52 protein-coding genes and 2 pseudogenes (1 of these 54 cut by a window edge) are annotated in these 57,208 nt (G+C 56.1%); 29 read left to right on the plus strand and 25 right to left on the minus strand.

What is annotated here, in order from left to right; translation table 11 throughout:
• Positions 1–4: 4 nt before the first annotated feature.
• Both ACE3MN_RS10040 and yebS read right to left on the minus strand, forming a co-directional pair.
• On the minus strand, positions 5–2,638 hold the full coding sequence (locus ACE3MN_RS10040) for a PqiB family protein (RefSeq protein ID WP_004122010.1): 2,634 nt from the start codon (positions 2,636–2,638) through the stop codon (positions 5–7).
• A complete protein-coding gene (gene yebS / locus ACE3MN_RS10045; RefSeq protein ID WP_049099796.1) occupies positions 2,607–3,890 on the minus strand; it encodes a membrane integrity lipid transport subunit YebS in 1,284 nt (427 codons plus the stop codon). The genes ACE3MN_RS10040 and yebS overlap by 32 nt, the downstream gene beginning before the upstream one ends.
• A gap of 132 nt (positions 3,891–4,022) precedes the next feature.
• Between yebS and ACE3MN_RS10050 the strand changes: the two are divergent.
• From ACE3MN_RS10050 to htpX, 4 genes and pseudogenes are all read left to right on the plus strand, one after another.
• Positions 4,023–4,536, plus strand: a pseudogene (locus ACE3MN_RS10050) (GAF domain-containing protein).
• Between the two features lie 81 nt (positions 4,537–4,617).
• The gene (gene proQ / locus ACE3MN_RS10055; protein WP_004122005.1) at positions 4,618–5,301 is read left to right on the plus strand and encodes an RNA chaperone ProQ; all 684 of its coding nucleotides are present in this window, start codon (positions 4,618–4,620) and stop codon (positions 5,299–5,301) included.
• A gap of 19 nt (positions 5,302–5,320) precedes the next feature.
• Entirely contained in the window at positions 5,321–7,369 is a 2,049-nt protein-coding gene (prc, locus tag ACE3MN_RS10060; RefSeq protein ID WP_024359858.1) for a carboxy terminal-processing peptidase, read from the plus strand.
• Between the two features lie 236 nt (positions 7,370–7,605).
• Entirely contained in the window at positions 7,606–8,487 is an 882-nt protein-coding gene (gene htpX / locus ACE3MN_RS10065) for a protease HtpX (RefSeq protein ID WP_004122003.1), read from the plus strand.
• 74 nt (positions 8,488–8,561) lie between these two features.
• On the opposite strand, the gene ACE3MN_RS10070 is transcribed toward htpX, so the two are convergent.
• A complete protein-coding gene (locus ACE3MN_RS10070; protein WP_049085615.1) occupies positions 8,562–9,935 on the minus strand; it encodes an MFS transporter in 1,374 nt (457 codons plus the stop codon).
• Positions 9,936–10,112: 177 nt separating this feature from the next.
• Between ACE3MN_RS10070 and kdgR the strand changes: the two genes are divergently transcribed.
• Entirely contained in the window at positions 10,113–10,904 is a 792-nt protein-coding gene (kdgR, locus tag ACE3MN_RS10075; RefSeq protein WP_004134849.1) for a DNA-binding transcriptional regulator KdgR, read from the plus strand.
• A 43-nt stretch (positions 10,905–10,947) separates the two neighbouring features.
• Here kdgR and ACE3MN_RS10080 read toward each other — a convergent pair whose 3' ends face one another.
• Entirely contained in the window at positions 10,948–11,187 is a 240-nt protein-coding gene (locus ACE3MN_RS10080; protein WP_004122000.1) for a YobH family protein, read from the minus strand.
• Positions 11,188–11,346: 159 nt separating this feature from the next.
• Here ACE3MN_RS10080 and mgrB point away from each other — a divergent pair, with 159 nt between their 5' ends.
• From mgrB to rlmA, 6 genes and pseudogenes are all read left to right on the plus strand, one after another.
• Positions 11,347–11,490, plus strand: coding sequence for a PhoP/PhoQ regulator MgrB (gene mgrB, locus ACE3MN_RS10085; protein WP_004134851.1), 144 nt, complete (start codon positions 11,347–11,349; stop codon positions 11,488–11,490).
• A 74-nt stretch (positions 11,491–11,564) separates the two neighbouring features.
• Entirely contained in the window at positions 11,565–11,855 is a 291-nt protein-coding gene (locus ACE3MN_RS10090) for a YebO family protein (protein ID WP_004134855.1), read from the plus strand.
• 617 nt (positions 11,856–12,472) lie between these two features.
• Positions 12,473–12,618: pseudogene (locus ACE3MN_RS10095) on the plus strand (DUF2627 domain-containing protein).
• Positions 12,619–12,630: 12 nt separating this feature from the next.
• Positions 12,631–12,840, plus strand: coding sequence for a transcription antiterminator/RNA stability regulator CspE (cspE, locus tag ACE3MN_RS10100; protein WP_001062678.1), 210 nt, complete (start codon positions 12,631–12,633; stop codon positions 12,838–12,840).
• 190 nt (positions 12,841–13,030) lie between these two features.
• Positions 13,031–14,776 (plus strand): peptidoglycan glycosyltransferase FtsI, encoded by a 1,746-nt coding sequence (gene ftsI / locus ACE3MN_RS10105; protein WP_049089561.1) that lies wholly within the window; start codon positions 13,031–13,033, stop codon positions 14,774–14,776.
• A 60-nt stretch (positions 14,777–14,836) separates the two neighbouring features.
• A complete protein-coding gene (gene rlmA / locus ACE3MN_RS10110; protein WP_004132162.1) occupies positions 14,837–15,631 on the plus strand; it encodes a 23S rRNA (guanine(745)-N(1))-methyltransferase in 795 nt (264 codons plus the stop codon).
• A gap of 3 nt (positions 15,632–15,634) precedes the next feature.
• Here rlmA and mntP read toward each other — a convergent pair whose 3' ends face one another.
• From mntP to manX, 5 genes are all read right to left on the minus strand, one after another.
• The gene (gene mntP / locus ACE3MN_RS10115) at positions 15,635–16,201 is read right to left on the minus strand and encodes a manganese efflux pump MntP (protein WP_004121993.1); all 567 of its coding nucleotides are present in this window, start codon (positions 16,199–16,201) and stop codon (positions 15,635–15,637) included.
• A gap of 424 nt (positions 16,202–16,625) precedes the next feature.
• Entirely contained in the window at positions 16,626–17,084 is a 459-nt protein-coding gene (locus ACE3MN_RS10120) for a DUF986 family protein (protein ID WP_024357816.1), read from the minus strand.
• Between the two features lie 53 nt (positions 17,085–17,137).
• Positions 17,138–17,989: a PTS mannose transporter subunit IID gene (locus tag ACE3MN_RS10125; protein WP_004103307.1), complete on the minus strand. Its 852-nt coding sequence runs from the start codon at positions 17,987–17,989 to the stop codon at positions 17,138–17,140.
• A 12-nt stretch (positions 17,990–18,001) separates the two neighbouring features.
• A complete protein-coding gene (gene manY / locus ACE3MN_RS10130; RefSeq protein ID WP_004121991.1) occupies positions 18,002–18,802 on the minus strand; it encodes a PTS mannose transporter subunit IIC in 801 nt (266 codons plus the stop codon).
• Between the two features lie 60 nt (positions 18,803–18,862).
• Positions 18,863–19,831: a PTS mannose transporter subunit IIAB gene (manX, locus tag ACE3MN_RS10135; RefSeq protein ID WP_004138485.1), complete on the minus strand. Its 969-nt coding sequence runs from the start codon at positions 19,829–19,831 to the stop codon at positions 18,863–18,865.
• A gap of 446 nt (positions 19,832–20,277) precedes the next feature.
• Between manX and yoaE the strand changes: the two genes are divergently transcribed.
• Positions 20,278–21,837, plus strand: a complete 1,560-nt coding sequence (yoaE, locus tag ACE3MN_RS10140) for a CNNM family cation transport protein YoaE (RefSeq protein ID WP_049114332.1) — start codon at positions 20,278–20,280, stop codon at positions 21,835–21,837.
• Positions 21,838–21,873: 36 nt separating this feature from the next.
• Here yoaE and ACE3MN_RS10145 read toward each other — a convergent pair whose 3' ends face one another.
• The 4 genes from ACE3MN_RS10145 to pabB all read right to left on the minus strand — a co-directional run bounded on the left by ACE3MN_RS10145 (position 21,874) and on the right by pabB (position 27,035).
• The gene (locus ACE3MN_RS10145) at positions 21,874–23,439 is read right to left on the minus strand and encodes an EAL domain-containing protein (protein ID WP_024357818.1); all 1,566 of its coding nucleotides are present in this window, start codon (positions 23,437–23,439) and stop codon (positions 21,874–21,876) included.
• Between the two features lie 131 nt (positions 23,440–23,570).
• On the minus strand, positions 23,571–24,935 hold the full coding sequence (gene sdaA, locus ACE3MN_RS10150) for an L-serine ammonia-lyase (protein ID WP_004138492.1): 1,365 nt from the start codon (positions 24,933–24,935) through the stop codon (positions 23,571–23,573).
• A gap of 162 nt (positions 24,936–25,097) precedes the next feature.
• Complete coding sequence (locus ACE3MN_RS10155; RefSeq protein ID WP_004121986.1) at positions 25,098–25,676, minus strand: CoA pyrophosphatase; 579 nt, start codon at positions 25,674–25,676, stop codon at positions 25,098–25,100.
• 3 nt (positions 25,677–25,679) lie between these two features.
• Positions 25,680–27,035 carry an aminodeoxychorismate synthase component 1 gene (pabB, locus tag ACE3MN_RS10160; RefSeq protein WP_024357819.1) on the minus strand — a complete coding sequence of 452 codons (1,356 nt, stop codon included), beginning with the start codon at positions 27,033–27,035 and terminating at the stop codon, positions 25,680–25,682.
• Positions 27,036–27,125: 90 nt separating this feature from the next.
• Here pabB and ACE3MN_RS10165 point away from each other — a divergent pair, with 90 nt between their 5' ends.
• Positions 27,126–27,305 (plus strand): YoaH family protein, encoded by a 180-nt coding sequence (locus ACE3MN_RS10165; RefSeq protein WP_004103292.1) that lies wholly within the window; start codon positions 27,126–27,128, stop codon positions 27,303–27,305.
• Between the two features lies 1 nt (position 27,306).
• On the opposite strand, the gene ACE3MN_RS10170 is transcribed toward ACE3MN_RS10165, so the two are convergent.
• Complete coding sequence (locus ACE3MN_RS10170) at positions 27,307–29,337, minus strand: heparinase II/III family protein (protein ID WP_102649733.1); 2,031 nt, start codon at positions 29,335–29,337, stop codon at positions 27,307–27,309.
• On the minus strand, positions 29,337–30,575 hold the full coding sequence (locus ACE3MN_RS10175) for an alginate lyase family protein (protein WP_375364354.1): 1,239 nt from the start codon (positions 30,573–30,575) through the stop codon (positions 29,337–29,339). Before ACE3MN_RS10175 ends, ACE3MN_RS10170 begins: the two co-directional genes overlap by 1 nt.
• 525 nt (positions 30,576–31,100) lie before the next feature.
• Between ACE3MN_RS10175 and ACE3MN_RS10180 the strand changes: the two genes are divergently transcribed.
• The 5 genes from ACE3MN_RS10180 to ACE3MN_RS10200 are packed head-to-tail and all read left to right on the plus strand — an operon-like array spanning position 31,101 to position 36,444.
• Complete coding sequence (locus tag ACE3MN_RS10180; RefSeq protein WP_265826572.1) at positions 31,101–32,390, plus strand: sugar ABC transporter substrate-binding protein; 1,290 nt, start codon at positions 31,101–31,103, stop codon at positions 32,388–32,390.
• A gap of 11 nt (positions 32,391–32,401) precedes the next feature.
• Positions 32,402–33,343, plus strand: a complete 942-nt coding sequence (locus tag ACE3MN_RS10185) for a carbohydrate ABC transporter permease (protein ID WP_004121980.1) — start codon at positions 32,402–32,404, stop codon at positions 33,341–33,343.
• Positions 33,344–33,352: 9 nt separating this feature from the next.
• Entirely contained in the window at positions 33,353–34,192 is an 840-nt protein-coding gene (locus ACE3MN_RS10190; protein ID WP_004121979.1) for a carbohydrate ABC transporter permease, read from the plus strand.
• A gap of 10 nt (positions 34,193–34,202) precedes the next feature.
• Positions 34,203–35,297 carry an ABC transporter ATP-binding protein gene (locus ACE3MN_RS10195; RefSeq protein ID WP_004138500.1) on the plus strand — a complete coding sequence of 365 codons (1,095 nt, stop codon included), beginning with the start codon at positions 34,203–34,205 and terminating at the stop codon, positions 35,295–35,297.
• A gap of 7 nt (positions 35,298–35,304) precedes the next feature.
• Complete coding sequence (locus ACE3MN_RS10200; RefSeq protein WP_029669640.1) at positions 35,305–36,444, plus strand: alginate lyase family protein; 1,140 nt, start codon at positions 35,305–35,307, stop codon at positions 36,442–36,444.
• Between the two features lie 164 nt (positions 36,445–36,608).
• On the opposite strand, the gene ACE3MN_RS10205 is transcribed toward ACE3MN_RS10200, so the two are convergent.
• Positions 36,609–36,953, minus strand: coding sequence for a RidA family protein (locus tag ACE3MN_RS10205; protein ID WP_004113724.1), 345 nt, complete (start codon positions 36,951–36,953; stop codon positions 36,609–36,611).
• 132 nt (positions 36,954–37,085) lie between these two features.
• On the opposite strand from ACE3MN_RS10205, the gene ACE3MN_RS10210 reads away from it, so the two are divergent.
• The 5 genes from ACE3MN_RS10210 (at position 37,086) to rnd (ending at position 43,478) form a co-directional block, all read left to right on the plus strand.
• Positions 37,086–38,996 (plus strand): ATP-dependent DNA helicase, encoded by a 1,911-nt coding sequence (locus ACE3MN_RS10210; RefSeq protein ID WP_024357823.1) that lies wholly within the window; start codon positions 37,086–37,088, stop codon positions 38,994–38,996.
• Between the two features lie 67 nt (positions 38,997–39,063).
• On the plus strand, positions 39,064–39,759 hold the full coding sequence (gene tsaB, locus ACE3MN_RS10215) for a tRNA (adenosine(37)-N6)-threonylcarbamoyltransferase complex dimerization subunit type 1 TsaB (RefSeq protein WP_024357824.1): 696 nt from the start codon (positions 39,064–39,066) through the stop codon (positions 39,757–39,759).
• 43 nt (positions 39,760–39,802) lie between these two features.
• A complete protein-coding gene (locus tag ACE3MN_RS10220; protein ID WP_024357825.1) occupies positions 39,803–40,387 on the plus strand; it encodes a Slp family lipoprotein in 585 nt (194 codons plus the stop codon).
• A 208-nt stretch (positions 40,388–40,595) separates the two neighbouring features.
• Positions 40,596–42,281: a long-chain-fatty-acid--CoA ligase FadD gene (fadD, locus tag ACE3MN_RS10225; RefSeq protein WP_004138515.1), complete on the plus strand. Its 1,686-nt coding sequence runs from the start codon at positions 40,596–40,598 to the stop codon at positions 42,279–42,281.
• A gap of 81 nt (positions 42,282–42,362) precedes the next feature.
• On the plus strand, positions 42,363–43,478 hold the full coding sequence (gene rnd / locus ACE3MN_RS10230; RefSeq protein WP_162685360.1) for a ribonuclease D: 1,116 nt from the start codon (positions 42,363–42,365) through the stop codon (positions 43,476–43,478).
• A 68-nt stretch (positions 43,479–43,546) separates the two neighbouring features.
• Here rnd and minE read toward each other — a convergent pair whose 3' ends face one another.
• From minE to minC, 3 genes are read right to left on the minus strand one after another with little or no spacing between them, the layout of a single operon-like run.
• Positions 43,547–43,816: a cell division topological specificity factor MinE gene (gene minE, locus ACE3MN_RS10235; RefSeq protein ID WP_002910902.1), complete on the minus strand. Its 270-nt coding sequence runs from the start codon at positions 43,814–43,816 to the stop codon at positions 43,547–43,549.
• Positions 43,817–43,819: 3 nt separating this feature from the next.
• A complete protein-coding gene (gene minD / locus ACE3MN_RS10240) occupies positions 43,820–44,632 on the minus strand; it encodes a septum site-determining protein MinD (RefSeq protein WP_004121970.1) in 813 nt (270 codons plus the stop codon).
• Positions 44,633–44,655: 23 nt separating this feature from the next.
• On the minus strand, positions 44,656–45,354 hold the full coding sequence (gene minC / locus ACE3MN_RS10245; protein WP_049086311.1) for a septum site-determining protein MinC: 699 nt from the start codon (positions 45,352–45,354) through the stop codon (positions 44,656–44,658).
• A gap of 126 nt (positions 45,355–45,480) precedes the next feature.
• Here minC and ACE3MN_RS10250 point away from each other — a divergent pair, with 126 nt between their 5' ends.
• The 3 genes from ACE3MN_RS10250 (at position 45,481) to ACE3MN_RS10260 (ending at position 46,979) form a co-directional block, all read left to right on the plus strand.
• The gene (locus ACE3MN_RS10250) at positions 45,481–45,762 is read left to right on the plus strand and encodes a YcgL domain-containing protein (protein WP_004138522.1); all 282 of its coding nucleotides are present in this window, start codon (positions 45,481–45,483) and stop codon (positions 45,760–45,762) included.
• A 16-nt stretch (positions 45,763–45,778) separates the two neighbouring features.
• Positions 45,779–46,438, plus strand: coding sequence for a fumarylacetoacetate hydrolase family protein (locus ACE3MN_RS10255; RefSeq protein WP_004121967.1), 660 nt, complete (start codon positions 45,779–45,781; stop codon positions 46,436–46,438).
• A gap of 94 nt (positions 46,439–46,532) precedes the next feature.
• Positions 46,533–46,979: a YcgN family cysteine cluster protein gene (locus ACE3MN_RS10260; protein WP_004121966.1), complete on the plus strand. Its 447-nt coding sequence runs from the start codon at positions 46,533–46,535 to the stop codon at positions 46,977–46,979.
• An 8-nt stretch (positions 46,980–46,987) separates the two neighbouring features.
• On the opposite strand, the gene ACE3MN_RS10265 is transcribed toward ACE3MN_RS10260, so the two are convergent.
• The 3 genes from ACE3MN_RS10265 to nhaB all read right to left on the minus strand — a co-directional run bounded on the left by ACE3MN_RS10265 (position 46,988) and on the right by nhaB (position 49,664).
• A complete protein-coding gene (locus tag ACE3MN_RS10265; RefSeq protein WP_004138523.1) occupies positions 46,988–47,332 on the minus strand; it encodes a DUF1971 domain-containing protein in 345 nt (114 codons plus the stop codon).
• A 117-nt stretch (positions 47,333–47,449) separates the two neighbouring features.
• The gene (gene dsbB, locus ACE3MN_RS10270) at positions 47,450–47,980 is read right to left on the minus strand and encodes a disulfide bond formation protein DsbB (protein ID WP_004103253.1); all 531 of its coding nucleotides are present in this window, start codon (positions 47,978–47,980) and stop codon (positions 47,450–47,452) included.
• Between the two features lie 130 nt (positions 47,981–48,110).
• Positions 48,111–49,664 (minus strand): sodium/proton antiporter NhaB, encoded by a 1,554-nt coding sequence (gene nhaB, locus ACE3MN_RS10275; protein WP_098065810.1) that lies wholly within the window; start codon positions 49,662–49,664, stop codon positions 48,111–48,113.
• A 245-nt stretch (positions 49,665–49,909) separates the two neighbouring features.
• Between nhaB and fadR the strand changes: the two genes are divergently transcribed.
• Complete coding sequence (fadR, locus tag ACE3MN_RS10280) at positions 49,910–50,629, plus strand: fatty acid metabolism transcriptional regulator FadR (protein WP_004121962.1); 720 nt, start codon at positions 49,910–49,912, stop codon at positions 50,627–50,629.
• Positions 50,630–50,688: 59 nt separating this feature from the next.
• On the opposite strand, the gene ACE3MN_RS10285 is transcribed toward fadR, so the two are convergent.
• A complete protein-coding gene (locus ACE3MN_RS10285) occupies positions 50,689–52,221 on the minus strand; it encodes a SpoVR family protein (protein ID WP_004138526.1) in 1,533 nt (510 codons plus the stop codon).
• Between the two features lie 321 nt (positions 52,222–52,542).
• Here ACE3MN_RS10285 and ACE3MN_RS10290 point away from each other — a divergent pair, with 321 nt between their 5' ends.
• Together ACE3MN_RS10290 and dadX are read left to right on the plus strand one after the other, a co-directional pair.
• The gene (locus ACE3MN_RS10290) at positions 52,543–53,841 is read left to right on the plus strand and encodes a D-amino acid dehydrogenase (protein WP_024357829.1); all 1,299 of its coding nucleotides are present in this window, start codon (positions 52,543–52,545) and stop codon (positions 53,839–53,841) included.
• Positions 53,842–53,853: 12 nt separating this feature from the next.
• Positions 53,854–54,924 (plus strand): catabolic alanine racemase DadX, encoded by a 1,071-nt coding sequence (gene dadX, locus ACE3MN_RS10295; protein WP_049086310.1) that lies wholly within the window; start codon positions 53,854–53,856, stop codon positions 54,922–54,924.
• Positions 54,925–54,940: 16 nt separating this feature from the next.
• Here the strand turns inward: dadX and ACE3MN_RS10300 are convergent, their stop codons facing one another.
• Together ACE3MN_RS10300 and ldcA are read right to left on the minus strand one after the other, a co-directional pair.
• Entirely contained in the window at positions 54,941–56,674 is a 1,734-nt protein-coding gene (locus ACE3MN_RS10300; RefSeq protein WP_024357831.1) for a potassium/proton antiporter, read from the minus strand.
• Between the two features lie 92 nt (positions 56,675–56,766).
• Positions 56,767–57,208: the end of a muramoyltetrapeptide carboxypeptidase gene (gene ldcA / locus ACE3MN_RS10305; protein WP_049090164.1), read on the minus strand. Its footprint extends 473 nt past the window's final position; the window shows 442 of its 915 coding nt (coding positions 474–915); its start codon lies off the right edge, out of view — the gene reads right to left on this strand; its stop codon occupies positions 56,767–56,769.

The raw sequence follows: 57,208 nt of genomic DNA on the forward strand, positions 1-57,208 counted from the left end.
ATGCTTAGCGCGGCAGGGCGGTGCCCCATTCGCGCCACTCTTTCGGTTCGCTCTCCAGCAGCAGGAAGTGTTTGCCATCCTGCGCTTTCGGCGCCAGCGGCGTACCCGGAGGCGTGGCAAACGCGATACCGCCGCGAATGAACTGATTAAATGTACCGGTTTTCACCACCCCGCCAATCAGGCCAAAGTCGAGGCTATAGCCGGAAGCCAGCCAGAACACCGAGTTGTTGCGCACCAGATACTGATAACGCTTGCTGATTCGCAGCTGTACCATCACGCGATCCGACATCGAACCGAGCATCAGGCCGGTCACCGTGCCCACTTCGAGCCCGCGGAACAGTACCGGCGTGCCGATACCCAGCGAACCCGCTTCCGGTACTTCGACGATAATGCTCAGGCCGTCGATATAGCGTGAATCACTGATCGTGGTTTCCTGAATTTCGAAATCACGACGCGGTGAACCGCGGCCAGGCTCGACGTTGATATAGGCCTGGAAAAGGGTATCCAGATGTTCAACGCCCGCCGCGGAAATCTGCGGCGTAATCACCGAGAAACGCGTTCCGGCGCGGGCAAAGGTGTTGACGTATTCCGGGTAGAGCACCGCTTTCGCCTGCACTTCGTTTTTCGCGGTAATTAAATTCAGCGACTGGATCTGACCAATATCGATCCCCAGATAGCGAATCGGCATCCCTTCGGCGATTTTACCGGCGTCGAAGGCGTGCAGGGTTATCTGCCCACCCACCGCGCGAGCGGCGGTTTCCGACGCATACAGCACCCGTTTGTTATCGATCCGCGCGCTGGCGCTGGCGCCGCTGAGGTTATCAAAGCTAATCGCGCCCTTCAGCGCGCGGGAGAGCGGGGAAGCCTGCACCGTCAGACCGCTGCCGTTAAGCTGCACTTTGGCGCCGCCTTCGGCCCAGAACACGCTGTTGCTGGTCAGCAGATGGCGATACTCCGGCTTGATATGGATATTGATCTCAAAGGCGTTTTTGCGCGGCTGAACGGTGATGATCTCCCCGACCGCAAATTTACGGTACAGCACCACGGAGCCGGCCTGCACGTCCGGCAGCGTCTCGGCTGAGAGCGTAAGCGTGGTGGTCGGCAGATCGCTCATGCTGTTTTCCAGCGCCTTTTCCTGGTTTGCATACAGCGGATAGCGGCTTTGCATCGCCCCCTTGTCGCCCGGAATAATGCGGATCCCGCCGTTGACCCATTCGCTGGCGCTGGCGCCGAGGAACTGCACGCCGTCGATGCCGACTTTGACGTCAATCCGGCTGTTGACCACGAATTTGCTATCGCCGCGAACCAGTGAACGGTACTCCGGCATAATCGCCACCTGGAACGTGACGCCATCGGCGTTCAGCTTGCGCTCCAGAACCTGACCAATCTGGACGCCATGCAAAATCAGCGGCTGCCCGGCGTCGATACCGTAGCTCTCCGGCGCGGTGAGCGTGACGGTCGCGACATCCGGTTCTTCCAGAATGGATTTATCGGCAGGCAGTACCGCAAACTGGTTGCGCGGCTCACCTTCACCGGGGACCAGTTCAAAGGTAGTGCCGGTCAGCAGGGCGCTGACGCTGGGGTTATCCAGAGAGATTTTCGGCTTCTTCATCTGAATCAGCGTCTTCTCGCGCAGCAGGCTGACGACGCTCGGATCGACGGTCATTTCGCCGGTCACTTTCCCGTCGGAATTGAGATTCATCTTGCTGAGCTGGCCAACCTCGAGACCCTGGTACATCAGCGGCGTAGAGCCGGCTTTTAAGCCCGCGCCGTCGGGAAGATCCAGTTTGACCACCACCCCACGCTGGCTGTGCGCCAGGTCTTCATATAAATGATAATCCGTGTTCTGCTGAGCCTGCGCAGAGTCATCGGGGGAATCAAAGGCGATGGCGCCGTTCACCAGCGCCGAGAGGCTATCCAGCTGGACCTTCGCGCCGCTCAGGCTGACATCTGCTTTCACGCCGGAGACGTTCCAGAAACGGCTCTCTTTTTTCACCAGGTTCGTGAAACGGCGCTCGATCAGTACGTCAATCGTGACGCCCTGATTGTTCGGGTTAATAGCGTAGTCATACACCCGGCCGACCGGAATTTTGCGGAAATAGACCAGCGAGCCGCTGGTTAACGAGCCCAAATCCGCTGACTTGAGATGAATCATCAGCTCGCCGTTATTGATGTGATACTTCGGCTGGGTGTCGAGAGCGACAAAGTGATCCTCAGGCTCGCCCTGACCGGGCATCATGCCGATATAGTTGCCGCCAACCAGCGCATCGAGGCCCGACACGCCGGCAAGAGAAGCTTTCGGCGTCACCAGCCAGAACTGCGTCTCCTTGCGCAGCGCATCTTTCATATCGCCTTTGACGCTGGCTGAAACCTCAATTTTACTCAGATCTTTACTCAGCGAGATATTCTCGACCGTACCGACTTCTACCCCCTGATAGCGGATAGGCGTGCGCCCAGGAACGATACCGTTGGCCGACTGGAAGTCGATAACGATCGTCGTACCGCGATCCTGATAGCTGGTCCATATCAGCCAACCGGCAATCAGTAGCGCAATGACCGGCAGCAGCCAGAAGGGCGAAATGCGGCGTTTAGTTTTAATTTTGGCTTCAGTCGGCGAAGCGGGCGTTTCCTGACTCATGTGCGTCCCAAAGTAAGCGGCTGTCCAGCCATTCAACAGCAAGGATAGTTAATATTACCGCGGCGCCAAAATAGACCGCGGCGGGCCCCATCGTAAACGCGAGGAGCTGATCGCGGTTGATCAGCGACATGGTTAATGCGATGACAAAAAGATCCAACATAGACCAGCGGCCGATCCAGGTAATCAGCCGCAGCAGCAGGATGCGGGTACGTAACCCCTGTTCACACTTGAATTGTATGCTGACCAGCAGGGTAAACAATACAATAACTTTGGTGAATGGGACCAGAATACTGGCGATGAACACCACTCCGGCGATGGCCACGTTGCTGCTGGCCAGCGACATAATGCCGGAAAGAATGGTGTCGTCCTGGCGCGCGCCGTTGACGTAGATAATCGAGATCGGCAGCAGGTTGGCAGGCAGCAGGAAAACCATCGACGCGATCAGCGCGGCCCAGCTCTTTTGCAGGCTTTGGCGGCGCCTGTGGCGCAGGGGCGTGTGACAGCGGCGGCAGCGCCCGCGGGAATCACGATGTCCGGTATAGTGACAGCCGAGACAAACCTGGAGATTATTGTCCGGCCGCAGCGCCGGGCGCTGGGGATAAAAACGCTCCCACAGCTCCTCAACGTTCATATGAATAAGCGTCAGGATGCTGAGCAGGGTGAGCGCGATATAGGCGATAAGCCCGATGCCGGGCTGCAGAAAGGCGTAATCTTGTACTTTGATTGAGGCGACGCCGATACCGACCAGGTAAATATCCAGCATCACCCACTCTTTGAGCCGCTCCAGCATCAGCAGTATCGGGCGCAGATTCATGCCCAGCACGTTACCCAGCCACAGGTAGGCGATTGAGACGACCAGCAGCACCGGCGCGACGACCGCGCAAAACAGCACCATCGCCGCCGTGAGCGGATCGCCCTGGCCGGTCATTTGCCAGATGCCCTGAAGGACGTTAGCGTCGATGCGCACGCCTAAGAGATGTAAGCGCAGAAGCGGTTCGCTCCAGGCAAAAGGCATCAGCAGCAGCATCGCGATCGCCATGCTGCCCAGCCGGGTAAGCGACCAGTCGCGGCCATCGCGCACTTTGGCGTTGCAGCGAGGACACCAGGCGCTTTGATTCTTTTTGAGGACCGGTAAACGAAACAGCAGATCGCACTGCGGGCAGCGCTGATAGTGAGCGTGCGCAACAGGCGCGCTGACCGAGTAGACGATCATTTTTTTTGCTGGCGTAATCCTGGGTGTTTTTAGTGGCATTTATAGCTTACAGAAATGAGTGTATCTCTCTATCTTAACTCAGGAATGAATTCATCTTGAGCATGAATGCATTTAAAGCTTATTTTATTAGGCTGTAAGTGTAAGGTAGTAAGACAACTAAGCGAATAAATAATGAACAAACAAGAATTCTACGCGGATCTGAACCGCGATTTTCAGGCGTTAATGGCAGGCGAAACCAGTTTTCTGGCCATGATTTCAAATACCAGCGCGCTGCTGTTCGAGCGGCTGGCTGAAGTGAACTGGGCCGGTTTTTATCTCCTGGAAGGCGATACGCTGGTCCTTGGCCCGTTCCAGGGCAAGCTGGCCTGCGTGCGGATTCCGGTAGGGCGCGGCGTATGCGGCGCTGCCGTTGCGCAGAATCGCGTGCAGCGGGTAGAAGACGTTCACGCGTTTGATGGTCACATCGCCTGCGACGCCGCCAGTAATTCGGAAATTGTCTTCCCGTTACGGGTGAACGATCGGACTGTCGGCGTGCTGGATATCGATAGCACGGCCCATTCCCGCTTCACCGCTGAAGATGAGCAGGGGCTGGCAGAACTGGTCGCGCATCTGGAAAAACTCATTTCTGCGACTGATTATCAAAAAATATTCACCCGCGTCGCAGGATAATCAACGGATAACGTAGCATTTACCGATGACGTCATTATAATGACGCCTGTTCATGCCTGCGGCTTGTTGGCTACGTCCGTTGTAATCAGGAAATTTCATGGAAAATCAACCTAAGTTGAATAGCAGTAAAGAAGTCATTGCGTTTCTGGCCGAACGCTTCCCTCAGTGTTTTAGCGCTGAAGGCGAAGCTCGCCCCCTGAAAGTCGGTATTTTTCAGGATCTCGTTGAGCGCGTTGGCGGAGAGATGAATCTCAGCAAAACCCAACTTCGCGCTGCACTGCGTCTTTATACTTCGAGCTGGCGCTACCTGTACGGCGTTAAGCCTGGCGCAGTCCGCGTTGACCTCGACGGCAACCCGTGCGGCGAACTGGAAGAGCAGCATGTCGCTCACGCCCGCCAGCAGCTTGAAGAAGCAAAAGCCCGCGTCCAGGCGCAGCGTGAAGCGCAGCAAGCGAAAAAACGCGAAGCCGCCGCCGCCGCTGGCCAGCCGGAAGAGGGGGCTCGTCGCGAGCGTAAACCTCGTCCTCAGGCTCAGGCGCGTCGTAAAGAAGGCGCTGAGCAGCGTAAACCGCGCCCGGCACCAGCAGCTAAAGCGCCGCGCGAAGAGCGTCATACCCCTGTATCAGATGTGTCTGTATTGACCGTTGGCCAGGCACTGAAGGTGAAAGCAGGTAATAATGCAATGGACGCCACCGTCCTGGAAATCACCAAAGATGGCGTTCGTGTACAGCTGACTTCTGGTATGTCAATGATTGTACGCGCAGAACACCTGGTGTTCTGAAACGGAGGCCGGGCCAGGCATGAACAAATTCTTTAAGCTCACCGCGTTGGCGGGCCTGCTGGTAATCGCAGGCCAGTCGTTCGCCGTGGACGATATAACCCGGATTGATCAAATCCCCGTGCTGAAAGAAGAGCCGCAGCACGCAACGGTGAGCGAGCGCGTGACATCGCGCTTTACCCGTTCCCACTACCGTCAGTTCGATCTCGACAATGCCTTTTCGGCAAAAATTTTCGATCGTTATCTGAACCTGCTGGATTACAGCCATAACGTGCTGTTGGCCAGCGACGTGGCGCAGTTTGCCGCGAAAAAGAATCAAATCGGCGATGAGCTGCGCAGCGGGAAGCTGGACGTTTTTTACGACCTGTATAACCTGGCGCAGAAACGTCGTTTCGAGCGTTATCAATATGCATTGAAAGTGCTGGAACGTCCGATGGACTTTGCCGGCAATGATAACTTTAACCTTGACCGCAGCAAGTCGCCCTGGCCGAAAGATGAAGCCGAGCTGAATGCGCTGTGGGATGCCAAGGTGAAGTTCGATCAGCTCAGCCTGAAGCTGGCGGGCAAAGATGATAAAGAGATTCGCGAAACCTTAACCCGCCGCTACAAGTTTGCCATTCGCCGTCTGGCGCAAACCAACAGCGAAGATGTTTTCTCACTGGCGATGACCGCCTTTGCGCGTGAAATCGACCCGCATACCAACTATCTCTCACCGCGCAATACCGAGCAGTTCAATACCGAAATGAGCCTGTCTCTCGAAGGTATCGGCGCGGTATTGCAGATGGATGACGACTACACGGTGATCAATTCGCTGGTGGCAGGCGGTCCTGCGGCGAAGAGTAAAGCCATCAGCGTGGGTGACCGTATCGTTGGCGTCGGCCAGCCGGGTAAAGGCATGGTTGATGTGATCGGCTGGCGTCTTGATGACGTGGTCGCGTTAATCAAAGGTCCAAAGGGCAGCAAGGTTCGCCTGGAGATCCTACCTGCGGGTAAAGGCGCGAAAACGCGGATTGTTACCCTCACGCGCGAACGCATCCGTCTTGAAGACCGCGCGGTTAAAATGACCGTCAAAACCGTCGGCAAAGAAAAAGTTGGCGTGCTGGATATCCCGGGTTTCTATGTTGGCCTGACGGATGACGTGAAGGTTCAGCTGCAGAAGCTGGAGAAACAGAACGTCAGCAGCATCGTTATCGACCTGCGCAGCAACGGCGGCGGAGCGCTGACCGAAGCGGTTTCGCTTTCTGGTCTGTTTATTCCATCCGGTCCGGTTGTTCAGGTGCGCGATAACAACGGTAAAGTGCGCGAAGACAGCGATACCGACGGCGTGGTGTACTACAAAGGCCCGCTGGTGGTGCTGGTCGACCGTTTCAGCGCCTCGGCTTCTGAAATTTTCGCCGCCGCGATGCAGGACTACGGTCGCGCGCTGATCGTCGGGGAGCCGACCTTTGGCAAGGGGACCGTCCAGCAGTACCGTTCGCTGAACCGTATCTACGATCAGATGCTGCGTCCTGACTGGCCGGCGCTGGGCTCCGTACAGTACACCATTCAGAAATTCTATCGCATCAACGGCGGTAGTACTCAGCGTAAGGGTGTGACGCCGGACATCATGATGCCGACCGGAACGGAAGAGCGTGAAACCGGTGAGCAGTATGAAGATAACGCGCTACCGTGGGACAGCGTCAATGCGGCAACCTACGTGAAATACGGTGACCTGACGCCGTTTGGGCCGGAGCTGCTCAAACGTCACGATGCGCGTATCGCTAAAGATCCTGAATTCCAGTACATCATGAAGGACATTGCTCGCTATAACGCGATGAAAGACAAACGCAACATCGTCTCCCTGAACTACGCGCAGCGTGAAAAGGAGAACGAAGAAGATGATGCGATTCGTCTGGCCCGCGTTAACGATCGCCTGAAACGCGAAGGCAAGCCGTTACTGAAGAAGTTGGAAGATCTGCCGAAGGATTACCAGGAGCCCGATCCGTATCTTGATGAAACGGTTCACATTGCGCTCGACCTGGCCCATGAGGAAAAGGATCGGCCCGCGGTAGAGCCCCCGGCCAGTAAATAAATCCCCAACGGGCACAATAATTTGTGCCCGTTTTCTTTTCCGTCCTTGCCAACTCTGACGGCCTGAATTCAACAAAATGTCAACGCTTTTGCCCAGCGTCAGCAATATGCTACAAAATGTAAAGTTGTGTCTTTCTCGTGACTTAGCGGGGCCTGATGGTTGAAAATTGGCGTCCTACCCATACCATGTGGGTAATCGCATAGTGCGTTTTGTTAAATCGAGGTTAAAAGAAAATTATGATGCGAATCGCGCTTTTCCTGCTGACCAACCTGGCAGTGATGGTGGTGTTCGGGCTGGTGCTAAGCCTGACGGGAATTCAGTCAAGCAGCATGACCGGGCTGCTGATCATGGCGCTGTTGTTTGGTTTCGGCGGTTCAATCGTTTCGCTGCTGATGTCGAAATGGATGGCGCTGAAATCGGTGGGTGGGGAAGTCATTGAGCAGCCGCGTAATGAAACCGAGCGCTGGCTAATGAATACCGTCGCGCAGCAGGCGCGGCAGGCGGGCATTGGTATGCCGCAGGTGGCTATCTACCATGCGCCGGATATTAACGCCTTTGCGACCGGCGCGCGCCGCGACGCGTCGCTGGTGGCCGTCAGCACCGGGCTGCTGCAAAACATGAGCCGTGATGAAGCGGAAGCGGTCATTGCGCATGAGATTAGCCATATTGCCAACGGTGACATGGTTACCATGACGTTGATTCAGGGGGTGGTGAACACCTTCGTTATCTTTATCTCGCGCGTTATCGCGCAGATTGCGGCGGGCTTTCTCGGCGGCAACCGGGATGAAGGTGAAAACAGCAACGGCAACCCGCTGATCTATTTTGCGGTCGCTACGGTGCTGGAGCTGGTATTTGGTATTCTGGCGAGCATCATCACCATGTGGTTCTCCCGCTACCGCGAGTTCCATGCCGACGCCGGTTCAGCAAAACTGGTCGGGCGTGAGAAAATGATCGCCGCGCTGCAGCGCCTGAAAACCAGCTATGAGCCGCAGGAAGCCAGCAGCATGATGGCGTTCTGCATTAACGGTAAAGCGAAATCCATGAGCGAGCTGTTTATGACTCACCCGCCTCTGGATAAGCGTATTGAAGCCCTGCGCAGCGGCGAATATCTGAAGTAACGCTCTGTTCCCGGCTGTAATAAAACAAAAATCCGCAACCTTCGGGCTGCGGATTTTTTTATGTCGATTAAGGGCTACAGCCTGGCGCGCGGCTGCGTGACGCGCAGCCCGCTGACGGCCGCGGCGACAACGGCAAGGATCCCGGCCAGCATAAGAGCGGTGTGGGTTCCGCTATTTCCTGACAGATTAAACAGCAGCGCCACCAGCGCGGCGCCGGTACTCTGCCCAAGCAGGCGCGCGGTCCCCAGCATGCCGCTTGCGCCGCCGCTACGATGAGCCGGCGCTGAAGAGACGATGGTGTGATTGTTGGGCGACTGGAACAGACCAAAGCCCGCGCCGCAGAGCGCCATGCGCCAGATAATATCCAGATCCGTGGGGGCGGAGGGCAGTAAAGCCAGGCCGAACAGGCCGCAGGCCATGACGAGAAGGCCAATCGCGCCCAACAGCCCGGCGTGAACTTTCTCAATCAAATAGCCTGCCAGCGGCGCCATCACCATGGTGGCCAGCGGCCACGGCGTCAGCAGCAGACCGGTTTCCACCTCGCTGCGTCCCATCATTGACTGCAGGAAGAACGGCAGTGAAACCATGGCCAGCATCTGGGCGCAGAAGGAGCATATCGAGGTACAAATTGACAGAGAGAATAGCGGGATACGCAGCAGGTCAATCGGCAGCAGGGGGACCGGCATCCTGAGCTGACGGCGGACAAAAAAGAATCCGACGACCAGCATGGCAACGATCTCTGCCGCAACCAGTTCGCCGGACTGGCCCTGGGCGAAACCGCCGAGCGCGGTAATCAGTAAACCAAAGGTGAGGGCATTCATGATCGCGCTCGGCAGGTCGAAGCGGGTGACCTTGCTGCGGCCCGCGTTGGCGGGCAGATAGCGAATCGCGAGGAGCAGGGAAATAATGCCCAGCGGAACGTTAATCAAAAACAGCCATTGCCATGAAGCCATCGAGAGAATCGCGGCGGCGATGGTCGGTCCCGCCGCGGAGGAGACCGCCACCACGAAAGAGTTGATCCCCATTCCGCGGCCGAGAAAACGCTGGGGATAAATCAGGCGAATAAGGGCAGTGTTAACGCTCATCAGCGCCGCGCCGCCGAGGCCCTGCGCCACGCGCGCCAGGGTCAGCATTTCCAGGCTTGTGGAGAGGGCGCAGGCCAGCGACGTGAAGGTAAAAAGCGCCAGGCCGATTTTATAAATACGCCGATAGCCGACCATATCGCCGAGGAAAGAGAGCGGCAGCAGCGCGATAACAATGGCGATTTGGTAGGCATTCACTATCCAGATAGAGGATGCCGGGGACGCGTTTAAATCGCTGGCGATGGTCGGCAGGGCGACGTTGGCGATCGCGCCATCCAGCACCGCCATCGACAGGCCTAATACAATGGTCAGAATGGCACCGTAACGCTGCGGTAAAGGCAGCCCATCGGAGAGTTTTTTATCCATGTGAGGTCTGTATCTTATCGGGGACTATTAACTAGGTAATAATTTTAGCATTGATTATTCAGCGGCATGTCGCAGATTTGTAACGAATAGGCAGAAGAACGATTGCGGCTCGCGGGATGCGAATTTATAATAAAAACCGGTTCTAATTTTTATAAAACAGTTGCGATGAGGTGATAAATGGCAGTTGCAGATTTGGATAAACAGCCAGATTCTGTCTCTTCGGTATTGAAGGTTTTTGGCATCCTGCAGGCGCTTGGCGAAGAGCGTGAAATTGGCATTACCGAACTGTCCCAGCGCGTCATGATGTCAAAAAGCACCGTTTATCGCTTTTTGCAGACCATGAAATCGCTGGGGTACGTGGCTCAGGAAGGCGAATCCGAGAAATATTCTCTGACCCTGAAACTCTTTGAACTTGGCGCGCGGGCTTTGCAGAACGTTGATTTGGTACGTAGCGCTGATATTCAGATGCGCGAGCTTTCACGCCTGACGAAAGAGACCGTCCACCTGGGCGCCCTGGATGAAGACAGCATCGTTTACATCCACAAAATCGACTCAATGTACAATTTGCGCATGTACTCGCGCATTGGGCGTCGTAACCCGCTGTACAGCACCGCGATCGGTAAAGTGCTGCTGGCCTGGCGCGATCGTTCCGAGGTTGAGCAGATTCTGGAAGGCGTGGAGTACAAACGCAGCACCGATCGGACCATCACCAGCACCGAAGAGCTGCTGGCGGTTCTGGATAAGGTCCGCGAGCAGGGATATGGCGAAGATAACGAAGAGCAGGAAGAAGGGCTGCGCTGCATCGGGGTGCCGGTTTTCGACCGCTTCGGCGTGGTTATCGCCGGTCTGAGTATCTCTTTCCCGACGCTGCGTTTCTCGGAAGAGCGCCTGAACGAGTATGTCGCGATGCTGCATACGGCGGCGCGTAAAATTTCCGAACAGATGGGCTATAACGATTATCCGTTCTGATTTGTGCGTGAATCGGGCTACAGAATCTGTAGCCCACTCGCGGCTAGCCGTTATCAACCACCGTGGCGCTTTTACGCAGAATAGGGCAATCGGTGATGCCGATAATACCGCTGCTGGAATGAACATACTGTGCGGTACTGATGCCGCGAGCCGTGAGATATTTACACTGCAATCCCAGCCCCCCGGCGTTCTCACTGCTGCCCATTAATACGCCGTAACCGCTTAATAACACGCCAATCCACAAGATAGCCAGCACCACAATGGTACGAATGATCAATCGCATTGTTGCCTCATTATTTGTATTATCCTTGCGTCCATTCTGGCATGAACACCAGTTGAAACAAGTCTATGATTCCTAAACTTGCCTTTCGTATTACAGTTAGCCGCGGTTTAAGAAGGTCATGTTATCCTGGCGACATCTGATACTGATGCGGAGTGTGGAGTGAAAAAATTACGGTGGGTTTTGCTGACAGTCATCATTGCAGGTTGCTTACTGCTATGGACTCAGATGCTTAACGTAATGTGCGATCAGGATGTACAGTTCTTCAGCGGCATCTGCACTATCAATAAATTTATTCCCTGGTAAGACATTTTTAATATGATTGATTTTCTTCTGCTGCGCGGGTGGTAGAATGAGCGCCTTCTCTTTGAGGTGGTGAAATGAGTGAGTTACTAAATCCTGGGATTGTAAGCCTGGCATCCGTGGCGCTTTCTGTTGTGCTGCTGCTTGTCGGCCTGTTGTTATGGTTTTTTGTTAATCGTGCCAGTTCGCGCGCCAATGAGCAGATAGCGCTGCTGCAGGCGCTGCTGGATCAGCAAAAGCGGCAAAACGCGCTGCTGCGCCGTCTCTGTGAGGCCAATGCGCCTGAGAAGGAGATCGCCGCTGAACCTTCAGTAGCCGAAAAGGGAAAAGGCGACGACGATTTCATCCGTCTTGTTGCAGAGCGCTGATCCGACCGACAGGTGCGCACGTTTGCGGTGTGCGCCTGTATCTCACCCGGTTGTATAACTTATTCTTATCTATAAAACCTCTTCAGCTTTTTTTCGCACGCACGGGCCAGCGGAAGCGGCTTTCCCACTCCGCCTTATATTGCTTTGTTTAATTAATCAAATAAAAGAATAGTCGGACTTCGCTGTCATCAGCTCTTCATTATTGTCGTGGAATATTAGTATAGACAATATTTTAAGCTCTTCAATTTACGCGTTTCGATATTATGAAATGACTGCGTTAAAGCAATTTTTCATCTATCGTTATGAGCTTTTATATGCATCTTTATGCAGTGACTTTTGTCTCCCCCTAAAATTGGCGGTTTCACTGCAGCCGGGGACGGGGGCTCTGAAGTCGTTGAGCTACGACGGATAAGTGGCCGCAAGAGAGGATATCCCGGGGGCGCAAGCAGGACGCGATAAGGATAAGTCGGAGCGAGTAAAGTCGCATAAATGTGCAGGCGATCAAATGATTCCCTTATAATCTGTGCGAGCGATCGAGACCCGTCTAAAAATGGCTTGCCATTATTTACGTAGTATGTGATAACACGTTTCGGGTTAAACGAGGTACAGTTCTGTTTATGTGTGGCATTTTCAGTAAAGAAGTCCTGAGTAAACACGTTGTCGTTGAATACCGCTTCTCTGCCGAACCTTATATTAGTGCCTCATGCAGTCATGTGTCAGTTTTATCTATGTAAGCGCCCCACGGGCGAAGAAAACAGTCTAAGGAATTTTGCAAATGGCAAAGATTAAAGGTCAAGTTAAGTGGTTCAACGAGTCTAAAGGTTTTGGCTTCATTACTCCGGCTGATGGCAGCAAAGATGTGTTTGTACACTTCTCCGCTATCCAGGGTAACGGTTTCAAAACTCTGGCTGAAGGCCAGAACGTTGAGTTCGAAATTCAGGACGGCCAGAAAGGTCCAGCTGCAGTTAACGTAACTGCTATCTGATTTAAGACCACTGAATCTTGTAAGAAAGCCTCGCAACTGCGGGGCTTTTTAGCATTTATTGCAAAACATGTCCATTTACCACCCTCCGTTGCGCTTTGTTGCAAATCAACATCGTTATTAGCACTGTTTAGCAATCTGTTTTGTCTATTTCTGTTAAATCAGATGCTTGCAAAATAATGATGGAGCTAAGGTGCAAAAGAACAAACTTAAGTCAGCCGCCAACTTTACCCCGCTAAGGTTTGGGTTGTTGTGCGTGGCGATTCTTTGCTGTATGGGACTGCTGTTGGTCCGGGTCGGCTGGCTACAAATTGTCTCCCCTGACAATCTGGTTAAACAAGAGGACATGCGATCGCTGCGCGAGGAGCCTATTGATGTGCAGCGCGGCATGATTAGCGACCGCGAGGGCCGACCGCTGGCGGTCAGCGTGCCGGTGAGCGCCGTCTGGGTCGATCCGCAAACCACGCTCGAAAAGGGGGGCGTCGGCTACGGTCCGCGCTGGCAGGCAATGGCGCAAGCTTTACATCTCAACCTTAGCGAGCTGGCCCATCGCGTCGAAGCGCATCCTCACGCGCGGTTTCTCTACCTGGCGCGCCAGATCAATCCGGAGCAGGCGGAGTGGATTGATAAGCTTCACCTGCCGGGGATCAATCTGCGCGATGAGTCGCGCCGCTTTTATCCGGCGGGGCACGTTGCCGCTAATCTGCTGGGTTTTACCAATATTGATAACCAGGGTATCGAAGGCGTAGAGAAAAGCTTTAACGCCCAGTTGACCGGTCAGCCCGGTCGTCGTCTGGTGCGTAAAGACCGGCACGGCAACGTCATCGAAAATATCACCGAAGTCCCGGCGGTTCCGGCCCACAATTTGCAGCTCAGTATCGATGAACGTCTGCAAACGGTGACCGAGGACGCGCTGGATAACGCCGTGCGCTGGAACAAAGCGGATTCAGGGGCGGCGGTATTAATTAAAATCGATACCGGGGAGATTCTGTCGATGGCCAGCTACCCGGACTTCAACCCGAACAATCGCGATGATGCGAAGCTGGATGATTTTCGCAATCGCGCCATCAGCGATACTTTCGAGCCGGGGTCGACGGTTAAACCGCTGGTGCTGATGACCGCGCTCCAGCAGGGCATTGTTCAGCCAGATAGCGTTGTGGATACTCATCCGTTTGTCCTCGATGGTCATCGTATTCGCGACGTGGGTTACTATCCTGAACTCTCCCTCACCGGTATTCTGCAAAAATCCAGCGATACCGGGGTTTCGCATTTGTCGCTGGCGATGCCGATTCAGCATCTTATCGATACCTATAAAGCGTTCGGTTTTGGCGACTCTACCGGCCTGGGTTTGACCGGCGAGAGCGCCGGGCTGATGCCGCAGCGCCGCTATTGGGGGCAGCTGGACCGGGCGACATTCGCCTTCGGCTATGGTCTGATGGTCACGCCGCTCCAGCTGGCGCACGTGTATGCCACTATTGGCAGCTACGGTATTGAGCGTCCGCTATCGATAACCCGTATTGATCCGCCGGTAATGGGTACCCGGGTGATGCCGGAGCGAATCGTGCATGAAGTCGAACATATGATGGAGAGCGTCGCCTTACCGGGCGGCGGCGGGACCAAAGCGGCGGTACGCGACTATCGGGTAGCGGTAAAAACCGGTACCGCCAAAAAAATCGGGCCGGATGGTAAATATATCGATAAGTACGTTGCCTATACCGCCGGCGTTGCGCCCGCCAGTAACCCGAAATTCGCGCTGGTGGTCGTGATGAACGATCCCAGCAACGGTTCGTATTACGGCGGGGCGGTTTCGGCGCCGGTATTCAGCCAGATTATGGGGGATGTGCTGCGCCTGGAGAACGTTATGCCCGATGGGATGCCGCAGGGGGCGGAAAATCTTATCGTGATGCATCGCGACGGAGCCCCGTCGCCTGCGCTGTAACGGTGGCCTGGAGGGGCGAATAGCGCTACACTTTCGCCCTTTCAGCACACCGGAGTTGTCATGTCTTACAGTTGCCCACTTTGCCACGCGCCGCTTGAGCGCCGCGATAATAGCTATATCTGCCCGCAGCGGCATCAGTTCGATCTGGCGAAGGAAGGGTACGTCAATTTGTTGCCGGTGCAGTTTAAGCGCTCCCGCGATCCGGGCGACAGCGCTGAAATGATGCAGGCCCGGCGCGCGTTCCTCGACGCGGGGCACTATCAGCCGCTTCGCGACGCTATCTGCGCTTATCTGCAAACCTTCGCGCCGACGGATTTACTGGATATTGGCTGCGGGGAAGGCTACTACACGCACGCTTTTGCCGCCATTGCGGCCCATAGCTGGGGCCTGGATGTGTCGAAATCGGCTATCCGCGCGGCGGCGAAACGTTATCCGCAGGTCAGCTTTTGCGTCGCTTCCAGCCAGCGTTTGCCGTTTGAGAATGCGAGCCTGGACGCGATAGTACGTATTTATGCTCCCTGCAATGCCCTTGAGCTGGCGCGCGTTGTCAGGCCCGGCGGCTGGGTTATCACCGCGACGCCGGGACCTCGCCACCTGATGGAGCTGAAAGGGTTGATCTACGACGACGTGCGTTTGCACGCGCAGAGCAGGGAAGAGATGGCAGGATTTACCTTACGTCACCAGCAGCAGCTGGCCTATCCGATGCAGCTTAACGGCAGCGAGGCGGAAGCTTTACTGCAAATGACGCCGTTTGCGTGGCGGGCGAAGCCGCCGGTGAGGGAGGCGCTGCGCCAGCAGGCGCTGTTTGACTGCCAGACCGATTTTGCTATTCACTGCTGGCAGCGCGATGCCTGAGGATTAGCCTGCGAAATGGCTCCAGAGGATCTGGGCGCCAATGCCGATCAGCACGATACCGCCAAGGATTTCCGCCCGTTTGCCGAGCAGCGGGCCGATAAAACGTCCTACCATTATGCCCAGCGTCGACATCATCAACGTGGCGCAGCCGATAGCCAGCGCGGTGGCGATAATATTGACCTGCAAAAACGCCAGGCCAACGCCGACGGCCATCGCATCCAGGCTGGTGGCGAAAGCGGTGGTGACCAGTAGCCAGAAACCGTGACGGCGCGGAGCTTCGCACTCATCGCTATCGCCGCCGCGTAACCCTTCGATAACCATTCGACCGCCGAGAAAAACCAGCAGCACAAAGGCAATCCAGTGGTTCCATTCGAGGACGAACTGGCTGGCGAGCATCCCCAAACCCCAGCCGACAAGCGGGGTGAGCGTTTCGATAGCGCCAAAGATCAGACCCGTCCGCAGGGCTTCAGAAAATTTAGGTTTATGGAGGGTCGCGCCTTTTCCAATAGAGGCCGCGAAGGCGTCCATGGACATGCCGAAGGCAAGAAGAATTGTAGCAGATACATTCATGAGAGCGTCCTGACCGGGGATAATCCATATGACACATCGCTGCCCCCAGTAAAAATACGCAGCTCGCCTGATGATAAAGCGCCGCGTACAGCAGTGATGCGTCTATGGTCTCGCCTGATTGAATACGTTCTGCTTCAACCCGCACGTGCCACGTTTTGCAACGAGTATGTTGACACGGACATTTTCTGCCAGGCAGAAAATTGGCTACTCCCCAACGACGGGCGCAACCTTAACATAATTTTAGAATATAAAACAATAACAGAAATCGGTTATTTTCCCAACCAAATGATAACGATTTTCATTTCAATCTGTAGGTAAATGATTAGTTAATAAATATCGCTGAAGTTAACGCCGGGAATATAGCCGCGGCTATATTCCCGGCGCGGGGGGAAAGGGTAAATATAGCGTAGGCTATATTCTTAATCTATTGAGTGGAAACGAGAAGTTTGTATATCTTTTCCAGATCGTCGATATTTCGTACGCGAATAAGCAGGCGCCGTTGTTCTAATTGCATAACCAGTACGCCATCTTCCGATAAATTCATCTCTTTAATGCGCTGATATTCGATCCAGATATTGGCGAAAAAAAAGCCCTGCTGCTTGAAGATGATTTTGGGAGAGCGGATCCAGAACAGATATAACCCCATTAAGGCCAGGGCAGATAATAACCAAGTGGTGATAAGTTCGCCGTGGTTAGCAATATTGTTATAAATCAGGATAGCAATGAGGCCGACGAAGATAATGCCATCGACGCGGTTGCGGCGGAGCAGGGGGATAGCCAGCAAAACGGGGCCATTACGGCGCGGCATGATGAACTGGTCGTAAACCGCAAACGCGAGCAAAACGAGAATAAACAGGATTAACACCAGGTCCGTGATTGTCATCCATCCTCCAAATAAAAAAGCCGGGGGCAAGCCCCCGGCGCACAACGTGTTGATTACTGGCCCAGCAGTCCGACAGCGTAACCGGCGATACCGATGACGAAGAAGCCCACGATGATCCACAGGGCGTTAACTTTCTTACGCAGCAGCCACATACAGGCGAAGGTCAGCAGCAGCGGCACCAGGCCCGGCATCAGCTGGTCAAGGATCGTCTGCACGGTGGTGACGCGAGTCTGGCCATCCTGACCGGTGATGGTGGAAACCACCAGCGGGATGTTCACGTGCGTCCACTTGTTAACCAGCGCCCCCATGACAAACAGGCCGAGAATTGACGCCCCCTCGGTCAGTTTCTGCAGGAAGCCGCCGCCCATATCTTTAACGATGTCGATACCTTTACGGTAACCGTAAGCAACGCCGTAATAACGGGTCAGCAGACGCACCGCGTTAAACAGGATAAAGAACAGCAGAGGGCCGAGCAGGCTGCCGCTCATGGCGATACCTGCGCCCAGCGCGGCGAATACCGGACGAACGGTACCCCAGAAGATCGGGTCGCCCACGCCGGCCAGCGGGCCCATCAGGCCAACTTTGATACCGTTGATGGCGCCATCGTCGATTTCTGCGCCGTTAGCACGCTGTTCTTCCATCGCCAGCGTTACGCCAAGTACCGGCGCCGCAACGTAGGGATGGGTGTTAAAGAACTCAAGGTGACGCTTAATCGCCTGTTTGCGCGCATCGTTGTTCTCCGGATACAGGCGACGAATAGCCGGTACCATGGAGAAGCAGAAGCCCAGCGCCTGCATACGTTCGAAGTTCCATGAACCCTGGAACAGGTTAGAACGAATGAACACGCCACGAATATCACTCTGAGTGAGTTTTTTCTCGGTGGTATTTTTAGTCATATCAACCATTTCGCTCACCTGTTAGTCCAGTTCGTTGTCGAGATCGTTATTACCAGCAGCCTGCGCAGGCGCACCCGCGACGCGGTTATATTTCGGGCTCAGCTGAATGTAGAGGACAGCCATTACCGTACCAATCACACCCAGAGCAACCAGGTTGAAATCGGTGAACGCGGCGGTAACAAAGCCCAGGTAGAAGAACGGCATCAGGTAGCCGGCGCGCATCATATTGATGACCATCGCGTAACCCACTACCACGATCATGCCGCCCGCGATGTTCAGACCGCCGGTAACCACTTCAGGAATGGCGTTCAGAAGACCCTGTACTTCGCTGGTACCGACGGAAATCGCCACGATAACCGCAGGAATAGCGATACGCATCGCCTGCAGGAATAGCGACGAAACGTGCAGCCAGGAGATGGCCGTCAGGTTACCATTTTCCGCCGCTTTATCCGCAGCGTGCTGGAAGGCAACGGTAATGGTACGGACGATAATGGTCAGCACCTGGCCCGCTGCCGCCAGCGGAATTGCCAGCGCGATACCGGCACCGATGCTTTGGTGGCCCGCGATAACCAGAACGGTTGAGATGATGGATGCAAGCGCAGCATCAGGCGCAACGGCGGCGCCGATGTTCATCCACCCGAGGGCGATCATTTCCAGGGTACCACCGATGATAATACCGGTTTTCATATCCCCGAGAACGGCGCCAATCAGCGTACAGGCCACCAGAGGACGGTGGAACTGAAATTCATCAAGTACCGACTCCATACCCGCAATACACGCGACGATGAACACCAGCACAATCTGAAGAAGGGTAATCTCCATTGTACTTCTCCTGTTGATTAAGTCTTAAGTTGAAAATTGAGTTGCGATCCGCAGAGAGGCTTATTTCACCTTGCCGATCAGATCCATCATTTTCAGTTTCTGGTCGGTGGAAACTTTGCGGGCTTCCAGTTCGATACCGCGGGCGTTCAGCTTCTTGAACGCTTCAATATCTTTTTCATCGACCGAAATGGCGTTATTCACCTGCGTTTTGCCCTGACGGAAAGCCATGCCGCCGATGTTGACGCTGGTGATTTTCACACCGCCTTCAACAACACGTTCAACGTCCGTTGGGTTAGTGAACAGCAGCATAATGCGCTCGCCTGCGTATTTGGGGTTGTTATAGACGCGAATCATCTTCGCCACGTCTACTACGTGGGCGGTAACGCCCGGAGGAGCAACCTGGGTCAGCAGCGTTTTACGTACGGTATCCGCCGCCACTTCGTCGCTGACGACGATAATGCGCGAAACGTTAGTTTCTTTGGTCCAGCGAGTGGCGACCTGGCCGTGGATTAAACGGTCATCGATACGCGCCAGCCCAATAACCATGTAGTCGTTTGGACCCATTGGCTTCAATGGCGCTGCCGCTTTCGGCGCTGCAGCCTGAACCGGAGCAGGGGCGGCCTTTTCCACCGGCTTCGCTTTCAGTGCTTTCACGCCTTCACGACCGGTTTCCACCGCCAGGGCGACCAGTTCATCAAACGAGGGGTTGTCGTCGCGCGCCATCAACGTTTCGACCAGCATCGGGATATTGACGCCCGCGATGACTTCATAATGTTCTTTATCGACGACAATGCGGCTGGCCGCGTTAAACGGGCTGCCTCCCCATGTATCGACGAGAAATAACACGCCTTTAGCCGTATCCAGCTTTGCCAACTGGGCGTTGTACTTCTCAATCAACGTTTCTGCGTTTTCGCCAGGAACGAAATCGATCCAGCCAACGTTTTCCTGTTCGCCCAGCAGCATTTCTGCCGTTTTTAACAGCTGTTCTGCAGCCCAACCATGTGTGCCTATTACAATAGCAATCGTCACTTGCTACCTCCTTTATAATCGTGAATGCATCATCTGTTGTGATACATCCTGAATCACTCTTGCGAACAAAATCGATTCAGTAAGGGTGTAAGATATAAAGTAATTACTACAGCGAATTATTTTAGACAGTGAAAAAATAATTAATGTGATGAAGCTCCGCTAATTTTGCATCGGTTGGTAATTATTTTGCAGCGCAAAAAATAGTCTTAGCTATTGCAAAGACAGGTAAATTTTTTCCAATATTGCTCTATATTTTGCTATGTTTACGTTCCGTTTAATTACTCAGGAGTATAGGGCATAGCCCGCTATATGGACCGTCACCGACGTCATTTCACCTTCCGGCACGCGCGTGCCGCCGTCACCTGCTACGTCTTTTCACCAGCAACAAGTGTCTCGTCTGTGCATGACACAGCGATGACTATGCCTGTCGTTAACTGGAGCTGCTCATGGAATTCTTAATGGATCCCTCTATTTGGGCCGGTTTGCTGACGCTTGTCGTCCTTGAAATCGTACTGGGTATCGACAACCTGGTGTTTATCGCCATCCTTGCCGACAAGCTGCCGCCTAAGCAGCGCGATAAGGCGCGCCTGATCGGCCTTTCGCTGGCGCTGTTTATGCGTCTGGGGCTGCTGTCGGTCATTTCGTGGATGGTGACCCTGACGAAACCGCTTTTCAGCGTTGCCGATTTTTCGTTCTCCGGACGCGATCTTATTATGCTGCTCGGCGGGATATTCTTGCTGTTTAAGGCGACCACCGAACTGCATGAACGGCTGGAGAACCGCCAGCATGACTCCGGTCATGGTAAAGGATATGCCAGTTTCTGGGTGGTGGTACTGCAAATCGTCGTACTTGACGCCGTGTTCTCGCTGGATGCCGTGATTACTGCGGTCGGGATGGTTAACCACCTGCCGGTGATGATGGCGGCGGTGGTGATTGCGATGGCGGTGATGCTGCTGGCTTCGAAGCCGTTGACTAATTTCGTCAACCAGCATCCGACGGTGGTGGTGCTCTGCCTGAGCTTCCTGCTGATGATCGGCCTGAGCCTGGTGGCGGAAGGGTTTGGTTTCCATATACCGAAAGGTTACCTGTACGCCGCGATTGGCTTCTCGATAACCATCGAGTTCTTTAACCAGATTGCGCGCCGTAACTTTATTCGCCATCAATCGACCCTGCCTCTGCGCGCGCGTACTGCCGATGCGATCCTGCGCCTGATGGGCGGGCGTAAGCAGAGCGCTCCGGCGCACGATAGCGACAGCTCGTCCGTGGTGCCGATACCGGAAGGCGCGTTTGCGGAAGAAGAGCGCTATATGATTAATGGCGTACTGACCCTGGCCCAGCGTTCGTTGCGCAGTATTATGACCCCGCGCGGGGAAATTAGCTGGGTGAACGCCGAGCAAAGCGAAGATGAAATTCGCCGCCAGCTGCTCTCTTCCCCGCACAGCCTGTTCCCGGTCTGTCGCGGCGAGCTGGATGAAATCATCGGTATCGTGCGGGCGAAAGAGATGCTGGTGGCGCTGGAAGCGGGTGACAACGTGGCCGCGCTGGCTTCCGCCTCTCCGGCGATTGTGGTCCCGGAAACGCTGGACCCGATCAACCTGCTCGGCGTGCTGCGCCGCGCCCGCGGTAGCTTTGTCATCGTGACTAACGAGTTTGGCGTCGTACAGGGGCTGGTTACGCCGCTGGACGTACTGGAGGCGATTGCCGGTGAGTTCCCGGATGCTGACGAAACGCCGGAAATTGTCATCGATGGCGACGGCTGGCTGGTGAAAGGTTCAACCGACGTGCATGCGTTGCAGCAGGCATTGGGCGTAGACGATCTGGTCGATGAGGATGAAGATATCGCCACCGTTGCCGGCCTGGTGATTGCCGTCAACGGCCATATTCCGCGCCCTGGCGACGTGCTTGAGCTGTCGCCTCTGCAGTTCACCATCATTGAAGCCAACGACTATCGCGTCGACCTGGTGCGCGTCGTCAAGCTGCGTCAGTACAACGACGAAGAAGAGTAACGTTGATGCCCGTCGGCCTCAGGCCGGCGGGCATTTTTAGGCGTTCATTTCCCGACGCTTTTCCGCCGCCAGCCACTGCGGAAAGTCCTCTACCGGCATTGGCCGGGCGTAATAAAACCCCTGCAATAAATCGACGCCGTTGCCGCGCAGATACGCTTCCTGATCCTGGGTCTCGACGCCTTCCGCGACCGTCACAATTTTCAGCCGATGGGCGAGAGCAATGATCATATCGGTCACCGTCGCGTTAACGCTATCAATCCCAATGGCGCTGGTAAACGATTTATCAATTTTCAGGACATCAGGGCGCAGCTTTTCCAGCCACGAAAGGGAGCTGTTGCCGGTGCCGAAATCATCGATAGCCAGCTGGACCCCTTTGAAATGAAGATGCTCGGCCATATGGTGGTCGCCATCCTGCAGGACGTCACGCTCGGTGAGCTCAACGACCAGCTGCTGAATGGGATGGGCGCTAAACCAGTAGTGATGCAGATCGCGCAGCAGCTCGCCGTTGGCAAAATGGCGGGCGGCGACGTTAATGCTGATGTGAAAATGTTTGTCCTGCGGAAAGCAGGCTAATTTGTGGGCCGTCTGGGAGATCACATAGCGGGTGAGGGGGACGATCAGGTTATATCCTTCGGCTATCGGAATAAACACGTCCGGCGAGATTTCGCCTCTGCGCGGGTTATTCCAGCGCAGTAGTATCTCAACGCCGCAGCACTGCCGAGTGCGCAAGTTCTGCAGGGGCTGGCACCAGAGGGCGAACTCGTGCGCGGCAATACCGAGATTAATTTCGCGGGAAAAGCTCATTCTTCCGGCGGTCGCCAGCCAGGCGATGCCGGTCATTAACAGGCTGATTACCAGCGCCAGCGGAAGCTCGGCCGGCAGTTCATTAAGGGCGACCGCCGAGGCTCCTGGCCCGCTGACGCTAATGGTAAAGGGGAACTCGGTCGACGGCTGGCGGTAGATGATTTGCTCGCCCGGCAGGGCTTCCTGTTTACTCAGCCCCGAACCGCTAATAAAACTTCTTTCGCCGACGTTAAGGCCAATTCCGCTGATTAGCGCTGATTTTGCGTTGAAAATTAACTCGCCCAGCAGCTCGATATTGATCACCAGCAGCACGCCGTCGGCGCCGCTAAGCGAAGCGGGATACCACTGGATAAGCACCGGCGTTCCTTTGAGCAGCGAGGCGTCGTAGCTGAAGGTGAGCAGGGGGTGATGGGTAGGTAATGCCGGCTGTAGCTGGTGTATCGGAATGTTGCGTTGGCCAAAAATACTCGAGCAGTACAGCAGGTTCGACTGGACCAGCGCGATGGAACGCACCGTTTGCAGCGACGCCGCCAGCTTACGTAACGTGAGGTGCACGTCCTGACAGGGCTTATTGACAAGATGCAGTAGCGCGACGTGCTGGGCCGCCAGAGGCCGCAGAATATTATCCATAGCGGCCACCATCTTGTTGGTGCTCATCTGGACGCGTTGCTGATTTAAGCTACGCTGTGAAATAAATCGTATTACTAAGGTTGTTGTCAGCGTCAGTAGCGCGACCAGCAGGCAAACCAGAATGCGTTTCCGGCGATAGGTTGTGATGACTTTTTGTGCAGTCTGCATGCGCGACGCCCTGTCGGCTAAAAGTGTTAATGAGAGTAACAGCCGTTATAGAGCAAGTGTAGTGGGCGCAGATAATAATATAGAGCGGAAAAAGAAGAATGCGCCCTTGGGCGCATTCTGTTGAGCAATGATTAGTCGCACTGAACTTTGATAGCCAGGCCGCCGCGCGACGTTTCCCGGTATTTGGCGTTCATGTCTTTACCGGTTTCATACATGGTCTCAATGACCTTATCCAGCGAGACGCGCGGCTCGCTGGTGCGGCGCATTGCCATCCGGCTGGCGTTAATCGCTTTGACGGAGGCAATCGCGTTGCGTTCAATGCACGGAACCTGTACCTGTCCGGCCACCGGGTCGCAGGTCAGTCCCAGGTTATGTTCCATGCCGATTTCCGCCGCCACGCAGACCTGCTCCGGGCTGGCGCCAAGGATTTCAGCCAGGCCCGCGGCCGCCATCGAGCAGGCCACGCCCACTTCGCCCTGACAGCCCACTTCCGCGCCGGAAATGGAGGCGTTCATTTTGTACAGCGTGCCGATAGCCCCTGACGCCAGGAAATAACGAATATAGATATCCGGACTGACGGGCTCGATAAAGTGGTCATAGTAGGCCAGCACCGCCGGAACGATGCCGCAGGCGCCGTTGGTCGGGGCCGTTACCACCCGGCCACCGGCGGCGTTTTCTTCGTTGACCGCCAGCGCAAACATATTGACCCAGTCCACCACGTTCATCGGGTCGTTAGAGAGCTTATCGCTGGCAACCAGCATCCGTCGCAGCGCCGAGGCGCGACGAGGAACGCGCAGCGGACCGGGCAGGACGCCTTCGGTATTCATCCCGCGATCGATACAGGCGCGCATGGTCTGCCAGATATTGGCGAAATAGTCTTCAATCTCTTTTTTGCTGTGCAGCGCCAGCTCATTCTGCATCACCATGCCGGAGAGCGACATGCCGGTCTGTTTGCAGTAGCCCAGCATCTCCTGAGCGGATTTAAACGGATACGGAACGGCGAGTTCGCTGGCGCTCTCTTTGCCGAAATGTTCTTCATCGACGATAAAACCGCCGCCGATGGAATAATACGTTTTACTGTAGATCTCTTTCTCGCCAGACCAGGCGTGAATGGTCATGCCGTTTTCATGCAGCGGCAGGTTGTCGCTACGAAAACGCATGCCGTCATTTTTCGGGAAGTCGACTTCATGCTGCCCCTGGGCCAGCAGCAGGCGTCCGCGCTCTTCAACGTCGCGGATAAACGCCGGAATCGCGTCGATATCGACCGTATCGGGCTGATTGCCCGCCAGACCCATAATAATGGCGATATCCGTGTGGTGGCCTTTGCCGGTTAATGACAGTGAGCCGTAGACGTCGACCGCCAGGCGAGTCACTTCATTAAGCAATCCCTTTTCGACCAGGTCATCGACGAACTGTTTACCGGCCTTCATCGGGCCTACAGTATGGGAAGATGAGGGACCGATCCCCACCTTAAACATGTCGAATATACTAATCACGCTAACACTCCTGACAGGGTTGCCGCGGGTGCGGCAACGATGTAATAACTGCGCATAGTGTAAGAGGGAACCGGGCCATCAGCTTAAGTATTCACATGAATTAAACTAATGAGTAACCATGGATTTACTAATGCTGAGAACGCCGTCTCAGTTTTAGTATAGCTAAGGGCGGGAGCCTATCTGTAGCGCCAGTTCACGGATAATGCCGGCGGTCATTCCCCAGACAAAATAATGCTGATACCAGGATAGCCAGACGCGATGCGAATTGCCGCGGCGATGGATATCCAGCGGGTGATAGCGCCCCAGGCGCAGCGCTTCGGCCAGCGGCATTTCGAAGACCGCGGCGACTTCATCCTGGCTGGCGTGATAGTGCAGGTCAGGCGGAATAATGCCCACCACCGGGGTGACCTGAAAACCGGTTACGCTATCGACCGGCGGCAGAACGCCGATCACCTCGACCGACTCCGGCGGGATCGCCACCTCTTCGTGTGCCTCGCGCAGCGCGGCGGCGATCAGGGTCGCATCGCTGTTATCCACCGCGCCGCCGGGGAAGGCGACCTGGCCCGCGTGCTTGCGCATCAGCGGCGAACGCTGGGTCAGCAGCAGCCCCGGCTGCGGGCGGCGCACAATCGGTACCAGCACCGCAGCCTGACGCTGGTTGAGCGCGTGGCGCGTCGGCTGCGGGCGCAGAAGCTGAAAACGCGAAAGGAAATCGTCAAGTTCGAGGGCGCTGTCCGCCATGTGCTAGCTCTCCAGTTGATGCAGGATACGATTAACTTTATCAAAAGTTTCCTGATATTCCGCCGCCTCTTCGCTATCGGCCACAATTCCGCCGCCGGCGGAGCAGTAGATCCGCCCCCGGCAGGCCGTCAGCGTACGGATGGTAATGCTGGTATCCATATTGCCGCAGAAGCTGAGATATCCGATGCTGCCGCACCACGCGTTGCGCCGCTGCGGCTCCAGTTCATCGATGATCTCCATCGCTCTGACCTTCGGCGCGCCGGTGATTGAGCCGCCGGGAAAGGCCGCGCGCAGCAGGTCGGCGGCGTGCAGATGCGCGGGCAGTCTGGCGGTCACGGTGCTCACCAGATGATGCACGGCGGGGAAGGGCTCCACCACAAACAGCTCAGGAACGCGAACGCTACCGGGGACAGCAACCCGGCCAATATCGTTACGCATTAAATCGACGATCATCAGGTTTTCGGCGCGGTCTTTTGCTGAGTTCGCCAGCTTTTGCGCCTGCAGCGCGTCCTGCTCAGGATCGGCCAGCCTGGGCAACGTCCCCTTGATGGGCCGGGTCTGAATTTCGCCTTGCCGGAGCTGAATAAAACGCTCGGGCGACAGGCTTAATATGGCGCCCTCCTGGAGGCGAATAAAGGCGCTGAACGGCGCGCGATTAACACGGTTTAGCTGACGGAAGGCCAGCCACTCATCCCCGCGATAGCTCGCCGTAAACCGCTGCGCCAGGTTAACCTGATAGCAGTCGCCGCTGTGCAGATAAGCCTGAACCTGGCGAAACTTTTCGCCATACTCCGCGCGGCTCATATTTGAGCGCCACCCTGAGGTGAGGGCAAAGGGGGCCGCGGCAGGCTCGGCCTGCGCTTCCAGCCACGCCAGCCGCGCCTGCGGATCGCCATAGCTGAATAACGACACTTCCCGGCGCTGATGATCGACGATTAACGCCCAATCATAAATGCCTACCGCCATATCCGGCAGATCGATATCCGCCTCGGCCTGCGCCGGCAGATTTTCAAAGCGACGACCCAGATCGTAGCCGAACAGCCCCAGCGCCCCGCCGAGAAACGGCAGCTGCGGATGAGCCTGCGGCTGCAGGTTAAAGCGCGCCAGCTGTTGATGCACGAGAGTGAGCGGATCGGCGGCAGAGGTTGAGACGGTTTCCCCATCGTTTATGACGGTCATATTGCCGCGAGTCACCAGCGTTGCGCGCGGCTGGGCGACAACAATGTCAAAACGATTATGCGGATGTTCGGCAAAACCCGAGTGCAGCAGCATCGCCCAAGGCTGTGAACTTAATGGGCTAAAATAGTCTTCAGCGGCATCCGGACGCCAGGGCAGGGAAAGCATAGCGGGGGACAACATGGTCTTCTTTAATCCTGATCGTGACCGCCCGCTGGTATACGAGAGGACGGCGTGAAATAATTACGCCCCACAATGTAGCAGGAGTAAGTGATGTTTGCAGGTTTACCTTCGCTGAGCCACGAGCAACAGCAAAAAGCAGTGGAACGAATTCAGGAGCTGATGTCGCAGGGCATGAGCAGCGGCCAGGCCATCGCTTTGGTGGCGGATGAACTGCGCGCCTCGCATACCGGAGATCGGATTGTGGCGCGCTTTGAGGATGAAGACGAGTAAATTACTCTGCGTACTGAGGTGAGACGCCGCTTTCCGCGAGCGGAAGGATCGCATCAGGTCGTTTCCCTGGCTCGTCGTACAACGTCACGTGCGTCACGCGATCGCCGCGCCAGAAGGTAATTTGCGTACCGACTGGCGTATGGTGCACGTTCACTTCCGTCAGCGGCGCGCTGTTTGCCAGATCCCACAGACACACAAAACGCGCCTGCGGCAGGTGATTGCGTATGACCAGATAGCTAAGATTGCGAATCGCTGGGTTATCGGGCGCCAGCCCTTGCCAGAGTTCACCATCACCGGACAGCCAGAGCGCAACGGTATCGCCGTCGCGCGCAAAGTGGCGCGGCTGACAGCCGTTCAGCGGCGTCACGGTTGCTTCGGTCATTCGCCGCAGCGGGCCGCTGAGCGAAAAGGGCCGGGCCGTGCCGCTCTGGTCCAGCGCCTGTGCCGCCAGATGCAGCGTCCAGTCGAGCTGCTGGCGATGCGGGTTCTCCACGGAGGACAGATCGATCAGCACATCTTCAAGCCACAGCAGGCGACGGCGGAAGCGCACGTCCCGCCAGGCCGTAGCGTCCCATTCGACGCGGCTATGGCTGTTGAGCTCCGGCGGCGGTTTGCCCCAATCAACCTCGCTATCCAGCCACAGAAAGTCGTCATCCATATGCCGGCCCAGCACCTGCGGATTGGCCGGAGGCTGGTTGCTCTGATTAACGCAAAGCGTATTGTGGGTGGCGCTGTTTTTGTAGTAGTCGTAGTGCATTTTCGCGCCGTAGCCGGTGGTGCCCATATCCGTGAGCAGCCAGCCGTCGCGATGCCAGAGCATCAGCCCCAGCCGGTCGTAATGGTCGTGTTCGCCGCCCCAGGGACTGTGCTTAATCAGCAGCGCCTGCTGCGGCCGTCGCCATAGCGTCAGACCCGCGCCCGGCGCAAACAGCGACTGCTGCGGGATGAGCGCCAGGGGGGATTCCGGCAGAGACCGTTCGCGCCATAGCAGGGTTTCACGCTCATCGGGCGCCGTTTCGGTAAACTGCAGGACCGCGGCGTACTGCGGGTCACGCCAGATAAACCAGGCGAACTCGTACAGATCCCGGTGATGGAGCTTTTCCTGCCCGGCGAGGCAGTCATTAAGGCGGGGGAAAGTGCCGTCCGGCAGCAGCAGCGCCAGCGGGAACTTCAGCATCGCCTGATACCAGGGGCCGTCCAGCAGGCTCCAGCGGGTGCCGCGCGCCAGCTTCTCGAAGGCGAAAAAGCCCTGCAGCGCATAATAGTGGTAGTGAATCGAACCTTCGAACCAAAGCCCTTCCGCCAGCAGGCCGTTTTCCAGCTGCCAGCGCAGGCCGTACGGCTGGTTAACGGCAAACTCCAGCAGCGCTTCATCTTCGAGGACGAAACCCAGTACGCCAAGCGCCGCGCTGATTTTGACTTCATGGTTGTGAATCTGCGGACTACGATGGTCGCGCAAAAACGTGGCCGCACAGCGCAGCAGGTTTTCACTGATGTGCCGCTGCTCGCCGGGGGGCAGGCTGTCGCGAATAAAGTCATAACCCAGCGCCATTTCCAGAATGCAGTTGGCTTCGCACAGCGTCTGGGCGTTCATCTTTCCCGGCCCGTTGTTGGGAATATCGCCGTGAATCGCATAGCCGGGATAGACATCCGCGTAACCCATCAGCAGCGTGCGAACTTTATCGCGATACGCCGTTTCGCCGGTCAGCCGCCATAGCAGGCCAAGCTGCTGACAGGCGCTGGCGTTTCGGCCATTCATCTCGCGCCACCAGGCGCCGTCCCACGGTTCGCCGCTAAATATTTCCCCATCGACCGGGCAGGCATGCTGGTAGGGCGTATCCGCCCGCCACGTCAGGCGTACGCCGTGGCGCGGACAAAAGTAATAGAGATTCCAGCTGGCGATGCCTGACTGCGGAATGCGAACCGCTGCCTGAAGTACCGGCTGCGCATCCTTCACTAGCCGTTCAAGCAGTCCGCTATTCGCGGCTGCGCGTCCGACAATGTCGGGCCAGAGCCCAGAAAATTGTTTCATTAGCGGTTATCCCTGACCTCTGACGATGCGGAAAGCGGGGCGATAGGCGTCGTGATATCGTCGGGATATTTCGCCCGCAGCCACTGCGCTTTGTCACTGAACAGCGGATCTTCCGGCCAGGCGTGTGCGGCGGTGGCGATATTGCGCAGCGCTTTCTTGTCATCCATTTTATCGATATCTTTCCAGGGCCATGGCGTATCGCTGTTAATAAACCCGGCGATGTACTGATAGCCTTTGCGCAGGCTATGGTCGTCGAGGGTGAAGTTCCAGATATCGACGCCCGCCTTCTCGCCCAGTCGCCCGAGGCGGTTGTAGGCTTCGAGGTTGAAATTGCTGTAGTGCCACGGACGCGTGCGCTCCAGCTCGGCCATCTGGCGGCCTTCAATATCAAATTGTCCCGCAATACGCCGCAGCTGGGTGATGTACAGGCGCTTTTTCGCCTCGTCGATTTTACCGCTGAACAGCGCGAAGGCGGCGGCCTGCATATCAAAATAGCTGCCGTGATTGTTATGCCAGTTCTCTTCTTCAAAGCCGTTCTGGCTGGTGGTCATCCAGTGGTAATAGTCGCCAAACCACTGCCTTAATGCGCTAACGTCGTTATCGCTCAGCGCAGCTGAGGATTGCAGCAGGGCGATCGCGTCAACGACATCAACCAGCGCGCGGCTATCAATAATGCCGATACCGCGTCCGGTATTAATGCCGGGAATGGCCTGGGCATGCTGCAGGTTGGGGGTCATTCGCGTTTTGGGATCGAGGAACCAGGTCTTTAACTGCGCAGCCGCTTTTTGCGCGTAGCGATCGTCGTGAGAGAAGTACCACGCCAGCGCCAGCGTTGACACGTCGTTACTCATTTTCACCAGCCGGTTTTTATCGGTGGCGTCACTATTGGCGTCAGGGTTGGTTTGCCCATCTTTGCGGATATAGGGAAGCCCGTCCTGGGTATCAGGGTTTGGCCACCAGTAAGGCGGAAAGCTGTAGTAGTCGTGCTTATTGCCGCTGGCGGCGACCAACGTTTTATCCATCACCGAGAACAGCGGATGATTGAGCGCCAGATCGGCTTTCTTTAGCAGCGCCGCTTGCGCCTGAACAAATAGCGGATCTTTCGCGGCGATCTGCTGGCGGCTAAAGGCTAAATCCTTTCCGTCTAGCGTGTACGGCTCAGCGGCATACGAGGCGGCGCTCAGGCCGGAACAAAACAGCGCAATGCATAACAAACCTCGGCGAGGTATTGAGTTCATCGTGATAACCCTTCTGCAAATATGAGAAAAGATAACAACAGAATTATACCTGACGCGTATTTAAAGGACGCGAAAAACAGGCGGTGTAATTAAAAACAATATATTTAAATATTCGATGGCGAGCAGTGTAAAAGACAAAGTGATTTTTTTTGTGACGTCCTTCAAGTTTAACGGCCTGGATAAATAATGACGCTATTAATGCAGTGTACATCACGTATTTTGCCGTTTTTCTCTATTTTTTGAATCTTTTAACAAAATTAGTAAATTTATAATATATTGATTTTAAATGTTATTTATTTTTCGTCACTTTTCTTGTCACTTTTTGGTGTGATCTATCTCAATTTTCTGGTTTTTGAAACGCAATTTCTTTTTTGCATGGTTGTATTGGGAAATACATTTCTATCTAATGAATGGAAATATTTCTTGCGTCAGCTGTATTAACGCCTGAGCGATATTCACATTTCTTTTTATGTATTAATTGAGAATTTAATTACCTTGGTGCCCTACAATAAAGGATATGCCATCATGTCTGCCAATAAATTACGTTCATTGTTACTTCTTACCGCGCTCGGGCTCGGCGTTAGCCAAAGCTACGCCGCGACTACCCTCAACGTCTGGATCCGCGCCAGCAATGACTCGAAGAATATCTACAAACAAGAGGCGGAAAAGTTTGAAGAAAAAACCGGTATCAAAATTGAGTATTTCAACGCCACCACCGACTTTGAACAGCGGCTGGCGCGCGCCACGGCGGGCAACGCCTTACCCGATCTGATTTTTAACGATGCGGCGTCGCTGGGGCAGTTTATCCAGTTGGGTATTGCCGAAGAAATTGACCCGCAGGCGATCGCGGGCGGCGACCAGCTATTCCAGACGGCATGGAAGAGCACCCGCTATATCGACGGTAAATACTATGGCGTACCGACCTCCGCGCAAACTTTCGCCCTGTTTGTGCGCAAAGACTGGCGGGAAAAACTGGGGCTGCCGCAGCCGAAGAGCTGGGATGATATTCAGGCCCTGGCAAAAGCCTTCACCACCCAGGATCCCGATGGCAACGGCAAAAATGATACCTACGGATTTATCGTTCCCGCCTCCACGACGCGCGGCTACGCCAGCTGGTTTATGAGTAGCTTTATCTGGCAGGCGGGCGGCGATTTCGTTAAAGAAGAGAGCGGAAAATTCAGCGCTTCGCTCAATACGCCGGAAGTGGCTCAGGCGATGACCTTTATGCGCGCCATGATGTGCGACAAAGTCACGCAGCCGGGGGCGATTAACGCCACCACCGCCGACGTTATTCCCTCCTTCCGTTCCGGGCAAAGCGGCATGTTCTTCAGCGGCCCGTACCATATCGCGCTGTTCGATAAAGACCCGGGTAAAGACAACTTTGAAGTGATTCCGGTGGTGGGGCCTAAAGGTGAGGCCACCCTCGCCGAGGGCACCACGGTCTTTATGATGAAGAGCAGTGTGCAGAAAGAGGCGGCGCGTCAATTTATCGAATTTATGATTTCCCCGGAAGGTCAGGAAATCGGCATGGGTAAAGGCAGCCAGCATATACCGGTGGTGCGCCTGCCGGTGAATAAGAACGTCGACGTCAAAGCCGTTTATCAGGACGCGCGCTGGGAGACTTTCGCCCGACTTTACAATGAACAGGGGCGCTACGTGCCGCAAATTCCCAACTGGACGCCGGTGCGTCAGGTGGCAGCCGAAGGCTTTAACCGCATTTTTGCCGACTGCAGCAGCGATATTCCCGGCGAGCTGAAGACGCTCGACAGCAAGGTGAACGCTGAGCTGAAAAAACAAAATGTGCTGGCTAACTGAGGACATAGGTTATGACGCTGCATGAGACGAAGTCCTCGCCGATAAAGCAGGCCGCTTCGCCTGACTCGGCCGGATGGCTGAGCGCAAAGCGTAAGCGGGCGCTGATCCCGTGGCTGTTTTTAGCGCCTGCGCTAATTATTTTCAGCTGGTTTAAGTTTATCCCCATGATTCAGGGTCTGGTGATGAGCTTTTACAAGGTCAACTTTAATCAGCCCAACGAGTGGGTAGGGCTGGATAACTTCACCCGCGCTTTTGCCGACGCCGAGCTGCACGCGGCGGTGGTGAACACGCTGCTGTACGTGGTGGTAACGATGTTCGCCGCGGCTATCCTGGCCTTCTTTCTCGCCATGCTGCTGGAAGGTCCGGCGCGCCATCTGCGTTTTATTCGCACCGCCATCTTTTTACCCGCGGTCACCAGCGCGGCGATCGTCGCCGAAATGTGGCGAATTTTATTCAACCCAACGCCCAACGGCGTGGTTAACCACATCCTGAGCTGGTTTGGCGTCGCCGACCAGGGCTTTCTTGCCAGCTCCGATCAGGCGCTGGGGGTCATCATGCTGCTGCATATCTGGAAGGCGGTGCCTTACAACATGGTGATTTTTATTGCCGGCCTGGCGGGAATCAGCCGCGATTTATACGATGCGGCGAACGTTGACGGCGCCAGCTGGTGGAACCGCCTGCGCTACGTCACGCTGCCTGGCATGATCCCGGCGCTCTCGGTGGTGCTGATGCTCTCCTTCATTCGTGGTTTTCGCGTGTTTGCCGAGGTGTATGCCACCACCGGCGGGGGGCCGTCTAACGCCACGGAAATGGTCATGACCCACATCTATAAATTGGGTTTTGAGCAGTTTGACTATGGCTACGCTTCGGCGGTGTCGTTTCTGCTGTTCACCTTCACGGTTTTGTTAACCATTTGTCATCTGACGCTGAAAAAACGTATCGCCCGTTACTAAGGAGCCGCGATGTTAAGTAAACGTTGGGATACAGCAGGACGCTGGTGCATCTACGCGCTGCTGCTGATTGTCTTTGTCGGTCCGTTCTGGGGCATCGTCGCCACGGCATTCAGCGGTGCGCCGGTGAAACCGGGCGAACTGCTGGCCTGGCCGAATCAGTTCTCATTTGAAAACTTCATCTTTGCGTGGATGGATATTGGCGTCTGGCAGTATCTGCTGAACTCCATTCTGGTGGTGTTCTTCGGCACCGTTCTGCAGGTGTCGGTCAGCGCGCTGGCGGCCTATGCGCTGGCGCGGAAGAAGTTTCGCGGCGTGGCGCTGGTGAGCCTGGTGATTTTGTCCACCATGATGCTGCCGGAAGAGGTCATCGCCATTCCGCTGTACATGATTATTAACTGGCGACTGCCGTTTATCGATGCCTCGCTCTACAACAGCTACCTCGGGATGATTTTACCGGTTGTCGGCTGGGCGTTCTCTATCTTTGTCCTGACTGAATTTATGTCGGCGATTCCGAAAGAGCTGGAGGAGGCGGCGCGGATTGATGGCGCTAACGAGTGGCAGATTTTCTTCCACGTCATCCTGCCGCTGGTGAAACCGGCGCTCGGCACGGTGGTGACCTTCGGCTTTATTATGATTTGGGACCAGTACCTGCTGCCGCTGATCGTGGTCAACCAGGACAGCCTGAATACCATTCCGGTGATCCTCGGCACGCTGCGTACCGATGAGAGCATCACGCCGAACATTTTTATCGCCATAACGCTGCTGGCGATGCTGCCCAGCATCATCGTCTACCTGGGTCTGCAAAAACATTTTAATCGCGGGATTATGTCCGGCGCGGTCAAAGGATAAGGAGTTATCAATGGGATCTGTTGTACTGAATAGCGTGCGTAAATCGTATGGTGACGCGCACGTGATTAAAGACGTGTCGTTGACTATCCCGGACGGTGAATTCTGCGTCCTTGTGGGCCCCAGCGGCTGCGGCAAGTCCACGCTGCTGCGCATGATTGCCGGGCTGGAAGAGATTTCCGGTGGCGAGGTGCATATCAACGAACGCAACGTCACCGAGGTAGAACCGAAGCTGCGCGATATCGCGATGGTGTTCCAGAGCTACGCGCTCTACCCGCAGATGACGGTGCGTGAAAATATGGGCTTTGCCCTAAAGATGGCTAAACTGCCGAAAGCGGAGATCAATCAGAAGGTCAATGAAGCGGCGGCGCTACTGGGGTTGGAGCCGCTGCTGGAACGCCTGCCCAAAGATCTCTCCGGCGGCCAGCGCCAGCGCGTGGCGATGGGGCGGGCGATCGTGCGTAAGCCGCAAGTATTCTTATTCGATGAACCGCTCTCCAACCTTGACGCCAAGCTGCGAACCCAGGTGCGCGGCGAGATCCGCGAACTGCATCGTCGGCTGAAAACCACCTCGGTATACGTCACCCACGATCAGATTGAGGCCATGACCATGGGACAGATGATCGTCGTCCTGCGCGATGGGCGAATTGAACAGGCGGGTACCCCGCTGGAGCTGTACGACCGGCCGGCGAATCTGTTCGTGGCCGGATTTATCGGTTCGCCGGAAATTAACCAGCTTCCCGGCGAGGTTGTGCTGAACGGCAACGCGACCAGCCTGCGTCTGAAAGATGGCTCGCTGCTGGCGTTGCCCGCGGGGTTACGGGTGACCGACGGCCAGCAGGTGGTGTACGCCATTCGCCCCGAGCAGGTCAACGTGGTCCATGAAGCGCGCGACGATGCGCTGGCGGCGAAGGTGACGGCGGTGGAGAACACCGGCTCGGATATGCAGCTCTTCTGCGATACCGGCGGCGGGGCGTTTACATCGGTGTTCAAACAGCGTCTGGCAGTAAAAGAGGGGGATAAGATATGGCTACAGCCGAAACTCTCGGGCGTGCACCTCTTTGATGCGCAAAGCGGTCAACGCATAGCGTGCCGGGAGGAAGTTTAAGGTGGCGATGAAGCTGTACACCCTTGATGAAACCTGCCTGGAAAACGCCCGGGCGGGCTTAAAACAGCCGTTCTCGCCGCTGCAGCTGGCGCTGAGCAAGCTGGTGTCGGAGGCCGACATTCTGCGCCGCGAAGCGCCGGAAAGCGTGGTGCACAAAAAACTGCGCCCGGCGAGCGGCGATGCGCACGATTACTACAGTCTGGGGACCTACTGGTGGCCAAACCCGCGGCGTCCCAACGGGCTGCCCTACATTCGCCGCGATGGGCATATCAACCCGCAGTGTGAAAATAACGATACCGACACCTCGCGCATTATCCGCATGTGCGAACGCTGTCTGACACTGGGACTGGCGTGGTACTTCACCGGCCAGCGCCAGTATGCGCAGGCGGCGGCCGTGCAGATCCGCTGCTGGTTCCTCGATGCCGACACGCGAATGAATCCGCATCTGAACTATGGCCAGGCGATCCCGGGGATTGTTTCCGGCCGCGGCACAGGGCTGATTGACACCCGCTTAATGTGGATGGTGGTGGATACCATCGGCTTGGTGAGTGCGGCGAACGTGCTGGATACCGACGATATTATCGGCCTGCACCAGTGGTTCCGCGATTTTAACCACTGGATGTACTACAGCGAAATTGGCCACTCAGAGTACGTCTGGCACAACAACCACGGCACCTGGTACGACGCCCAGCGGACGGTTAACGCGCTGTTCTATGGCGATAAAGGGCTGGCGGCGCGGATCATCGAGCAGGGGATCACCCAGCGGATGGCGGCGCAGATTGACCAGGATGGCAAGCAGACCATGGAGCTCGAACGTACCATCCCTTTCCACTACTCGCTGTTTAACCTGGAAGCGCATCTGCTGCTCAACCGCTATGCCGAGCACGTCGAGTTTGACCGCTGGAACGCCATCCGCGATGGGCGAGGCGTGAAGCAGGGGATTGATTACCTGGTGCCGTTTATTCGGGAACCGGATCTCTGGCCCTATAGCGACCTGCAGGGGATTGTGTGGGATAGCGCGCTGCGCGTGCTGCTGCAGTCTGTGCGGGGGTATGCAAAACAAGCCGGCAGCTATCGTGAAGCGCTGAAATGCGTGCCGCAGGAGACGCTGCAGCTGAAGGAACAGCTCATGTGGTGCCCGGGCTGATACAACAATGCTTCTTGCCTCCCGACGGCGCTGCGCCTGGCCGGCCTGGCTGATATGTAGTCCAGATAAGGCGTTTACGCCACTATCCGGGGAATGCGCAGGGATTGAGGCTTTGTCTTCCCGGGCGGCGCTACGCTTGCCCGGGCTACGGGGCCACGGCTGTCTTACACTGCGGCGATGATTTTAATCTCGACTTTGTATTTCGGATTCATCAGCTTCGCCTGTACCGTACAGCGTACCGGGGCATGACCGGCGACGACCCATGCATCCCAGGCCTGGTTCATCGCTGCAAAATCTGCGCCGTCGGCAAGGAAAATCGTCGCATCAAGAATACGCGACTTGCTGCTGCCCTGTTTCTCCAGCACCGCGTCAATCTGCGCCAGGGTATCGGCGGTTTGCGCGCAGGCGTCGGCATCCAGGTTGGACGGCACGCCGGTGTAGTACAGCGTCTGGTTGTGAATCACCACATCAGACCAGCGGGCTTCGGCATCAATACGCGTAATGGTCATGTTTATTTCCTCTTTGTTCCGGTTCATTAAGCTGCGGCAAGACTGCCACAATGTTGCACCTGCGTCACTACCCGCACTGGCGAAAACCCCTCCACCCTGACATAATCACTGTCCAAATAACCAGGGGGTAATGTGATCGACGATTTTGCAGCAGACGGCCAGCTGGCCAGCGCGATTGCGGGATTTAAACCACGCGAGCCGCAGCGCCAGATGGCTTTCGCCGTCGCCAGCGCGATTGAAGAAACCCGTCCGCTGGTGGTTGAAGCGGGTACCGGGACCGGGAAAACCTACGCTTATCTGGCGCCTGCGCTGCGCGCCAACAAAAAAGTCATTATCTCCACCGGCTCGAAAGCGCTACAGGATCAGCTCTACAGTCGCGATTTGCCTACCGTCGCCAAAGCGCTGAAGTACACCGGTAAGCTGGCCCTGCTGAAAGGGCGGTCGAACTACCTGTGCCTTGAGCGTCTGGAGCAGCAGGCCCTTGCCGGGGGAGACCTGCCGGTACAAACCCTCAGCGACGTTATTCTGCTGCGTTCATGGTCTAATCAAACCGTCGATGGCGATATCAGCACCTGCGTTAGCGTCGCCGAAGATTCCCAGGCCTGGCCGCTGGTCACCAGCACCAACGACAACTGCCTCGGCAGCGACTGCCCGTTATATAAAGACTGTTTTGTGGTGAAGGCGCGGAAAAAGGCGATGGATGCCGACGTGGTCGTCGTCAACCATCATCTGTTCCTCGCCGATATGGTGGTCAAAGAGAGCGGCTTTGCCGAGCTGATCCCCGAAGCGGAAGTGATGATCTTCGACGAAGCGCATCAGCTACCGGACATCGCCAGCCAGTACTTTGGACAATCGCTCTCCAGCCGCCAGCTGCTGGACCTGGCAAAAGACATTACTATTGCTTATCGTACCGAGCTCAAAGACACTCAGCAGCTGCAGAAGTGCGCCGACCGGCTGGCCCAGAGCGCGCAGGATTTTCGCCTGCAGCTGGGGGAACCGGGCTATCGCGGCAACCTGCGAGAGCTGCTGGCTGACCACAACATTCAGCGCGCGCTGCTGCTGCTTGATGATGCGCTCGAACTCTGTTACGACGTGGCAAAGCTGTCGCTGGGCCGCTCGGCGCTGCTTGATGCCGCCTTTGAGCGGGCAACCCTTTATCGTGGCCGCCTGAAGCGGCTGAAAGAGACCAGCCAGCCGGGATTTAGCTACTGGTATGAGTGTACTTCCCGCACCTTCACCCTGGCGCTGACCCCGCTGACGGTGGCGGATAAATTTAAAGAGGTGATGGCGCAAAAATCGGGGAGCTGGATCTTTACCTCGGCCACGCTCTCGGTCAATGACGATTTACATCATTTCACCGATCGCCTGGGCATCGGTGAAGCGCAAACGCTGCTGCTGCCCAGCCCCTTTGATTACGCCCATCAGGCGCTGCTGTGCGTGCCGCGTAATTTGCCGTTACCCAACCAGCCCGGTGCGGCGCGGCATCTGGCGGCGATGCTCAAACCGCTGATTGAGGCTAACGACGGGCGCTGCTTTATGCTGTGCACTTCCCACGCCATGATGCGCGATCTGGCGGAGCAGTTCCGCGCCACCATGACCCTGCCGGTGTTGCTGCAGGGGGAAACCAGTAAAGGCCAGCTTTTACAGCAGTTCGTCAGCGCCGGGAATGCGCTGCTGGTGGCGACCAGCAGCTTCTGGGAAGGCGTGGACGTGCGCGGCGATGCCCTCTCGCTGGTGATTATCGACAAACTGCCGTTCACCTCGCCGGACGATCCGCTACTCAAAGCGCGGATGGAAGATTGCCGTCTGCGCGGCGGCGATCCCTTTGATGAGGTGCAGCTGCCGGACGCGGTGATTACTCTTAAACAGGGCGTGGGGCGTCTGATCCGCGATGTTACCGATCGTGGGGTACTGGTTATCTGCGACAACCGTTTGGTGATGCGTCCCTACGGCGCGACCTTCCTCGCCAGCCTGCCGCCCGCGCCGCGCACGCGCGACATCCGCCGGGCGGTACGCTTTCTTGCGGTGCCGCCGGCGAGGTAATCCGGCGCAAAATGTGGTAAGCTGCGCGCCATTTTGTCAATCTGCTAGAGCGAGAGCGCGACAACCCATGCGAATTTTAGCTATCGATACCGCCACGGAGGCCTGCTCCGCGGCGCTGTGGAATGATGGCACCCTCAGTGCTCATTTTGAAATCTGCCCCCGTGAACATACCCAACGTATCCTGCCCCTGGTGCAGGAGGTCCTCAATGAGAGTGGCACGCAATTAACCGACCTTGACGCGCTGGCCTTTGGCCGCGGGCCGGGGAGCTTCACCGGCGTGCGTATCGGTATCGGTATCGCCCAGGGGCTGGCGCTGGGGGCCGAGCTGCCGATGATCGGTGTGTCCACGTTGGCAACCATGGCGCAGGGCGCGTGGCGCAAAACCGGCGCAACCCGCGTGCTGGCGGCCATCGACGCCAGAATGGGCGAGGTCTACTGGGCGGAATATCAGCGCGATGAGCAGGGCGTCTGGCACGGCGAAGAGAGCGAGGCGGTGCTGAAGCCGGAAGCGGTTCGCGAGCGGCTTCAGCGGCTGGAAGGCGAGTGGGCCACCGTTGGCACCGGCTGGCAGGCGTGGCCCGATCTGGCTAACGGCTGTGGTTTAACGCTCGTCGATGGCGACATTCAGCTGCCAGAAGCGCAGGATATGCTGCCGCTGGCCTGCTATCTGCTGACGGCGGGAAAAACCGTGGCCGTCGAACACGCTGAACCGGTTTATTTACGTAATGAAGTGGCGTGGAAGAAACTTCCTGGCCGCGAGTGAATCTCAGTAACTATATGTCTGAGAAGAAGGAAGGAGTCGCGTCATGGCGGGTCAAAAAAGGGTAGTGCGTTGGTTAGTCGCGGCGGCAGTCGTTGCTGCGCTGAGCGGGTGCGCTTCGGTGCCGGATGCCATAAAGGGCACCACCCCGACGCCGCAGCAGGATCTAGTCCGGGTAATGAACGCGCCGCAGCTGTATGTCGGTCAGGAAGCGCGTTTTGGCGGCAAGGTGGTTAGCGTACAGAACCAGCAGGGTAAAACCCGCCTGGAAATTGCCACCGTTCCGCTCGACGGCGCCGCGCGTCCGGCGCTGGGCGAACCGTCGCGCGGGCGTATTTTTGCCGACGTAAACGGCTTTATCGACCCGGTGGATTTTCGCGGGCAGCTGGTCACCGTGGTTGGCCCGATCGTCGGCGTCGTCGACGGCAAAGTGGGGAATACGCCGTATAAATTCATGTTGATGAATGCCATCGGCTACAAGCGCTGGAACGTTGTGCAGCAGGTGGTGATGCCCCCGCAGCCAATGATGGACCCGTGGATGTTCGGCCCGCGCCCGTGGGGCTACGGTTACGGCGGCTGGGGCTGGTATAACCCGGGCCCTGCCGAAGTTAGAAACGTCGTAACTGAATGATTTTGTAGCTATTGTAAGCAAAAAGAAACAGCGGCTGGTCCGCTGTTTCTTCGTTTTCAGTCAAATAAGAAAAATAAATAGTGACGCGCTTCGCAACCTGTACAACGCCTAATTAATAAACTGGTACGCTGAGTTAATATAATGTTAACAGAATGTTTGTTGATCAGGGGCTGTGATGACGACGAATAACTATTTCAGAGGTGATGCAGTGAAAAAGGTTTGGCTAAACCGTTATCCCGCGGACGTTCCTGCGGAGATAAACCCTGACCGCTATCAATCCCTGGTTGAACTGTTTGAACATGCCGTCCGCCGCTATGCCGACCAACCGGCATTTATCAATATGGGCGAGGTGATGACCTACCGTAAGCTGGAGGAGCGCAGCCGGGCGTTTGCCGCTTACCTTCAGGAAGGTTTGGGTCTGCAAAAAGGCGACCGCGTCGCCCTGATGATGCCGAATCTGCTGCAATATCCGGTAGCGCTGTTTGGTATCCTGCGCGCGGGGATGATCGTGGTGAACGTCAATCCGCTCTACACCCCGCGCGAGCTGGAGCACCAGCTCAACGACAGCGGCGCCGCCGCCATCGTGATTGTCTCCAACTTCGCGCATACCCTGGAAAAGGTGGTTGATAAAACCCAGGTTAAGCACGTGATTTTAACCCGTATGGGCGATCAGCTTTCCCCGGCGAAAGGCACCGTGGTTAACTTTGTGGTGAAGTACATCAAACGGCTGGTGCCAAAATACCATTTGCCGGACGCCATCTCGTTTCGCAGCGCGCTGCAGCACGGCTACCGTATGCAGTACATCAAGCCGGAAATCGTCCCTCAGGATCTCGCTTTTCTCCAGTACACCGGCGGAACAACCGGCGTGGCGAAGGGAGCGATGCTGACGCATCGCAATATGCTGGCGAACCTTGAGCAGGTCAACGGCACCTACGGGCCGCTGCTGCATCGCGGCAAAGAGTTGGTCGTTACCGCGCTCCCGCTGTACCACATTTTTGCGCTGACCATGAACTGCCTGCTGTTTATCGAGCTGGGCGGGCAGAATCTGCTGATCACCAACCCGCGCGATATTCCAGGCCTGGTCAAAGAGCTGGCGAAATATCCCTTCACCGCGATGACCGGGGTCAACACCCTGTTTAACGCGCTGCTCAATAACAAAGAGTTTCAGCAGCTCGACTTCTCCTCCCTGCATCTCTCCGCCGGCGGCGGCATGCCGGTGCAGCAGGTGGTGGCCGAACGCTGGGTTAAGCTGACCGGGCAGTATCTGCTGGAAGGCTATGGCCTGACCGAGTGCGCGCCGCTGGTGAGCGTCAACCCGCACGATATTGATTATCATAGCGGCAGCATCGGCCTGCCGGTGCCCTCCACCGAAGCGAAGCTGGTGGATGACGACGATAATGAAGTACCGCCGGGGGAGCCGGGGGAGCTGTGCGTGAAAGGGCCGCAGGTGATGCTGGGATACTGGCAGCGTCCTGATGCCACCGCGGAAATTATTAAGGACGGTTGGCTGCATACTGGCGACATCGCGGTGATGGATGAAGAGGGTTTCCTGCGCATCGTCGACCGCAAAAAAGATATGATTCTTGTCTCGGGCTTCAACGTCTATCCGAATGAAATCGAAGATGTGGTGATGCAGCACGCCGGGGTTCAGGAAGTGGCCGCGGTCGGCGTGCCGTCCGGCAGCAGCGGTGAAGCGGTGAAAATTTTCGTGGTCAAGAAAGACCCGACGCTGACGGAAGAGATGCTGATTACCTTTTGCCGTCGCCAGCTAACCGGCTACAAGGTTCCGAAGCACGTTGAGTTTCGCGATGAGCTGCCGAAATCCAACGTTGGGAAAATTTTACGTCGAGAACTGCGTGACGAAGCCCGCGCTAAAGTAGACAATAAAGCCTGAGCTAAGAGTGAATCGCCAGACGCCGGCTAAGCCGGCGTTTTTTATGGGCGCAAGTTAAGAGAGTATGATTTGAACTATCAGATGATCACCACCAACGATGGCCTGCGCGCCGTCTGTGACGCGGCAAGCGCGGTTTCCGCCATTGCGCTGGATACGGAGTTTGTCCGTACTCGCACCTACTACCCGCAGCTCGGTTTGCTCCAGCTGTTCGACGGCACCCAGGTTTCGCTGATCGACCCGCTGGTCATCACCGACTGGCAACCGATGCGCGAACTGCTGCTGAATAAAGACGTGACCAAATTTCTGCACGCCGGTAGCGAGGATCTGGAAGTATTCCTTAATGCCTTTCATCTGATGCCGCAGCCGCTGATCGATACGCAAATTCTGGCCGCCTTTTGCGGTCGCCCGATGTCCTGGGGCTTTGCGTCGATGGTGGAAGAGTTTACCGGCGTGGCGCTGGATAAAAGTGAATCCCGTACCGACTGGCTGGCGCGTCCGCTAACCGAACGCCAGTGCATTTATGCCGCCGCCGATGTCTGGTACCTGCTGCCGATTGCCGGAAAGCTGATGGCTGAAACCGACAGCGCAGGCTGGCTCTCCGCTGCGCTGGATGAGTGTCAGCTGATGCAGCAGCGCCGCCAGGAGGTGCAGGATCCTGCCGAGGCGTGGCGCGATATCGGTAACGCCTGGCAGCTGCGCACTCGCCAGCTGGGCTGCCTGCAGCTGCTGGCGGACTGGCGTTTGCGTAAAGCGCGCGAGCGCGACCTGGCCGTCAACTTTGTCATTCGCGAAGAACATTTGTGGAACGTGGCGCGCTATATGCCCACCAGCCTGGGTGAACTTGATAGCCTGGGACTGTCGGGCAGCGAAATTCGTTTCCACGGCAAGACGCTGATCGGCCTCGTCGAGAAAGCGCAGGCGCTGCCGGAAGAGGCGCTGCCTGAGCCGCTGCAGAATCTGATCGATATGCCGGGCTACCGCAAGCTGTTTAAAGATATTAAAGCGCTTGTGCAGACCGTGAGCGCCGAGAAAGGCGTCAGCGCCGAGCTGCTGGCCTCAAGAAGGCAGATTAACCAGCTGCTGAACTGGCACTGGGGATTAAAAAGCGGCAACGGGCAACCTGAGCTGGTATCCGGCTGGCGAGGCGCATTGATGGCCGATCGCCTGAATGCGCTATTAAGCGAATACCCGCGCTAACGTTTGGTCTGCAAAGTAACAAAAACCGGCTTCGCATCGCGACGCCGGTTTTTTTTATACCTTCAGGCTCAGGATTTCGACTCTTCAGTTTCCGGCAGGGTCACGTTCAGCTCCAGAATCGAAATATCACCGTCTCTCTGCTCAAGCTGCACGCTGACCATTTCCGGGTCGATTTGCACATATTTGCAAATCACTTCAAGAATGTCTTTACGCAGCTGCGGAAGATAGTGCGGCTCCGCGTCGCCGCGACGGCGCTCCGCGACGATGATTTGCAGGCGCTCTTTCGCAATGTTGGCCGTGTTCTTTTTCCGCGAGAGAAAAAAGTCGAGTAATGCCATAATTTATCCTCCGAACAGGCGTTTGAGGAAACCTTTCTTCTCTTCTTCTACGAAGCGGAAAGGACGTTCTTCTCCGAGCAGACGTTCAACGGTATCGGCATAGGCTTTGCCCGCGTCCGAGGTATCATCCAGAATAACCGGTTCGCCCTGGTTAGACGCGCGCAGCACGGACTGATCTTCCGGAATCACGCCCACCAGATTGATGCGCAGAATTTCCAGCACGTCTTCCATGCTCAGCATGTCGCCTTTGTTGACGCGTCCTGGGTTATAGCGGGTCAGCAGCAGATGCTCTTTAATCGGATCTTCACCTTTTTCCGCACGGCGGGATTTAGAGGCCAGGATGCCGAGGATACGGTCGGAGTCGCGAACGGAGGAGACTTCCGGGTTAGTGGTGATGATGGCTTCATCAGCGAAGTATAACGCCATCAGCGCACCGGTTTCGATGCCTGCAGGGGAGTCACAGACGATAAAATCAAAATCCATCTTTTTCAGTTCTTCGAGAACTTTGTCTACGCCTTCGCGGGTCAGGGCGTCTTTGTCACGCGTCTGGGAGGCCGGGAGGATATAGAGGTTCTCCGTGCGCTTGTCTTTGATAAGCGCCTGGTTCAGCGTGGCATCGCCCTGGATGACGTTGACGAAGTCATAAACGACCCGGCGTTCACAGCCCATGATCAAGTCAAGGTTACGCAGGCCGATATCGAAGTCGATAACGACCGTTTTCTTTCCCTTCTGGGCCAAACCAGTAGCGATGGCCGCGCTGGAGGTGGTCTTGCCAACGCCTCCTTTACCCGAAGTCACAACAATAATGCGTGCCATAGAAATTCCTTGTTAAAAAGGGATTAATTCAACGATTGAATCGTCAAAGCGCTGTCGTCTAAACGTAGACGCGCCGCTTTGCCATAAAATTCGGCCGGAATGTTATCACTCAGCCAGTATTCCCCGGCGATGGAAACCAGTTCCGCCGAGAGGTTGGTACAAAATATTTGGGCGTCTCTGTCGCCGCCAGCGCCGGCAAGCGCACGTCCCCGCATCATGCCATATACATGGATGTTACCATCGGCAATAAGTTCAGCCCCGGCACTCACATGGTTTGTAACAATTAGATCACAGTGTGGCGCATAAATACGCTGACCGGAACGTACCGGCTGATCAATCAAACGCGTTTTTGTGATCTGATTAACAACTGGCGGCGGCGCGACGGGTTCTGGCGGGGCCTGACGGGTGGTTTTTTCTTTCCCTTCGGTTAATAACGGGATCCCGGCGCGGTCAATTTCGGTTTTCAGCCGAGGAAGTTTACATCCGCTTACGCCCATAATACGCAGTCCGGTGGCCGCAATAGCTTCATGGAGAGGGCGCCAGTCGACGTCATCTTCAATGCTGCTGATATTCACCACCACGGGGGCATGACGTAAAAAGGCGGGAGCCTGGGCGATTTTGTCTTCTAACGCCTGACGAATAACCTCGGGATTTGCATCGTGCAAATGAACCACAGATAAGGTGAAGCTACTGCCCTTAAGTTCGATTGGCGTATTTGACATCCTGGCCTTACTCAATTTGCTGTTTATCACTCGCTGAAGTGCGGTGATATTCCGAAGACTAAAAGGCATGTTATAGTCACTCATATATAGAGGCAAGTGACCGCAGGTCTAATTCCGAGTAAAACTATGTTTTGTGTGATCTATCGAAGTACTAAACGTGAGCAAACCTATTTATATGTCGAAAAAAAGGACGATTTCTCCCGCGTTCCTGATGAATTAATGTATAGCTTCGGTACGCCTAAACTGGCAATGATTCTGCCGCTTGATGGACGAAAAAAACTCATTCACGCCGATTTGGATAAAGTGAAGCAGGCGCTGGCCGATCAGGGCTATTACCTTCAACTCCCTCCGCCGTCTGAAAATTTACTCAAGAAACACCTGGCGGAACAGGGGAATAAATCTGATTAACCCACAGAGGTAAAAAATGTACCAACATCATAACTGGCAGGGTGCGCTACTGGATTATCCGGTAAGCAAAGTGGTTTGCGTGGGCAGCAACTATGCAAAACACATTAAGGAGATGGGCAGTGCGACGCCGGAAGAGCCGGTGCTGTTTATTAAACCTGAGACGGCGCTATGCGACATCCGCCAGCCGTTGGTGCTGCCTGAGGGCCTGGGTTCGGTGCACCATGAAGTTGAGCTGGCGGTGCTGATTGGCGGCACGCTGCGTCAGGCGACCGAAGATCACGTGCTTAAAGCCATCGCCGGCTATGGCGTGGCGCTGGACCTCACTCTGCGCGATCTGCAGGGTAAACTGAAAAAGGCCGGTCAGCCGTGGGAAAAGGCGAAAGGATTTGATAACGCCTGTCCGATTTCCGGGTTTATTCCCGCCGCCGAATTTCACGGCGACGCGCAGAATACGCCGCTGAGCCTGAAGGTGAACGGCGAAGTGCGCCAGCAGGGCACCACGGCCGACATGATCCATAAAATTGTGCCGCTGATCGCCTATATGTCGCGCTTCTTCACCCTGAAAGCCGGTGACGTGGTGCTGACCGGTACCCCGGAAGGCGTGGGGCCGCTCGCCAGCGGCGACGAGCTGGAAGTGGGGTTTAACGGCTTATCGCTGACCACCCGCGTGCTGTAACGACCTCTTGCCGCCGTCTCCGGGCGGCAAAACTTGCAACGGCGTGCCAGACTGGTTATAAGGTGCACCCTGAATTGCAATGACGGACATCCCAATGAGCGAACAACCTTTCTGGCAACAAAAAACACTGGATGAAATGAGCGATGCGGAGTGGGAATCACTTTGCGACGGCTGCGGACAGTGCTGCCTGCATAAGCTGATGGATGAGGATACCGACGAAATCTATTTTACCAACGTCGCCTGCCGTCAGCTCAATATCAAAACCTGCCAGTGCCGTAACTATGAGCGCCGCTTCGAATATGAGCCGGACTGCATTAAGCTAACCCGCGACAATCTGCCTACGTTTGAATGGCTGCCGCCGACCTGCGCCTATCGTCTGCTGGCGGAAGGCCAGCCGCTGCCGCACTGGCATCCGCTGTTAACCGGTTCGAAGGCGGCGATGCATGGCGAACGCATCTCGGTTCGCCATATTGCGGTGAAAGAAGCCACCGTGGTTGACTGGCAGGATCATATCCTGAATAAACCAGACTGGGCGCAGTAGGCGCTCAGTTAGCTTTTCTTCGCGTGGAACAGCCCGCTTTCACCGTCGGCGTCGTCCGCAACCCAAAAGTTAATATTGAACTGCGCGTCGTCGCTGAGCTCAATGCGGTGCCAGTACTGCGGCGGGCTGGTCGCGAACTGCCCGGCGTTGATAACAACCTTTGCCTCAGGTTCTGTCGCCTGTTCATCGGCGAAACCATAGTAGGTTACCGTGCCTTCCATCACGCAAAGCTGGCCGAAAACACCCGCAGCGGTGTTGTGGTGCGTCAGTAGAGCGGCAGGGACGTTCTGTTTGGTAAAGAATGGGGTGGAGCGTTTTACCTTCCAGCTAGCGGGAATACGCAAATGAGACATCATGTGCTCCTCAGTTAACATTTATAAGATGTATTTAATATGCATCTTTATGGCGACAACGTCAACGCGCAGGCAAAAAAAAACGCTCCCGGAGGAGCGCATTATCAGCAATGGTTCTTAGCGACCAAACAGATCGCGCTTTTTAGGTTTAAACGGCTGAGCGATAAGCACCAGGACACCGACCACCAGATAGGCGGCGAAGATGCCAACCAGCCACTGCGGCATTTCCAGCGTCAGGAATTCCCACTGGCGTACGGAGCAGTCACCGGTAGCGACAAACACCTGAGGCAGCCATTTATCCAGCGGCAGCCACGTTGGGAAACGAGCGGCGAAATCGCAGGTCTGGAAAGGGGAAGGGTGAAGCTGAATCATGGTGTGTTCCCATGACAGCTGCAGCCCGCGTAGGGCGCTGTAGAGCCAAATCACAATCGCGACATAGCGCAGAGGGGTTTTTGGCGCAATGGCGCCGACGATACCGGCGCCCATCACGCCAAATAGCGCGCAGCGCTCGTAAATACACAGTACGCACGGCTGCAGCAGCATCACGTGCTGGAACCATAACGCCACCAATTCAAGAATAAACGCGGTTAGCGCCATCAGGAGCCAGGCACCGCGTCCCCTTGAGCACTGGTTTAAATATCGCAACATAATCATTTCCCTGGAACATGCTAAATCATGGCAGTGTAAACGAAAACCGTAGCGACGCCAGCAGCTAGTCTGAAAATATTACGTAAACGAATATGGAATGCCCGGCGTTTTGAGCCGGGCATGGATGATTTTATTTCAGCAGCTGCGGCGTCACCAGCCAACCGTGCTCCAGCATCCACTGGGTAGCCGGCATCAGGGTAAACTCGACGCAGGCCAGGCCGACGAGGGTCAGGACGAGGGTATACGGCAGCGCCATCCACACCATCCGGCCATAGGAGAGGCGAATCAGCGGAGCCAGCGCGGAAGTCAGCAGGAACAGAAACGCGGCCTGGCCGTTCGGCGTGGCGACCGATGGCAAGTTGGTGCCGGTATTGATCGCCACCGCCAGCAGCTCGAACTGCGGCAAACTGATGCTTCCCTGCTCCAGAGCGGACTTGACCTCGTTGATATAGACGGTGCCGACGAAGACGTTATCCGAAATCGACGACAGCAGGCCGTTAAACAGGTAAAACAGCGACAGCTGGGCGTGCGGCGAGGCCTGGAGAACGAATTCGATCACCGGCGCAAACAGGTGCTGATCGATAATCACCGCCACAACGGCGAAAAAGACCGTCAGCAGCGCGGTAAACGGCAGCGCTTCGGTAAACGCTTTGCCGATGGCGTGTTCATCGGTGACCCCGGAAAACGTGGTCGCCAGAATGATGACCGACAGGCCAATCAGACCGACTTCCGCAAGGTGCAGCGCCAGGGCGATGATTAGCCAAACGCCGATAATCCCCTGGGCGATAAGACGCAGGCGATCCTGTCGGCTGCGGCTCTGACGGCTACGATCGTCAAAATCCTGCAGCACTTTACGCACGGTTGGCGGCAGCGGTTCGCCGTAGCCAAACAGGCGGAATTTCTCCAGCAGCAGGCAGGTGAGCAGGCCGCAGACCAGCACCGGCAAGCTTACCGGCAGCATGCGCATGAAGAATTCGCCGAAGTGCCAGCCCGCGGCTTTGGCGATAATCAGGTTCTGCGGTTCGCCAACCATCGTCATCACGCCGCCGAGCGCGGTGCCGACCCCGGCGTGCATCATCAGGCTGCGCAGGAAGCCGCGAAACTGCTCCAGGACATCGCGATAGTGCTGCTCGATATGGCTGTCGTCGAGCATATCGTCATCGTCCGGCCGCGCCGAAGCGACTTTGTGATAAATACCGTAGAAACCCACGGCGACGCTAATCACGACCGCGACAACGGTCAGCGCGTCAAGAAATGCGGAAAGAAAGGCGGAAGCGACGCAAAACGCCAGCGACAGCAGCATCTTGCTGCGGATGCCGAGCAGCAAACGGGTGAAGATGAACAGCAGCAGCTGCTTCATGAAATAGATCCCCGCCACCATAAACATCAGCAGCAGCAGGACTTCAAGGTTAGCGGCAACTTCCGCCCGGATATGCCCGGGCGTGGTCATCCCGATAAACACCGCTTCGATCGCCAGCAGACCGCCCGGCAGCAGCGGATAACATTTGAGCGCCATCGCCAGGGTGAAAATAAATTCGATAACCAGCAGCCACCCGGCAATAAACGGATGAAGATAAAATACCAGCGGATTAACGATTAAGAAAATGATGAGAGTGAGTTTGTACCAGTCCGGGGACTGACCAAGAAAGTTGCGCCACAGGGCGCGGCCATACGACATTTCCACGACAGACATCCTTTCTCCGCCAAATTCTGAAACATGATTTTATGCGTAACTATACGCAAGATTACCAGTTGCGCAAAATGGGGCGCAACTTTCTTCGCATCACATTCTTTAGCAACAGAAAGTGTGAAATGAAAAGTTGAAAATGAAACGGCGATCCCTTTTTAATTACTTTCTGGCGCTATCTGCCTTTTGGCCGCTCTGGTATGATGAGTCGAATAGCAACGCTGTGTAATGGAAATCTTATTATGGTCATTAAGGCGCAAAGCCCTGCGGGTTTCGCTGAAGAGTACATCATTGAAAGTATCTGGAATAACCGCTTTCCTCCTGGTTCAATTCTTCCCGCTGAACGTGAACTTTCTGAACTGATTGGTGTTACCCGTACAACCTTACGTGAAGTGTTGCAGCGTCTGGCGCGCGATGGCTGGTTAACCATTCAGCACGGTAAGCCTACCAAGGTGAACAACTTCTGGGAAACTTCAGGCCTGAATATTCTCGAAACCCTGGCGCGTCTCGATCATGACAGCGTACCGCAGCTGATTGATAATCTGCTGTCCGTACGTACCAATATTTCGACGATTTTTATCCGTACCGCTTTCCGCCAGCATCCTGACAAGGCGCTGGAAGTTCTGGCGAGCGCGCGTGAAATTGAAGACCACGCCGACGCTTTTGCCGAACTCGATTATAACATTTTCCGCGGTCTGGCCTTTGCTTCAGGTAATCCCATCTACGGCCTGATCCTCAATGGAATGAAAGGCTTATACACCCGGATTGGCCGTCACTATTTTGCCAACCCGGAAGCGCGTAGCCTGGCGCTCGGCTTCTATCACCAGCTGGCGAAGGTATGTGAAGAAAAGCTTCATGAACAGGTTTATGAAATCGTGCGCCGCTACGGGCATGACAGCGGTGAGATTTGGCACCGTATGCAGAAGAATTTGCCGGGTGACCTGGCGATTAATATGCGCTAGACCCCGCCAACGAATAAAAAACGCCCGGTGCTATCACCGGGCGTTTTGCTTTTCACGCGCTATAGCGGATTGGGCCGCGGCGGCGTACGTTCCAGCAGCTCAACGCTACCATCGGCGTTTTGCTGCTCAAGAAGAACGTCAAACCCCCACAGGCGGTGGACGTGCTTAAGCACCTCGCGACGGCCTTTATCCAGCGGCACACGGTTATGCGGAACGTAGCGCAGGGTGAGCGAGCGGTCGCCGCGCAGGTCAACGTTCCATACCTGAATATTCGGCTCGAGGTTGCTCAGGTTGTACTGCGCTGAAAGCTTCGAACGAATCTCACGATATCCTTCTTCATTATGAATAGCGGATATTTCCAGATAGTTATTGTGATCGTCATCGAGCACGGTAAAGAAGCGGAAATCGCGCATGATTTTCGGCGACAGGAACTGGCTGATAAAGCTCTCATCTTTGAAGTCGCGCATCGCGAAGTGCAGCGTTTCGAGCCAGTCTGAACCGGCAATATCCGGGAACCAGTATCTATCCTCTTCCGTCGGCGACTGACAAATACGTTTAATATCCTGGAACATGGCGAAACCCAGAGCGTAGGGGTTAATGCCGCTGTACCACTGGCTGTTATAGGGCGGCTGGAACACCACGTTGGTGTGGCTGTGCAGAAACTCCAGCATAAAGCGCTCGGTCACTTTTCCTTCGTCATAAAGATGATTAAGGATGGTGTAATGCCAGAAGGTCGCCCAGCCTTCGTTCATGACCTGAGTCTGCTTCTGCGGATAAAAATACTGGCTGACCTTGCGCACGATACGCAGGATTTCACGCTGCCAGGGTTCCAGCAGCGGCGCGTTTTTCTCCATAAAATAGAGCAGATTTTCCTGCGGCTCTGAAGGATAGCGGCGCGCCGCTTCAATCGTCTTTTCCTCTTCGCGCTTCGGCAGGGTGCGCCACAGCATATTCACCTGACTCTGGAGATACTCTTCCCGGCTTTTTTGCCGCGCCTTCTCCTCCTGCAGGGAGATTTTCTGCGGACGTTTATAGCGGTCAACGCCGTAGTTCATCAAGGCGTGGCAGGAGTCGAGCAGCTTCTCGACTTCATCTACGCCATAGCGCTCTTCACATTCGGTGATGTATTTCCGCGCGAAGATGAGATAGTCGATGATTGAACTGGCGTCGGTCCAGCTGCGAAAGAGGTAGTTATTTTTGAAAAACGAGTTATGCCCGTAGCAGGCGTGCGCCATGACCAGCGCCTGCATGGTGATGGTGTTCTCTTCCATCAAATAGGCGATACAGGGGTTGGAGTTAATGACGATTTCATAAGCCAGCCCCTGTTGACCGTGCTTATAGGCCTGTTCGGTCTCAATGAATTTTTTACCGAACGACCAGTGCGGATAGTTAATCGGCATCCCGACGCTGGAGTAGGCATCCATCATCTGTTCGGATGTAATGACTTCGATTTGGTGCGGATAGGTGTCAAGACGATACAGCTTCGCCACCCGGTCGACTTCTGCCAGATAGGTCTCCAGCAGCTCAAAAGTCCAATCGGGTCCATCGCTTAAACGGGTTGTGTCCTTGTTCATGGAATCAATCGTAGCCATTAGCGCGCCCTCGTTGTTGATGGTTCTCTCTGTACGGAAAACCTCTTAACAAGCATAGAACACGGCGTCGCAAACTGCGTCCATCCGCATTTTCTTTTCTTCGCGATTTCACCATCTGAAACGCGATATTCCACGATTTAAACAGAATTTTATTCTGTAGAAAAATGAGGCGCAGCAGGAGATGGTAAACCGACGGGGGCTGCGCTGGCGCAGAACCCTGTGAGATAAGTCACCATAAATAAAGCGTATGTTGAATAATATTTTCATCTGAGTTATCAATTTGTAATCAGATGATTGTTCTTTAACGATTACGGAGCCGCTATGCGCGTCGTCATACTGGGAAGTGGGGTAGTAGGAGTCGCTAGCGCCTGGTACTTAAGCCAGGCAGGACATGAAGTGACGGTTATCGATCGTCAGCCGGGGCCGGCCGAAGAGACCAGCGCCGCTAACGCCGGGCAGATCTCTCCCGGCTATGCCGCGCCGTGGGCGGCGCCGGGCGTACCCTTGAAGGCGATTAAGTGGATGTTCCAGCGCCACGCGCCGCTGGCCATCGGGCTGGATGGCACCCCGTTCCAGCTGAAATGGATGTGGCAGATGCTGCGCAACTGCGACACTCGCCACTATATGGAAAATAAAGGACGCATGGTGCGCCTGGCGGAGTACAGCCGCGACTGCCTGAAGGCGCTGCGCGAGAGTACCGGTATCCAATATGAAGGTCGGCAGGGCGGTACGCTGCAGCTTTTCCGCACCGACAAGCAGTTCGAAAACGCCACCCGCGATATCGCGGTGCTGCAGGAGGCGGGCGTGCCTTACCAACTGCTGGAGGCGAATCGCCTGCTGGAAGTTGAACCGGCGCTGGCTGAAGTGAGCCACAAGCTGACGGGCGGTTTACGTTTACCCAATGATGAAACCGGCGACTGTCAGCTCTTCACCACCCGTCTGGCCCGCATGGCGGAACAGGCGGGCGTGACCTTCCGTTTTAATACCCCCGTCGATGAACTGCTCTATGAAGGGGATCTCATCTCCGGCGTGAAGTGCGGCGCTGAAATCATTAAAGCGGACGCGTACGTGATGGCATTCGGTTCCTATTCGACGGCCATGCTGAAAGGGCTGGTGGACATTCCGGTCTACCCTCTGAAAGGCTATTCGCTGACCATTCCGATCGCGGAAGAGGACGGCGCGCCGGTATCGACTATCCTTGATGAAACGTACAAAATCGCCATCACCCGCTTTGATCGTCGGATTCGCGTTGGCGGAATGGCGGAAATTGTCGGTTTTAATAAAGAACTGCTGCAGCCGCGGCGTGAAACCCTGGAGATGGTGGTGCGCGATCTGTTCCCGCGCGGCGGCCACGTTGAACAGGCGACCTTCTGGACCGGACTGCGTCCAATGACCCCGGACGGTACGCCGGTGGTGGGCCGCACGGCGTATAAAAATCTGTGGCTGAATACCGGCCACGGTACGCTGGGATGGACCATGGCCTGCGGTTCAGGGCAGCTGATTAGCGACCTGATCTCCGGGCGTACGCCGGCGATCCCGTATGACGATCTTGCCGTCGCCCGCTACGGTCGCGGCTTTACGCCGGCCCGCGCTCAGCATCTGCATGGCGTTCACAATTAACAAGGAGCTTTCATGTCTCGTCCTGTAAAGGCCAGCATTGATATGTCAGCCTTACGCCAGAATCAACAAATTGTTCGCCGCGCGGCGCCCGCTTCGCGCCTGTGGGCGGTGGTCAAAGCCAATGCTTATGGCCACGGCCTGGCGAGAGTCTGGAACGCGCTTAGCGCCGCGGACGGTTTCGCGATGCTCAATCTTGAAGAGGCGATCCTGCTGCGCGAGCTGGGCTGGAAAGGGCCGATACTGATGCTGGAAGGCTTTTTCCACGCCGATGAGCTGGCCCTGTTTGATAAGTACCGTTTGACCACCAGCGTGCACAGTAACTGGCAAATCAAGGCGCTCCAGCAGGCGAAGCTGCACGCGCCGCTCGATATCTACGTCAAGGTGAATAGCGGGATGAATCGGCTGGGTTTTATGCCGGATCGTCTGCACATCGTCTGGCAGCAGCTGCGATCGCTGCATAACGTCAGTGAAATGACGTTAATGTCGCATTTTGCCGAAGCGGAAAACCCGGACGGCATCGTGGAGCCGATGCGGCGTATTGAGCAGGCGGCGGAAGGGCTGGATTGCCCGCGCTCGCTGGCGAATTCGGCGGCCACCCTGTGGCATCCGGAGTCGCATTTTAACTGGGTGAGGCCGGGGATCGTGCTGTACGGCGCTTCGCCTTCCGGCCTGTGGCAGGATGTGGCCAACACCGGACTGAAACCGGTGATGACGTTAAGCAGCGAAATTATTGCCGTGCAGAACCTGAAAGCCGGGGAAGCGGTCGGCTACGGCGCGACCTGGCGTACGGCGGAGGAGCGGCGCATCGGCATCGTTGCCTGCGGCTACGCCGATGGTTACCCGCGTCTGGCGCCGAGCGGTACGCCGGTGCTGGTTGACGGCGTTCGCACCGCGACGGTAGGGCGCATCTCGATGGATATGCTGGCGGTGGATTTGACTCCCTGCCCGCAGGCAGGGATCGGCGCGCCGGTCGAGCTGTGGGGCAAAGAGATTAAAATCGACGATGTCGCATCCGCCTGCGGCACCGTCGGGTATGAGTTAATGTGCGCGCTGGCGCCGCGCGTACCGGTTGTGACGGTGTAACTTGTCGTGGGGCGGGTTACTCCGCCTCATCTCCCGCCATTCGTACGCCCACCCTCAGGACATGATCCTCTTCTTTTTCCGCCACCGTCCACACCATGCCGGCAAATTCCACCTGGTCGCCGACGACCGGCGCGGCGCCCAACAGCTGCTGCACGACATCACCCAGCGACTGCTGGCGATCGCGGAACTCCTCACCGCCATCGATGCCGTAAATCTGCGCGACGTCGGCGAACTTGGCATTGGCGTCGAGGATAAAATCACCAAAGAAGCGCTGATCGAGCGCGACCGGCGGCGACTGGCTGAACAGTTTACCCAGCGCGGGTAAATCGCGCTCGCGGCCGATAACGCAGAGAATATCGCCCTCCAGCAGTCGGGTGCTGCCGGTAGGGTGCAGCAGAACGTTGTCGCGAAACAGCGCGGCAATCCGCGTTTCCGGCGGCATATGCAGGTCGCGCAGCGCCGCGCCGACGCACCATTTTTCGGCGCTAAGCTGGTAAACGAACTGCTCCCACGGGTTTTCCGGGTGAATATCCAGCCCGACGCGGGAGATGGGCGATCCGATCGGCGGCACCACCACTTTGGCTTTCTTCGCCGCCCAGGAGAGCGACGTTCCCTGCAACAGCAGCGACACCAGCACCACGAAGAAGGCCACGTTAAAGAACAACCGCGCATTGTCCAGACCGGCCATCATCGGAAATACGGCGAGAATAATCGGTACCGCGCCGCGCAGGCCAACCCAACTGATAAATATCCGTTCGCGCAGGTTAAAGCCGCGAAACGGCAGCAGACCGGCAAATACCGACAGCGGACGGGCGATAAAGATCATCCACATCGACAGAATGAGCGCCGGGATAGCGATAGGCCACAGGTCTGACGGCGTGACCAGCAGGCCGAGCACCAGGAACATGGCGATCTGCGCCAGCCACGCCAGGCCGTCGAAGTTTTGCAGAATACCGTGGCGGTTGCGAATCGGCCGGTTGCCGAGCAGGAAACCGCACAGGTAGACCGCGAGGATGCCGCTGCCGTCCAGCGAAGTGGTCGCGGCAAAAATCATGATCCCGCCGCTCAGCGCCAGCAGCGGGTAAAGCCCGGCCGGCAACACAATGCGATTAATCATCTGCAGCAGCAGATAGCCGCCGCCGAGACCGATAGCGATACCCAGGCCGAATTGCTGCACGATATGCACCGCAAACATCCAGCTCAGGCCGGTCTCATGCTGCTGAATCATCTCGATAAGGGTGATGGTCAGGAACACCGCCATCGGGTCGTTGCTGCCGGATTCAATTTCCAGCGTCGAGCCGACGCGTTCATTCAGTCCTTTACCGCCGAGCAGAGAGAACACCGCCGCGGCATCAGTCGAGCCGACGATAGCGCCGATCAGCAGCCCTTCAATCAGGTTGAGATGAAACAGCCAGGCCGCCATCAGTCCGGTCAGGGCCGAGGTGATCAGCACCCCGACCGTGGCGAGCGACAGCGCGGGCCACAGCGCCACGCGAAAGGAGCTGGCCTGAGTGCGCATCCCGCCGTCAAGCAGGATAACCGCCAGCGCCAGGTTGCTCACCATGTAGGCGAAAGGGTAATTGTCAAACGGAATGCCGCCGATACCGTCAATCCCCGCCAGCATCCCAATGGCGAGGAAGATAACCAGGATCGGGATGCCGAGGCGTGAGGAAAAGGAACTTAATAAAATACTACAGGTTACTAAAACAGAACCCAGGATAAACAGACTGATGACCGCAGCGGCGTCCAATGTTGACGTACTCCTTACCGGCGTGAAGATAAATTAAAAACTACACCATTTTAACAATCTGACGCCGATCGGGATATGCGTTAGAGGAATTTTTATTCTGCCAGAACCGGGTGGCCGCTGATGCTTAACGTGGTGATGGACGCGTTGTTGACCAGCAATGCTCTGGCGCCAAACGGCAGAGTGACCGTGCGCTGTTCGTGACCAAAATCCAGACCGCTGATGACCGGAATGTTAAGCTGCTGGCGAAGGTAGTCGTATACCATCGGCAGATCGTAACCGGCATCGTAGTCGTTGGCGTTTGCGCCGGTAAAACTGCCGAGGATAATTGCCCGCTGGCGCGCCAGAATACCGCTGTTAAGCAGCTGCAATAGCATTCGTTCAACGCGGAACGGGTGTTCGTTAATATCTTCCACCACCAGAATTCCGTCGCTAATCTGCGGCATCCACGGGGTGCCGATAAGCGAGGTCAGCATCGCCAGGTTGCCGCCCCACAGCGTACCGTCGGCGCGGCAGTCCGGGCCTTCGCCGTGCCAT

The organism is Klebsiella grimontii, from assembly GCF_042137965.1.
In the GTDB taxonomy this organism is placed as follows: Bacteria; Pseudomonadota; Gammaproteobacteria; order Enterobacterales; family Enterobacteriaceae; genus Klebsiella; species Klebsiella grimontii.

Coding starts and splice junctions, on each gene's coding strand:
- ACE3MN_RS10090 (WP_004134855.1), top strand. CDS start 11,565: ATGAGTGAGTTACTAAATCCTGGGATTGTAAGCCTGGCATCCGTGGCG.
- ACE3MN_RS10070 (WP_049085615.1), bottom strand. CDS start 9,935: ATGGATAAAAAACTCTCCGATGGGCTGCCTTTACCGCAGCGTTACGGT.
- htpX (WP_004122003.1), top strand. CDS start 7,606: ATGATGCGAATCGCGCTTTTCCTGCTGACCAACCTGGCAGTGATGGTG.
- manY (WP_004121991.1), bottom strand. CDS start 18,802: ATGGAGATTACCCTTCTTCAGATTGTGCTGGTGTTCATCGTCGCGTGT.
- proQ (WP_004122005.1), top strand. CDS start 4,618: ATGGAAAATCAACCTAAGTTGAATAGCAGTAAAGAAGTCATTGCGTTT.
- ACE3MN_RS10120 (WP_024357816.1), bottom strand. CDS start 17,084: ATGACAATCACGGACCTGGTGTTAATCCTGTTTATTCTCGTTTTGCTC.
- minC (WP_049086311.1), bottom strand. CDS start 45,354: ATGTCAAATACGCCAATCGAACTTAAGGGCAGTAGCTTCACCTTATCT.
- ACE3MN_RS10180 (WP_265826572.1), top strand. CDS start 31,101: ATGTCTGCCAATAAATTACGTTCATTGTTACTTCTTACCGCGCTCGGG.
- yoaE (WP_049114332.1), top strand. CDS start 20,278: ATGGAATTCTTAATGGATCCCTCTATTTGGGCCGGTTTGCTGACGCTT.
- minD (WP_004121970.1), bottom strand. CDS start 44,632: ATGGCACGCATTATTGTTGTGACTTCGGGTAAAGGAGGCGTTGGCAAG.
- ACE3MN_RS10170 (WP_102649733.1), bottom strand. CDS start 29,337: ATGAAACAATTTTCTGGGCTCTGGCCCGACATTGTCGGACGCGCAGCC.
- ACE3MN_RS10265 (WP_004138523.1), bottom strand. CDS start 47,332: ATGTCTCATTTGCGTATTCCCGCTAGCTGGAAGGTAAAACGCTCCACC.
- ACE3MN_RS10200 (WP_029669640.1), top strand. CDS start 35,305: ATGAAGCTGTACACCCTTGATGAAACCTGCCTGGAAAACGCCCGGGCG.
- rnd (WP_162685360.1), top strand. CDS start 42,363: ATGATCACCACCAACGATGGCCTGCGCGCCGTCTGTGACGCGGCAAGC.
- ACE3MN_RS10080 (WP_004122000.1), bottom strand. CDS start 11,187: ATGCGATTGATCATTCGTACCATTGTGGTGCTGGCTATCTTGTGGATT.
- ACE3MN_RS10285 (WP_004138526.1), bottom strand. CDS start 52,221: ATGGCTACGATTGATTCCATGAACAAGGACACAACCCGTTTAAGCGAT.
- ACE3MN_RS10155 (WP_004121986.1), bottom strand. CDS start 25,676: ATGGCGGACAGCGCCCTCGAACTTGACGATTTCCTTTCGCGTTTTCAG.
- tsaB (WP_024357824.1), top strand. CDS start 39,064: ATGCGAATTTTAGCTATCGATACCGCCACGGAGGCCTGCTCCGCGGCG.
- ACE3MN_RS10165 (WP_004103292.1), top strand. CDS start 27,126: ATGTTTGCAGGTTTACCTTCGCTGAGCCACGAGCAACAGCAAAAAGCA.
- fadR (WP_004121962.1), top strand. CDS start 49,910: ATGGTCATTAAGGCGCAAAGCCCTGCGGGTTTCGCTGAAGAGTACATC.
- ACE3MN_RS10220 (WP_024357825.1), top strand. CDS start 39,803: ATGGCGGGTCAAAAAAGGGTAGTGCGTTGGTTAGTCGCGGCGGCAGTC.
- minE (WP_002910902.1), bottom strand. CDS start 43,816: ATGGCATTACTCGACTTTTTTCTCTCGCGGAAAAAGAACACGGCCAAC.
- ACE3MN_RS10290 (WP_024357829.1), top strand. CDS start 52,543: ATGCGCGTCGTCATACTGGGAAGTGGGGTAGTAGGAGTCGCTAGCGCC.
- cspE (WP_001062678.1), top strand. CDS start 12,631: ATGGCAAAGATTAAAGGTCAAGTTAAGTGGTTCAACGAGTCTAAAGGT.
- ACE3MN_RS10250 (WP_004138522.1), top strand. CDS start 45,481: ATGTTTTGTGTGATCTATCGAAGTACTAAACGTGAGCAAACCTATTTA.
- prc (WP_024359858.1), top strand. CDS start 5,321: ATGAACAAATTCTTTAAGCTCACCGCGTTGGCGGGCCTGCTGGTAATC.
- ACE3MN_RS10185 (WP_004121980.1), top strand. CDS start 32,402: ATGACGCTGCATGAGACGAAGTCCTCGCCGATAAAGCAGGCCGCTTCG.
- yebS (WP_049099796.1), bottom strand. CDS start 3,890: ATGCCACTAAAAACACCCAGGATTACGCCAGCAAAAAAAATGATCGTC.
- ACE3MN_RS10195 (WP_004138500.1), top strand. CDS start 34,203: ATGGGATCTGTTGTACTGAATAGCGTGCGTAAATCGTATGGTGACGCG.
- ACE3MN_RS10145 (WP_024357818.1), bottom strand. CDS start 23,439: ATGCAGACTGCACAAAAAGTCATCACAACCTATCGCCGGAAACGCATT.
- ACE3MN_RS10175 (WP_375364354.1), bottom strand. CDS start 30,575: ATGAACTCAATACCTCGCCGAGGTTTGTTATGCATTGCGCTGTTTTGT.
- ACE3MN_RS10190 (WP_004121979.1), top strand. CDS start 33,353: ATGTTAAGTAAACGTTGGGATACAGCAGGACGCTGGTGCATCTACGCG.
- ACE3MN_RS10255 (WP_004121967.1), top strand. CDS start 45,779: ATGTACCAACATCATAACTGGCAGGGTGCGCTACTGGATTATCCGGTA.
- ACE3MN_RS10040 (WP_004122010.1), bottom strand. CDS start 2,638: ATGAGTCAGGAAACGCCCGCTTCGCCGACTGAAGCCAAAATTAAAACT.
- ACE3MN_RS10205 (WP_004113724.1), bottom strand. CDS start 36,953: ATGACCATTACGCGTATTGATGCCGAAGCCCGCTGGTCTGATGTGGTG.
- ACE3MN_RS10125 (WP_004103307.1), bottom strand. CDS start 17,989: ATGGTTGATATGACTAAAAATACCACCGAGAAAAAACTCACTCAGAGT.
- kdgR (WP_004134849.1), top strand. CDS start 10,113: ATGGCAGTTGCAGATTTGGATAAACAGCCAGATTCTGTCTCTTCGGTA.
- mntP (WP_004121993.1), bottom strand. CDS start 16,201: ATGAATGTATCTGCTACAATTCTTCTTGCCTTCGGCATGTCCATGGAC.
- rlmA (WP_004132162.1), top strand. CDS start 14,837: ATGTCTTACAGTTGCCCACTTTGCCACGCGCCGCTTGAGCGCCGCGAT.
- dsbB (WP_004103253.1), bottom strand. CDS start 47,980: ATGTTGCGATATTTAAACCAGTGCTCAAGGGGACGCGGTGCCTGGCTC.
- dadX (WP_049086310.1), top strand. CDS start 53,854: ATGTCTCGTCCTGTAAAGGCCAGCATTGATATGTCAGCCTTACGCCAG.
- ACE3MN_RS10260 (WP_004121966.1), top strand. CDS start 46,533: ATGAGCGAACAACCTTTCTGGCAACAAAAAACACTGGATGAAATGAGC.
- pabB (WP_024357819.1), bottom strand. CDS start 27,035: ATGTTGTCCCCCGCTATGCTTTCCCTGCCCTGGCGTCCGGATGCCGCT.